56 protein-coding genes and 1 pseudogene are annotated in these 54,832 nt (G+C 63.3%); 34 read left to right on the plus strand and 23 right to left on the minus strand.

All coding sequences use genetic code 11. The annotated features are described in order from the left end of the window. Positions 1-271: 271 nt before the first annotated feature. The 7 genes from ehuC to doeB are packed head-to-tail and all read left to right on the plus strand — an operon-like array spanning position 272 to position 6,593. On the plus strand, positions 272-931 hold the full coding sequence (gene ehuC, locus NKJ84_RS15080) for an ectoine/hydroxyectoine ABC transporter permease subunit EhuC (protein ID WP_352507092.1): 660 nt from the start codon (positions 272-274) through the stop codon (positions 929-931). Positions 932-947: 16 nt separating this feature from the next. Next, on the plus strand, positions 948-1,607 hold the full coding sequence (gene ehuD / locus NKJ84_RS15085; protein WP_254819480.1) for an ectoine/hydroxyectoine ABC transporter permease subunit EhuD: 660 nt from the start codon (positions 948-950) through the stop codon (positions 1,605-1,607). After that, on the plus strand, positions 1,604-2,377 hold the full coding sequence (gene eutA / locus NKJ84_RS15090) for an ectoine utilization protein EutA (protein ID WP_352507093.1): 774 nt from the start codon (positions 1,604-1,606) through the stop codon (positions 2,375-2,377). The genes ehuD and eutA overlap by 4 nt, the downstream gene beginning before the upstream one ends. Positions 2,378-2,387: 10 nt before the next feature. After that, positions 2,388-3,380, plus strand: a complete 993-nt coding sequence (eutB, locus tag NKJ84_RS15095; RefSeq protein ID WP_352507094.1) for a hydroxyectoine utilization dehydratase EutB — start codon at positions 2,388-2,390, stop codon at positions 3,378-3,380. Then, positions 3,377-4,369, plus strand: coding sequence for an ectoine utilization protein EutC (eutC, locus tag NKJ84_RS15100; protein ID WP_352507095.1), 993 nt, complete (start codon positions 3,377-3,379; stop codon positions 4,367-4,369). Before eutB ends, eutC begins: the two co-directional genes overlap by 4 nt. 38 nt (positions 4,370-4,407) lie before the next feature. Beyond that, positions 4,408-5,586, plus strand: coding sequence for an ectoine hydrolase DoeA (doeA, locus tag NKJ84_RS15105; protein WP_352507096.1), 1,179 nt, complete (start codon positions 4,408-4,410; stop codon positions 5,584-5,586). 5 nt (positions 5,587-5,591) lie between these two features. Further along, entirely contained in the window at positions 5,592-6,593 is a 1,002-nt protein-coding gene (doeB, locus tag NKJ84_RS15110) for a N(2)-acetyl-L-2,4-diaminobutanoate deacetylase DoeB (RefSeq protein WP_352507097.1), read from the plus strand. A gap of 97 nt (positions 6,594-6,690) precedes the next feature. Here the strand turns inward: doeB and NKJ84_RS15115 are convergent, their stop codons facing one another. Next, positions 6,691-7,350 carry a GntR family transcriptional regulator gene (locus tag NKJ84_RS15115; RefSeq protein WP_352507174.1) on the minus strand — a complete coding sequence of 220 codons (660 nt, stop codon included), beginning with the start codon at positions 7,348-7,350 and terminating at the stop codon, positions 6,691-6,693. Positions 7,351-7,672: 322 nt separating this feature from the next. Here NKJ84_RS15115 and NKJ84_RS15120 point away from each other — a divergent pair, with 322 nt between their 5' ends. Genes NKJ84_RS15120 through atzF form a run of 8 tightly spaced genes read left to right on the plus strand, consistent with a single transcriptional unit; the run spans position 7,673 to position 15,940 of the window. Continuing rightward, complete coding sequence (locus tag NKJ84_RS15120; protein ID WP_352507098.1) at positions 7,673-8,800, plus strand: BMP family ABC transporter substrate-binding protein; 1,128 nt, start codon at positions 7,673-7,675, stop codon at positions 8,798-8,800. 20 nt (positions 8,801-8,820) lie between these two features. Continuing rightward, on the plus strand, positions 8,821-9,945 hold the full coding sequence (locus NKJ84_RS15125; RefSeq protein WP_352507099.1) for an ABC transporter permease: 1,125 nt from the start codon (positions 8,821-8,823) through the stop codon (positions 9,943-9,945). Further along, positions 9,945-10,871, plus strand: coding sequence for an ABC transporter permease (locus NKJ84_RS15130; protein ID WP_352507100.1), 927 nt, complete (start codon positions 9,945-9,947; stop codon positions 10,869-10,871). The genes NKJ84_RS15125 and NKJ84_RS15130 overlap by 1 nt, the downstream gene beginning before the upstream one ends. Before the next feature lie 14 nt (positions 10,872-10,885). Continuing rightward, on the plus strand, positions 10,886-11,587 hold the full coding sequence (gene biuH, locus NKJ84_RS15135; RefSeq protein WP_254819471.1) for a biuret amidohydrolase: 702 nt from the start codon (positions 10,886-10,888) through the stop codon (positions 11,585-11,587). 52 nt (positions 11,588-11,639) lie between these two features. After that, positions 11,640-13,124: an ABC transporter ATP-binding protein gene (locus tag NKJ84_RS15140; RefSeq protein ID WP_352507175.1), complete on the plus strand. Its 1,485-nt coding sequence runs from the start codon at positions 11,640-11,642 to the stop codon at positions 13,122-13,124. Continuing rightward, positions 13,124-13,792, plus strand: coding sequence for a cysteine hydrolase family protein (locus tag NKJ84_RS15145; RefSeq protein ID WP_352507101.1), 669 nt, complete (start codon positions 13,124-13,126; stop codon positions 13,790-13,792). Before NKJ84_RS15140 ends, NKJ84_RS15145 begins: the two co-directional genes overlap by 1 nt. Continuing rightward, positions 13,785-14,135: a cupin domain-containing protein gene (locus NKJ84_RS15150; protein ID WP_352475666.1), complete on the plus strand. Its 351-nt coding sequence runs from the start codon at positions 13,785-13,787 to the stop codon at positions 14,133-14,135. Before NKJ84_RS15145 ends, NKJ84_RS15150 begins: the two co-directional genes overlap by 8 nt. Further along, entirely contained in the window at positions 14,132-15,940 is a 1,809-nt protein-coding gene (atzF, locus tag NKJ84_RS15155; protein ID WP_352507102.1) for an allophanate hydrolase, read from the plus strand. Before NKJ84_RS15150 ends, atzF begins: the two co-directional genes overlap by 4 nt. 5 nt (positions 15,941-15,945) lie before the next feature. On the opposite strand, the gene NKJ84_RS15160 is transcribed toward atzF, so the two are convergent. Together NKJ84_RS15160 and NKJ84_RS15165 are read right to left on the minus strand one after the other, a co-directional pair. Next, positions 15,946-16,503, minus strand: coding sequence for a cytochrome c (locus NKJ84_RS15160; RefSeq protein WP_352507103.1), 558 nt, complete (start codon positions 16,501-16,503; stop codon positions 15,946-15,948). Between the two features lie 17 nt (positions 16,504-16,520). Next, complete coding sequence (locus NKJ84_RS15165; protein ID WP_352507104.1) at positions 16,521-17,063, minus strand: phosphatase PAP2 family protein; 543 nt, start codon at positions 17,061-17,063, stop codon at positions 16,521-16,523. Positions 17,064-17,104: 41 nt separating this feature from the next. Between NKJ84_RS15165 and NKJ84_RS15170 the strand changes: the two genes are divergently transcribed. Beyond that, complete coding sequence (locus NKJ84_RS15170) at positions 17,105-17,587, plus strand: DUF2127 domain-containing protein (protein WP_352452336.1); 483 nt, start codon at positions 17,105-17,107, stop codon at positions 17,585-17,587. A gap of 42 nt (positions 17,588-17,629) precedes the next feature. On the opposite strand, the gene cueR is transcribed toward NKJ84_RS15170, so the two are convergent. Continuing rightward, positions 17,630-18,028, minus strand: a complete 399-nt coding sequence (cueR, locus tag NKJ84_RS15175) for a Cu(I)-responsive transcriptional regulator (protein ID WP_352452335.1) — start codon at positions 18,026-18,028, stop codon at positions 17,630-17,632. Between the two features lie 253 nt (positions 18,029-18,281). On the opposite strand from cueR, the gene NKJ84_RS15180 reads away from it, so the two are divergent. The 4 genes from NKJ84_RS15180 to NKJ84_RS15195 all read left to right on the plus strand — a co-directional run bounded on the left by NKJ84_RS15180 (position 18,282) and on the right by NKJ84_RS15195 (position 22,052). Further along, positions 18,282-19,349, plus strand: coding sequence for a type III polyketide synthase (locus NKJ84_RS15180; RefSeq protein ID WP_352507106.1), 1,068 nt, complete (start codon positions 18,282-18,284; stop codon positions 19,347-19,349). Then, entirely contained in the window at positions 19,346-20,059 is a 714-nt protein-coding gene (locus NKJ84_RS15185; RefSeq protein ID WP_352507107.1) for a methyltransferase domain-containing protein, read from the plus strand. The genes NKJ84_RS15180 and NKJ84_RS15185 overlap by 4 nt, the downstream gene beginning before the upstream one ends. After that, the gene (locus NKJ84_RS15190; RefSeq protein ID WP_352507108.1) at positions 20,056-21,276 is read left to right on the plus strand and encodes an NAD(P)/FAD-dependent oxidoreductase; all 1,221 of its coding nucleotides are present in this window, start codon (positions 20,056-20,058) and stop codon (positions 21,274-21,276) included. The genes NKJ84_RS15185 and NKJ84_RS15190 overlap by 4 nt, the downstream gene beginning before the upstream one ends. 179 nt (positions 21,277-21,455) lie before the next feature. Further along, the gene (locus NKJ84_RS15195) at positions 21,456-22,052 is read left to right on the plus strand and encodes a cation efflux transmembrane domain-containing protein (RefSeq protein ID WP_352507109.1); all 597 of its coding nucleotides are present in this window, start codon (positions 21,456-21,458) and stop codon (positions 22,050-22,052) included. A 301-nt stretch (positions 22,053-22,353) separates the two neighbouring features. Here the strand turns inward: NKJ84_RS15195 and NKJ84_RS15200 are convergent, their stop codons facing one another. Further along, positions 22,354-22,776, minus strand: coding sequence for a hypothetical protein (locus tag NKJ84_RS15200; protein WP_352507110.1), 423 nt, complete (start codon positions 22,774-22,776; stop codon positions 22,354-22,356). 189 nt (positions 22,777-22,965) lie between these two features. On the opposite strand from NKJ84_RS15200, the gene NKJ84_RS15205 reads away from it, so the two are divergent. The 6 genes from NKJ84_RS15205 to NKJ84_RS15230 all read left to right on the plus strand — a co-directional run bounded on the left by NKJ84_RS15205 (position 22,966) and on the right by NKJ84_RS15230 (position 29,366). Beyond that, complete coding sequence (locus NKJ84_RS15205) at positions 22,966-23,778, plus strand: class I SAM-dependent methyltransferase (protein WP_352507111.1); 813 nt, start codon at positions 22,966-22,968, stop codon at positions 23,776-23,778. 1,707 nt (positions 23,779-25,485) lie between these two features. Next, on the plus strand, positions 25,486-25,863 hold the full coding sequence (locus NKJ84_RS33240; protein WP_502904022.1) for a DUF2778 domain-containing protein: 378 nt from the start codon (positions 25,486-25,488) through the stop codon (positions 25,861-25,863). Positions 25,864-26,226: 363 nt separating this feature from the next. Continuing rightward, a complete protein-coding gene (locus NKJ84_RS15215; protein ID WP_352489914.1) occupies positions 26,227-27,012 on the plus strand; it encodes a ThuA domain-containing protein in 786 nt (261 codons plus the stop codon). 53 nt (positions 27,013-27,065) lie between these two features. Then, positions 27,066-28,124: a Gfo/Idh/MocA family protein gene (locus NKJ84_RS15220; RefSeq protein WP_352507113.1), complete on the plus strand. Its 1,059-nt coding sequence runs from the start codon at positions 27,066-27,068 to the stop codon at positions 28,122-28,124. A gap of 207 nt (positions 28,125-28,331) precedes the next feature. After that, complete coding sequence (locus NKJ84_RS15225; protein ID WP_352507114.1) at positions 28,332-28,688, plus strand: hypothetical protein; 357 nt, start codon at positions 28,332-28,334, stop codon at positions 28,686-28,688. Positions 28,689-28,934: 246 nt separating this feature from the next. Next, positions 28,935-29,366: a DUF6841 family protein gene (locus tag NKJ84_RS15230; protein WP_352507115.1), complete on the plus strand. Its 432-nt coding sequence runs from the start codon at positions 28,935-28,937 to the stop codon at positions 29,364-29,366. Positions 29,367-29,390: 24 nt separating this feature from the next. Here the strand turns inward: NKJ84_RS15230 and NKJ84_RS15235 are convergent, their stop codons facing one another. From NKJ84_RS15235 to NKJ84_RS15270, 8 genes are all read right to left on the minus strand, one after another. Next, entirely contained in the window at positions 29,391-30,119 is a 729-nt protein-coding gene (locus NKJ84_RS15235; protein WP_352507116.1) for an amino acid ABC transporter ATP-binding protein, read from the minus strand. A 29-nt stretch (positions 30,120-30,148) separates the two neighbouring features. Then, complete coding sequence (locus tag NKJ84_RS15240) at positions 30,149-30,823, minus strand: amino acid ABC transporter permease (protein ID WP_352455417.1); 675 nt, start codon at positions 30,821-30,823, stop codon at positions 30,149-30,151. Then, positions 30,820-31,491: an amino acid ABC transporter permease gene (locus tag NKJ84_RS15245; protein ID WP_352507176.1), complete on the minus strand. Its 672-nt coding sequence runs from the start codon at positions 31,489-31,491 to the stop codon at positions 30,820-30,822. The genes NKJ84_RS15240 and NKJ84_RS15245 overlap by 4 nt, the downstream gene beginning before the upstream one ends. Before the next feature lie 152 nt (positions 31,492-31,643). Beyond that, complete coding sequence (locus NKJ84_RS15250) at positions 31,644-32,432, minus strand: ABC transporter substrate-binding protein (protein ID WP_352507117.1); 789 nt, start codon at positions 32,430-32,432, stop codon at positions 31,644-31,646. 109 nt (positions 32,433-32,541) lie between these two features. After that, on the minus strand, positions 32,542-33,705 hold the full coding sequence (locus NKJ84_RS15255; RefSeq protein WP_352507118.1) for a saccharopine dehydrogenase family protein: 1,164 nt from the start codon (positions 33,703-33,705) through the stop codon (positions 32,542-32,544). Beyond that, positions 33,702-34,205, minus strand: coding sequence for an Lrp/AsnC family transcriptional regulator (locus NKJ84_RS15260; protein ID WP_352507119.1), 504 nt, complete (start codon positions 34,203-34,205; stop codon positions 33,702-33,704). Before NKJ84_RS15260 ends, NKJ84_RS15255 begins: the two co-directional genes overlap by 4 nt. Positions 34,206-34,522: 317 nt before the next feature. Next, positions 34,523-35,566 (minus strand): acyltransferase family protein, encoded by a 1,044-nt coding sequence (locus NKJ84_RS15265; RefSeq protein WP_352507120.1) that lies wholly within the window; start codon positions 35,564-35,566, stop codon positions 34,523-34,525. A gap of 215 nt (positions 35,567-35,781) precedes the next feature. After that, positions 35,782-36,507, minus strand: a complete 726-nt coding sequence (locus NKJ84_RS15270; RefSeq protein WP_352507121.1) for a 3-keto-5-aminohexanoate cleavage protein — start codon at positions 36,505-36,507, stop codon at positions 35,782-35,784. Positions 36,508-36,668: 161 nt separating this feature from the next. Between NKJ84_RS15270 and NKJ84_RS15275 the strand changes: the two genes are divergently transcribed. Then, positions 36,669-37,412: a 2OG-Fe(II) oxygenase gene (locus NKJ84_RS15275; protein WP_352507122.1), complete on the plus strand. Its 744-nt coding sequence runs from the start codon at positions 36,669-36,671 to the stop codon at positions 37,410-37,412. Positions 37,413-37,440: 28 nt separating this feature from the next. Here NKJ84_RS15275 and NKJ84_RS15280 read toward each other — a convergent pair whose 3' ends face one another. Both NKJ84_RS15280 and NKJ84_RS15285 read right to left on the minus strand, forming a co-directional pair. Next, positions 37,441-38,796 (minus strand): sigma-54-dependent transcriptional regulator, encoded by a 1,356-nt coding sequence (locus tag NKJ84_RS15280; protein WP_352507123.1) that lies wholly within the window; start codon positions 38,794-38,796, stop codon positions 37,441-37,443. 6 nt (positions 38,797-38,802) lie between these two features. Then, positions 38,803-40,662 carry a sensor histidine kinase gene (locus tag NKJ84_RS15285; RefSeq protein ID WP_352507124.1) on the minus strand — a complete coding sequence of 620 codons (1,860 nt, stop codon included), beginning with the start codon at positions 40,660-40,662 and terminating at the stop codon, positions 38,803-38,805. Between the two features lie 236 nt (positions 40,663-40,898). On the opposite strand from NKJ84_RS15285, the gene NKJ84_RS15290 reads away from it, so the two are divergent. The 4 genes from NKJ84_RS15290 (at position 40,899) to NKJ84_RS15305 (ending at position 44,534) form a co-directional block, all read left to right on the plus strand. Next, positions 40,899-42,230, plus strand: coding sequence for a dicarboxylate/amino acid:cation symporter (locus NKJ84_RS15290; RefSeq protein ID WP_254819444.1), 1,332 nt, complete (start codon positions 40,899-40,901; stop codon positions 42,228-42,230). 470 nt (positions 42,231-42,700) lie between these two features. Continuing rightward, positions 42,701-43,768 carry a glycosyltransferase family 2 protein gene (locus tag NKJ84_RS15295; RefSeq protein WP_352507125.1) on the plus strand — a complete coding sequence of 356 codons (1,068 nt, stop codon included), beginning with the start codon at positions 42,701-42,703 and terminating at the stop codon, positions 43,766-43,768. Positions 43,769-43,920: 152 nt separating this feature from the next. Beyond that, positions 43,921-44,199 carry a type II toxin-antitoxin system RelE/ParE family toxin gene (locus tag NKJ84_RS15300; RefSeq protein WP_352507177.1) on the plus strand — a complete coding sequence of 93 codons (279 nt, stop codon included), beginning with the start codon at positions 43,921-43,923 and terminating at the stop codon, positions 44,197-44,199. A gap of 26 nt (positions 44,200-44,225) precedes the next feature. Beyond that, positions 44,226-44,534 (plus strand): HigA family addiction module antitoxin, encoded by a 309-nt coding sequence (locus NKJ84_RS15305; protein ID WP_352507126.1) that lies wholly within the window; start codon positions 44,226-44,228, stop codon positions 44,532-44,534. Between the two features lie 43 nt (positions 44,535-44,577). Here NKJ84_RS15305 and NKJ84_RS15310 read toward each other — a convergent pair whose 3' ends face one another. From NKJ84_RS15310 to NKJ84_RS15335, 6 genes are all read right to left on the minus strand, one after another. After that, on the minus strand, positions 44,578-44,865 hold the full coding sequence (locus NKJ84_RS15310) for a DUF982 domain-containing protein (protein WP_352475640.1): 288 nt from the start codon (positions 44,863-44,865) through the stop codon (positions 44,578-44,580). 88 nt (positions 44,866-44,953) lie between these two features. Then, positions 44,954-45,760 carry an ABC transporter permease gene (locus tag NKJ84_RS15315; RefSeq protein WP_352507127.1) on the minus strand — a complete coding sequence of 269 codons (807 nt, stop codon included), beginning with the start codon at positions 45,758-45,760 and terminating at the stop codon, positions 44,954-44,956. A gap of 4 nt (positions 45,761-45,764) precedes the next feature. Next, entirely contained in the window at positions 45,765-46,598 is an 834-nt protein-coding gene (locus NKJ84_RS15320; protein WP_352507128.1) for an ABC transporter permease, read from the minus strand. A gap of 24 nt (positions 46,599-46,622) precedes the next feature. Beyond that, a complete protein-coding gene (locus tag NKJ84_RS15325) occupies positions 46,623-47,738 on the minus strand; it encodes an ABC transporter substrate-binding protein (protein WP_352507129.1) in 1,116 nt (371 codons plus the stop codon). 67 nt (positions 47,739-47,805) lie between these two features. Continuing rightward, positions 47,806-48,900, minus strand: a complete 1,095-nt coding sequence (locus NKJ84_RS15330) for an ABC transporter ATP-binding protein (protein ID WP_352507130.1) — start codon at positions 48,898-48,900, stop codon at positions 47,806-47,808. 251 nt (positions 48,901-49,151) lie between these two features. Continuing rightward, the gene (locus NKJ84_RS15335; protein ID WP_254819437.1) at positions 49,152-50,039 is read right to left on the minus strand and encodes a LysR substrate-binding domain-containing protein; all 888 of its coding nucleotides are present in this window, start codon (positions 50,037-50,039) and stop codon (positions 49,152-49,154) included. A gap of 75 nt (positions 50,040-50,114) precedes the next feature. Between NKJ84_RS15335 and NKJ84_RS15340 the strand changes: the two genes are divergently transcribed. Continuing rightward, complete coding sequence (locus NKJ84_RS15340; RefSeq protein ID WP_352507178.1) at positions 50,115-51,707, plus strand: zinc-binding metallopeptidase family protein; 1,593 nt, start codon at positions 50,115-50,117, stop codon at positions 51,705-51,707. 33 nt (positions 51,708-51,740) lie between these two features. Beyond that, entirely contained in the window at positions 51,741-52,673 is a 933-nt protein-coding gene (locus NKJ84_RS15345) for a dimethylarginine dimethylaminohydrolase family protein (protein WP_352507131.1), read from the plus strand. Positions 52,674-52,685: 12 nt separating this feature from the next. Here the strand turns inward: NKJ84_RS15345 and NKJ84_RS15350 are convergent, their stop codons facing one another. Further along, complete coding sequence (locus tag NKJ84_RS15350) at positions 52,686-53,693, minus strand: ornithine cyclodeaminase family protein (RefSeq protein ID WP_352507132.1); 1,008 nt, start codon at positions 53,691-53,693, stop codon at positions 52,686-52,688. A 160-nt stretch (positions 53,694-53,853) separates the two neighbouring features. On the opposite strand from NKJ84_RS15350, the pseudogene NKJ84_RS15355 reads away from it, so the two are divergent. Beyond that, positions 53,854-54,314, plus strand: a pseudogene (locus tag NKJ84_RS15355) (Lrp/AsnC family transcriptional regulator). A gap of 119 nt (positions 54,315-54,433) precedes the next feature. On the opposite strand, the gene NKJ84_RS15360 reads toward NKJ84_RS15355, so the two are convergent. Beyond that, entirely contained in the window at positions 54,434-54,817 is a 384-nt protein-coding gene (locus tag NKJ84_RS15360) for a YybH family protein (RefSeq protein ID WP_352507133.1), read from the minus strand. Positions 54,818-54,832: the final 15 nt, after the last annotated feature.

Raw genomic sequence — 54,832 nt, forward strand, 5'->3', positions numbered from 1 at the left:
CAAGGCAGGAAATGGCAGTCGCTCCTTCGCTCAACTGCCTCTCCAAAGAATCCTTTCTCAGCCTAAACTCAACCCCAAAATCGCCATATGCGATTCCCCTGCCGTTCACGGAGAGAAGGAGGCCCGAAAGGGCCGGAGGAGGGGCAGCACAAATTTCTGCCAAACGGGCTCTGCCCCTCATCTGCCTGCCGGCTTCTTCTCCCCGTGAACGGGGAGAGGGAGGCTGAAGCCAACGTCTCGCTGGACATTCAACGCGGAAACTCTCGACCCAATGACCCAATGGTCCGGCTATTTCGGCCTGATATTGCAAGGAGCACTCGTCACCATCGAGTTGACGCTGATGGGGTCAGTGCTGGCCTTGGTCATGGCCTTTCTTGCCGGGCTAGGGCGGCTGTCGCGGTTTTTCGTGCTGCGCGCGCTGGCCACCGCCTATATCGAGTTCTTCCGCGGCACCTCGATCTTCGTGCAGCTGTTCTGGGCCTATTTCGTGCTGCCTTTCGCCGGCATTTCGCTGACGCCGCTGCAGGCCGGCGTGCTGGCGCTGGGCCTCAATGTCGGCGCTTATGCGGCGGAAGTCGTGCGCGGCGCCATCAAGTCGATCGGCCGCGAACAATATGAGGCCTGCACCGCGCTCAATCTCGGCCGCTGGCAAGCCATGCGCCATATCATCCTGCCGCAAGCGCTTTTGGTGATGCTGCCGACCTTCGGCAACAACGCCATCGAGCTGCTCAAGGCCACCGCCGTCGTTTCGTTGATCTCGCTTGCAGACCTGACCTTCCAGGCGCAGGTGGTTCGCTCGCAAACCGGCAATACACTGGTGCCGTTCAGCACCATCCTCGTCATCTATTTCGTTCTGGCGCTGCTCATCTCCTGGGGCGTGCGGTCGCTGGAACGCCGTATGGCTCGTGGCCTGGACGGGGTCCGCCTATGATGGATCGGGCCTGCTAATGGAATGGGATTGGGATTTTGTCCGGCAGATCCTGCCGACGCTGATCGAGGGAGTGAAGATCACCATCCTGGCGACGCTGCTCGGCTCGGTGCTGGCGGCCGTCGTCGGGCTGGGCATTGCGTTGGCGCGCCGTTCGCCGAACCGGGCCCTGTCGCGCACCGTCGGTTTCGTTGCCGAATTCATCCGTGGCACGCCGCTGTTGGTGCAGCTCTATTTCATCTTCTACGTGCTGCCGGATTTCGGCGTCCTGTTGCCGCCGTTGGTGGCGGGCGTCATCGGTCTCGGACTGCACTACGGCACTTACACCGCCGAGGTCTACCGCGCCGGCATCGACAATGTGCCGCGCGGCCAATGGGAAGCGGCCAAGGCCTGCAATCTGAATGCCACGCAGACCTGGACGCACATCATCATTCCGCAGGCGATCCCGCCGATGATCCCGGCGCTTGCCAATTATTTCATCGCCATGTTCAAAGAGACGCCGCTGCTGTCGGCGATCACCGTGCTGGAACTGATGAACCAGGCCAAGAGCGTCGCCAACACCTATTATCGGTATATCGAACCGATCACCTTGGTCGGCGCTTTCTTCCTCGCCATCAGCCTGTTCTCGGTGGTGTTGCTGCGCTGGCTGGAACACCGTTATGGGCGGATCGAACGATGAGCGCTGCACCCGATATCCGCCTGCGCTCGGTCCGGCCGCCGCTCGATGCGCGTCCGCTGGAAAAGCGGGTCGGCCTGATCATCCTTGCCACCGACCATACCAGCGAACCGGATTTTCACCGCATGGTGGCAAGCGATCGTATCGGCGTCTATGTCGCGCGCATCCCCTACGCCAATCCGACGACGCCGGACAATTTGCGCAAGATGCAGCCGTCACTGACGGCGGGGGCGGCCCTCATCCTGCCCGACGAGCCGCTCGATGCGATCTGCTATTCCTGCACCTCGGCCTCCGTCGTGATCGGCGATGCCGAAATCGAGGCGGCGGTGCAGGCCGCCAAGCCCGGCGTGCCGGTGGTCACGCCGCCGATGGCCGGCGTGCGCGGCCTGAAGGCGCTGGGCGCCAGGACGGTCAGCATCCTCACCCCTTACACGGTCGAGACCAGCCGGCCGATGGCGACCTATTTCACCGAGCATGGATTCGAGATCGCCAGTTTTACTTGCCTCGGCTTCGAGGATGATCGCGAGATGGCGCGGATTGCGCCGAAATCCTTGGTCGATCTGGCCCGTGATGCGATGGCCTCGCAGGCCGACGCGCTGTTCGTGTCCTGCACGGCGCTGCGGTCGGCGGCGGCAGTTGTCGGCATGGAAGAGGCTATCGGCCGCCCCGTCGTCACCAGCAACCAGGCAACGGCCTGGAATTGCCTGCGCCTTTGCGACGACGACGAGCCGCGCCCTGAATTCGGCCGTCTGATGACGCTGCCGCTGAACTGATTGATGAGCCATGACCGCTTCCCAGATAAGCCTCCCCGATATCCGCGCCGCGCGCGAGCGCATCGCAGGCAAGATCGAGCGTACGCCGACCGTTCCTTCCCGGAGTCTTTCTCAGCACTTGGACGCTCCTGTTTATCTCAAGCTCGAACATCGGCAGACCACCGGCGCCTTCAAGCTGCGCGGTGCCTCGAACGCTATCGCTTCGCTGACAGAAGAGGAGAAGGCGCGTGGCGTCGTCGCCGCCTCGACCGGCAACCACGGTCGGGCGCTTGCCTATGCCGCACAACTGCAAGGCATCCACGCGACGATCTGCATGTCGCGGCTGGTGCCGCAGAACAAGCTCGACGAGATCCGCCGGCTCGGCGCCGAGATCCGCATCGTCGGCAACAGCCAGGACGATGCGCAGCGGGAGGTCGAACGGCTGGTCGCGGAAGACGGGCTGATCATGCTGCCGCCCTTCGACCATCCTGCCATTGTCGCCGGGCAAGGCACGCTCGGGCTGGAGATCATCGAACAGGTTCCTGATGCCGCCCTTGTGCTGGTGCCGCTGTCTGGCGGTGGGCTGGCGGCTGGCGTTGCCGCTGCCGTCAAGGGCGTCAGCCCGGCGACGAAGGTCGTCGGCATCTCGATGGCGCGCGGTGCGGCGATGAAGGCGAGCCTCGACGCCGGGCACCCGGTGCTGGTCGAGGAACTGCCGACGCTGGCGGACTCGCTCGGCGGCGGCATCGGCCTCGACAACCGGCTGACCTTCTCGATGTGTCGTGACCTGCTCGATGATGTGATCCTGCTCAGCGAGGACGAGATCGCCACCGGCATCCGCCATGCCTATGAACAGGAGCGCGAGATCGTCGAAGGCGCCGGCGCGGTCGGCATCGCAGCCGTGCTTGCCGGCAAGGTCAGGGTGAGCGGCCCGACGGTGCTCATTCTGTCCGGCCGCAACATCGACATGGCACTGCACCGCAAGATCATCTGCGGCGAAGCAATTGCGGAGAGCGCAGCATGAGCCGTATGACGATCCTCACCGAAGCTGAATTGCGCAAAATCGTGAAGCTCGATCTTGATGCCGTCGCCTGCGTCGAGAACGCGTTTCGGGCGCTCGCTACCTTGCCGGTGGCGATGCCGTCTATCTTGCGGCTGGACATTCCAGAGCATCGCGGCGAGGTCGACGTCAAGACCGCCTATGTGCCGGGCATCGACGGTTTTGCGATCAAGATCAGCCCAGGTTTCTTCGACAATCCGAAGCTCGGCCTGCCCAGCGTCAACGGCATGATGGTGCTGCTGTCGTCCAAAACCGGATTGATCGAGGCGCTGCTGCTCGACAATGGCTATCTCACCGACATCCGCACCGCCGCCGCCGGTGCGGTCGCCGCCAAACATCTGTCGCGGGCGGACTCCTCCGTCGCCGCGATCTTCGGCGCCGGTGTTCAGGCCGGACTGCAGCTCGAGGCGCTGATGCTGGTGCGGCCGATCACGGAAGCCCGCATCTGGGCAAGGGATGCCGCCAAGGCCGAAGCCGCGGCAGACGCATTGTCCGAAAGACTGGGCATCGCCGTTCACGCCGAGCCCGACGCGGCAAAGGCTGCGGCCGATGCCGACATCATCGTCACCACGACGCCGTCGACCGAGCCGCTGATCAAGCCCGGCTTCGTCTCCGCCGGCCAGCATATCACTGCCATGGGCTCGGATGCCGAGCACAAGAACGAGATCGCGCCGGCGATCCTGCGCATGGCCGATCTCTACGTTGCTGACATCGCCAAGCAGACGCGGCGCCTGGGCGAACTGCACCATGCCATCGCGGCGGGCGTGATGGCGGCCGATGCCGAGATCACCGAGCTTGGCCATATCATCGCCGGCGAAAGGTATGGCCGGCGCTCGGACAGCGACATCACCATTGCCGATCTGACGGGCACAGGCGTGCAGGACACGGCAATCGCCACGCTCGCCCGCGACCGGGCGCGTGCGGCCAAGACCGGTACGATTTTCGAAAGCTGATGCTGGCCGCAAGGCCCAACAAACGAGGACCAAGAACAATGCAGCCAAATTTGAAATTCTCGCGCGGCGAATATGCGGAGCGCCTCGCCAAGACGCGGAAGGCGATGGAGGCCAAGGGCGTCGATCTGCTGATTGTCAGCGATCCGTCCAACATGGCCTGGCTGACCGGCTATGACGGCTGGTCGTTCTATGTGCACCAGGCCGTCATCGTGCCGCCGTCGGGCGAGCCGGTGTGGTACGGGCGCGGCCAGGACGCCAACGGCGCCAAGCGCACCGCCTATCTCGCGCACGACAACATCGTCGGCTATGCCGACAACTACGTGCAGTCGACCGAGCGCCATCCGATGGATTTTCTGTCCGGCGTGCTTTCCGATCGCGGCTGGGGGAAGCTCCGCATCGGTGTCGAGATGGATAATTACTGGTTCTCCGCCGCTGCCTTCGCATCGCTGCAGAAGCACTTGCCCAATGCCCGCTTCGTCGATGCCACGGCGCTGGTCAACTGGCAGCGCGCGGTGAAGAGCCCGACCGAAATCGATTACATGCGCAAAGCCGCCCGCATCGTCGAAGCGATGCACCAGCGCATCGTCGACAAGATCGAAGTCGGCATGCGCAAATGCGACCTGGTCGCCGAGATCTACGATGCCGGCACGCGCGGCGTCGACGGCGTCGGCGGCGACTATCCGGCGATCGTGCCGCTGCTGCCGTCGGGCGCCGACGCATCGGCGCCGCACCTGACCTGGGACGACCGGCCGATGAAATCGGGCGAGGGTACCTTCTTCGAGATCGCCGGCTGCTACAACCGCTATCACTGCCCGCTGTCGCGCACCGTTTTCCTCGGCAAGCCGACGCAGGAGTTCCTCGACGCCGAAAAGGCGACGCTGGAAGGCATGGAGGCGGGACTTGCCGCCGCCAAGCCCGGCAACACATGCGAGGACATCGCCAACGCCTTCTTCGCGGTGCTGAAGAGATACGGCATCGTCAAGGACAACCGCACCGGCTACCCGATCGGGCTTTCCTATCCGCCTGACTGGGGCGAGCGCACGATGAGCCTGCGTCCGGGCGACCGCACCGAGTTGAAGCCCGGTATGACCTTCCATTTCATGACCGGCTTGTGGCTCGAGACGATGGGCTTGGAAATCACCGAATCCATCCTGATCACCGAGACGGGCGTCGAGTGCCTGGCAAATGTGCCGCGCAAACTGGTGGTGAAGAATTGAGCCCGATGTCCAGCCTTCGCCCGTCACCGATCACGCCGACCGTCGATTTCGAGCGCGACGGGGTTCAGCACGGTTTCCTGCGCCTGCCTTACAGCCGCGACGATTCCGCCTGGGGATCGGTCATGATCCCGATCTGCGTCATCCGCAACGGCAAGGGGCCGAGCGCATTGCTGACCGGCGGCAATCATGGCGACGAGTACGAGGGGCCGCTGGCGCTCTATGACCTCGCCCGTACGCTCGACCCGAAGCAAGTCAGCGGCACGGTCATCATCGTGCCGGCGATGAATTATCCGGCGTTCCGCGCCGGCACCCGCACCTCGCCGATCGACAAGGGCAATCTAAACCGCAGCTTTCCCGGCCGGCCCGACGGCACGGTGACCGAGAAGATCGCCGATTATTTCCAGCGCGAGCTTCTGCCCCGCACCGACATCGCGCTCGATTTCCACTCCGGCGGCAAGACGCTCGACTTCGTGCCGTTCTGCGCTGCCCACATCCGGCCTGACAAGGTGCTGGAAGCGAAGGGGTTCGCGGCGGTCGAAGCGTTCTCCGCGCCTTGGTCGATGAAGATGCTGGAGATCGATGCGGTCGGCATGTTCGACACTGCCGCCGAAGAGATGGGCAAGCTGTTCATCACCACCGAGCTCGGCGGCGGTGGGACTTCGCGCGCCGAAACGGTGCGGATCGCGCGGCGCGGCGTGCTCAACGTGCTGCGCCATGCCGGCATCGTCGCCGGCGCGGTCGAGATGCAGCCAACCCGCTGGCTCGACATGCCGTCCGGCGATTGCTTCTCGTTCGCCGAGGACGACGGGATGATCGAAACGATGATCGATCTCGGCGAGCCGGTGGTAGAAAACCAGGTGATGGCACGCATCCATTCCATAGGCCGCACCGGCGGCGCTCCGCAGGAGATCCGGGCCAAAATGTCCGGTCTGTTGGCCGCGCGGCATTTTCCGGGGCTGGTCAAGGCCGGCGACTGCGCTGCCGTGGTCGCCGTGCTGGTCGATTGAGGGCTAGAGCGGGATGCGTTCAACGGCCATCCCGCTCTATCTGTTTGTTTAGCCGCATTTCTGCGACGCCAAGTGATTCACTTGGCTGCAAAATGCTCTAGGAAGCCGATGTCGGGACCGGCTCGGCCTTGCCTTTGGGGCGATCGCCGATGGCAAAGACGGCGCTCGCCTCGCTGACGATCGAGACATGATCCTTGGCGGCTATTCCGGCGGCCGTACTGTCGCCGCGCATGATTGCGGTGACGATGGCGTCATGCTCCTGCCACGACTGGGCCAGCCGGCCGGGCAGCATGAATTGCGCGCGCCGGAACGGCGCCAGGCGGCCGCGCGTCATGACGGTCAGTTCATAAATGTGCTTGCTGTGGGCGCCGCGATAGAGCCGGGTGTGGAATTGGGTGTTGAAAAGCTCATACTCTTCTTCGGCTCCGAGCTGCACCAAGCGCGCCGAGGCCTGGTGCTCGGCCTCCAGCGTGTGGCGCTCGCCCGCCGTCATGCGCTCGGCCGAGAAGCGCGCGCAGATCGCTTCAAGCTCGGCCATGCTCTCGAACATCGAGGCGAGGTGCTCCTGCGTCACCACGGCGACGGTGGCGCCGCGGTTCGGCCGCCTTTCGACCAGTCCCATAGCACTGAGCCGGCTTAGCGCTTCCCTGATCGGCGTGCGTGAAACGTCGAAGCGGGCGGCGAGCGAGGCTTCGTCGAGTTTTTCGCCGGGACGCAGGAAACCGGTGACGATCCGGTCGCTGATCGCCCTCACCATCTGATCGACGGTCGTGCCCGACCTGATCAAATTGCGCTTTCCCGACACGTCTCCTCCGTCCAGTCTTTTCGCTAGAGCCGTGAGCCACTCACCGGCTTCGATTCCTCGCTGCTCTGTATGCCTATGTTTTAGCCTTCATGTCAAATTGACGACTTTGGAGGCAAAAAGTGTATGCAATTGCTCTGGCTTTGTGCAGTCCACATCCATGCACTCATTGATATTGCTGAATAAATCCAATTTCTGAAACTGGCACGCTGATTGCATACACTTCTCTCATTGAGGTGTTAACCGGCCCCAAAAGGCCCCATAGAGGGAGCATTCAATGTCCGAGAGATTCATGCTTAGCCGTCGCGAGCTGCTCAAGACGTCCGCCGTCGGAGCGGCGCTCGGCCTTGCGTCCGCATCGTTTCCGATCAGCAGGGCCTTCGCCGCGACGGCCACCGTCGGCTTCATCTATGTCGGGCCAAAGGACGATTACGGCTATAACCAGGCGCATGCCGAAGGCGCCGCCACGCTGAAGAGGATTGAAGGCATTTCCGTGGTCGAAGAGGAGAACGTGCCTGAGACCGTTGACGTCCAGAAGACGATGGAATCGATGATCAATCTCGACGGTGCGTCGCTGATCTTCCCGACCTCGTTCGGCTATTTCGATCCGCACATGCTGGCCATGTGCGCGAAATTCCCCGACGTGCAGTTCCGCCATTGCGGAGGCATGTGGAGCAAGGACAAGCATCCGATGAATGCCGGCTCCTATTTCGGCTATATCGGCATGGGCCAGTATCTGAACGGCGTCGTCGCCGGCCACACCAGCAAGACCAAGAAGCTCGGCTTCGTCGCGGCAAAGCCGATCCCGCAGGTGCTGCTCAACATCAATTCCTTCCTGCTCGGCGCGCGCTCGGTCGACCCGACCATCACCTGCCAGGTGATCTTCACCGGCGAGTGGTCGCTGGCGGTCAAGGAGGCGGAGGCCGCCAATGCGCTGGTCGACCAGGGTGCCGACGTCATCACCTGTCATGTCGACAGCCCCAAGGTGGTGGTCGAGACGGCGGCCGGGCGTGGCGCCTTCGTCTGCGGCTATCATGCCAACCAGAGCCCGCTGGCGCCGGAAAAATACCTGACCGGCGCGGAATGGAACTGGGCCAAGGTCTACAAGATGTTCGTCGACGATCTGGTGGCCGGCACGCCGCTGCCCAATTTCACGCGCGGCGGCCTGGCCGACGGCTTCGTCAAGATGAGCCCGCTCGGCCCCGCCGTCGGTGACGCCGCCCGCAAGCAGTTCGACGGCACGCTGGCCGAAATGATGAAAGGCGGATTTTCCGTCATCAAGGGTCCGCTGAAGAGCAACAAGGGCGTCGTCGTCGCGACCGAGGGCCAAGCCTTCGTCGAGACCGCGCTCGAACTCGAAAGCATGGACTACCTGGTCGAGGGCGTCGTCGGTTCGACCGCCTGAACCGGATCGGAGACGGGGCTATGGCAGACACGGTCGGCACTGCGGGCGCACCGGCGCTGTTTGGCGCCAGGAATTATCCGGCGGCGCTCGAATGGGCGGCGCGGCGGGCGGAAGCCTTCGTCATACCGCTCGCGGCGCTGATCGTCGGCATGGCGCTGTTCAGCGTGTTCATCGCGCTGGTCGGCAAATCGCCGGTGCAACTCTTCGAGACGATGTGGCGTGGCGGCTTCGGCTCGTGGTTCTCGATCCAGAACTCGCTGTCGCGGGCAGCACCGCTTTTATTGGCAGCGCTCTGCGTGGCGCTGCCGGCACGACTTGGCCTTGTCGTCATCGGCGGCGAAGGCGCGATCGTGCTGGGCGGTGTTGCCGCCGCCGCCATCGGCGTGGCAGTGAATGGCGCGCCGGCTTTTCTGGTCATCCTGCTGATGGGCGCGGCGGGCGTGGTCGCCGGCGGCATCTGGGTCGGTGCCGTCGGCGCACTCCGCCACTACCGCGCCGTCAACGAAACCATCTCCAGCCTGCTGATGGCCTATATCGCCATCGCGGTGATGAACCATCTGGTCGAAGGGCCGCTGCGCGATCCGGCCTCGCTCAACAAACCCTCGACCGAGCCGCTGGCGGATGCCTACCGCATCGGCAACATTCCAGGCATGGACGTGCACTGGGGCCTTATGCTCGGTATCGTCGCCTGCGTCCTGTCCTGGCTGCTGATCGAAAAGACGCGCTGGGGATTTGCCGCCCGCATTGCCGGCGGCAATGTCAGGGCGGCCCAGGTGCAGGGGCTTGCCGTCGGGCCGCTGATCGTCGGCTTCACCGGGCTCGCCGGCGGCTTTGCCGGGCTGGCCGGCATGCTGGAGGTCGGCGCCGCGCAAGGCAGCGCCAACGCCTCGCTCGCCGCCGGCTATGGTTATACCGGCATCCTCGTCGCCTTCCTCGCCCGCCACAATCCGCTCGCCATCATCCCGGTCGCTTTCCTGCTCGGCGGCATCGGCGCTTCCGGCGGGCTGATCCAGCGCCGCATGGACCTGCCCGACGCCACCGTGCTGGTGCTGCAAGGCATGCTCTTCGTCGTCATCCTGTTCAGTGAAACTTTTTACGGCCGCTTCAAGGTCTTCAATCCCGATCTGTGGAAGAGGGGCTCCTGATGGACGCGACCGAGATCGGCCTGTGGGGCGTGCCGCTCGCCATTCTCGGCGGCGCCATCCGCGTTTCGACGCCCTTCGTCTTCGTCTCGCTTGGCGAAGCCATCACCGAGCGCTCCGGCCGCATCAATCTCGGCCTCGAAGGCACGCTGGTCTTCGGTGCCATGACCGCCTACGCCGTCGCGGTGATGACCGGCTCGCCATGGCTCGGCCTGTTGGCCGCCGCAGGTGCCGGTCTTTGCTTCGGCTTGTTCCACGGCTGGATCTGCAAATTCCGCGGGGTGAACGACATCGCCATCGGTATCGCGCTGATGCTGTTCGGCTCCGGTCTCGCCTTCTTCTTCGGCAAGCCGTTCATCCAGCCCTCGGCACCAGACCTGCCGGCCATCGCCTTCGGTGGCTGGTCGGATATTCCGCAGGTGCAGGCGGCGCTCAACGTCAACATCCTGTTCCTGATCGGTGCGGCACTTGCCGTGTTCCTGTGGTGGGCCTTCCGCAACACGCGTGCCGGCCTGATCGTGCGCGTCGTCGGCGACAGCTCCGATGCGGCGCGCGCCATGGGCCTCAATCCCAACACCGTGCGCCTGCTTGCGACAGGTGTCGGCGGTGCGCTCGCCGGCATCGGCGGCGCCTATCTGTCGCTCTACTATCCCGGCAGCTGGACCGAACGCATCTCGTCGGGGCAGGGGCTGATGGCGGTGGCGCTGGTCATCTTCGCGCGCTGGAATCCGCTCGGCTGCTTTGCCGCGGCACTATTGTTCGGCGGTGCGGGCGCGCTGGGCCCGGCACTGCAATCGGTCGGGGTGACGCAGGGCTACTATCTCTTCTACGCCGCGCCTTACATCCTCACGCTCATCATCATGATCGCCACCTCGTCGCCGAGCCGCTCGCTTGCCGGCGCGCCGGGCGAATTGTCGATCACCAAATAACTGGAGTTTTTCCGATGAACGCCAGAGCCGAGATCACCCAGCGCTACATCGATGCCGATCCCTATCCATGGCCCTATAATGGCGAGCTGCGGCCAGACAATACGGCGCTGATCATCATCGACATGCAGACCGATTTCTGCGGGCCGGGCGGCTATGTCGATCATATGGGCTACGATCTTTCGCTGGTGCGGGCGCCGATCGAGCCGATCAAGTCGGTGCTCGCAGCCATGCGGGCCAAGGGCTACACCATCATCCACACGCGCGAGGGCCACCGGCCCGATCTCGCCGACCTGCCGGCCAACAAGCGCTGGCGCTCGCGCCGCATCAATGCCGGCATCGGCGACCCCGGACCATGCGGGCGCATCCTGGTGCGCGGCGAACCCGGCTGGGACATCATCCCCGACCTCTATCCGGCGGTGGGCGAACCGATCATCGACAAGCCGGGCAAGGGCTCGTTCTGCGCCACCGACCTCGAACTGATCCTGCACCAGCGCGGCATCGAAAACATCGTGCTGACCGGCATCACCACCGATGTCTGCGTCCACACGACGATGCGCGAGGCCAACGATCGCGGCTTCGAATGCGTGATGCTGGAGGATTGCTGCGGCGCGACCGATTACGGCAACCATCTTGCCGCGATCAAGATGATCAAGATGCAGGGCGGCGTGTTCGGCGCGGTGTCGAACTCGGCATCCTTCGTCGCGCAGCTGCCGTGAGGACACGATCTTGAGCGGAGCCAAGAAAGCCGTCGGCGTCGAGACCATCGGCATGACCATGCGCTTCGGCGCCTTCACCGCGCTGGACGACGTCTCGATAAAGGTGCCGGCGGGATCGTTCCATGCGCTGCTCGGCGAAAACGGCGCCGGCAAGTCGACGCTGGTCAAATGCATGATGGGTTTTTATCACCCGACCGCCGGCGACATGCTGGTCGAAGGCCGCGAGGTCGCGATCGCCAGTCCCAAGGACGCTTCGGCGCTAGGGCTCGGCATGGTCTATCAGCATTTCACGCTCGTCCCGTCGCTGACCGGCGCGGAGAATCTGGTTATTTCGCGCGAGAAGGTGCCCGGGGTCATCGACTGGCGCAAAGAGCGCGCCGCACTTGCGCAATTCATGCAGCGTATGCCGTTCAAGCTGCCGCTCGACGTCAAGGTGGCCGAACTCGCGGCCGGCGAGAAGCAGAAGCTCGAAATCATCAAGCAGCTCTATCTCGGCCGCAGTTTCCTGGTGCTCGACGAGCCGACCTCGGTGCTCACTCCCGGCGAAGCGCAGGAGGTGCTTGGGCTGGTGCGCGACATGACAAGGAGCGGCGACCTTACGGTGCTGATGATCTCGCATAAATTCCACGAGGTGACGGCGTTTGCCGACGACATCACAGTGCTGCGCAAGGGCAGACTGACCGGAACCGGGAAGGTCTCCGACCTTTCCCACAAGCAGATGGCGGCGATGATGATCGGCGACCAGCCGATTTCAGCGCTCGACAGTCGTGCTCCGGTGCCGGCTGGAGCCCGGCAGGTGCTTACGGTGAAGTCGCTAAAGGCGCCCGACCGCACCGGCTTGAAAACCATCGACATCGGCGAACTCGATGTTAAGTCCGGCGAGATCGTCGGCGTTGCCGGCATTTCCGGCAACGGCCAGAAGGAGTTTCTCGAAGTCCTTGCCGGACAGCGGGCGCGCAATGCCGGCGACATTCTGGTGAAGGGCTCGCCCTATGGCGCCAGCCGCAGCGAGGCGCGCACGCTCAATGTCCGCTTCATTCCGGAGGAACCGTTGCGCAATGCCTGCGCACCGAAGATGACGGTCGCGGAAAACATGGCCTTCCGGACCTTCGACCTCGACGAGGCCGGCAAGCCGGTCAGCTGGATCAGGATGAGCGCGATCAGGGACTACGCGGCGCGTCTGGTTGAACAGTTCAAGGTCAAGACCGCCTCGCTCGCTTCGCCGATTTCGTCGCTGTCGGGCGGCAATGTGCAGCGCGCGGTGCTGGCGCGCGAGCTGACCGGCGAAGTCGATCTTCTGATCGTCTCCAACCCGTGTTTCGGCCTCGACTTCTCCGCCGTGGCCGAAATCCGCGCCCGTATCATGAAGGCGCGCAATGCCGGCGCCGCGGTGCTTCTGATGTCGGAGGACCTCGACGAACTGCTTGAACTTTCGGACCGCATCTTCGTCATGTCCGACGGTGCGCTGGTCTACGAGACGCCGATCGCGCAGGCGAGCGTGCAGACGATTGGCGAGCACATGGCGGGACATCTTTGATGGCGGAGATCGAGGCGCTGCCGTTTCCGTTTGCCTTCAAGCCTGAGACGATGGCGCTGGTCGTCATCGACATGCAGCGCGATTTCGCCGAGCCGGGCGGCTTCGGCGCCAGCCTCGGCAACGACGTCAGCCGGGTCACGGCGATTGTGCCGACGGTGAAGAGGCTGATCGAGGGGTTCCGCACCGCCGGCCTGCCGGTGATCCACACGATGGAGTGCCACAAGGCAGACCTTTCGGATCTGCCGCCGGCCAAGCGCAACCGCGGCAACCCATCGATACGGATCGGCGACGTCGGGCCGATGGGTCGCCTGCTGATCGTGGGCGAGCCGGGAACGGCGATCCTCGATGAACTTGCGCCACTGCCTGGCGAGATCGTCATCGAAAAACCCGGCAAGGGCGCATTCTATGCCACCACCTTCGGCGACGACCTAAAGCGGCTCGGCGCACAGCAATTGGTCTTTGCCGGAGTGACGACGGAGGTCTGCGTGCAGACGACGATGCGCGAGGCCAACGACCGCGGCTATGATTGCCTGCTCGCCGACGATGCGACGGAGAGCTATTTTCCCGAGTTCAAGGCGGCAGCGCTGGCCATGATCAGGGCGCAGGGCGCCATCGTCGGCTGGACCGCAACGACCGATCAGGTGCTCGAGGGAATTTCCAATGCCTAACATTGCATACCGGGCTCTCATTCAAGGGGGCTGGCGCGACCTGCCGTTCGAGCATTTCCGCGATGGCATTACGGTGCATTGGCTGCTCAAGGGCGGACCGACGGAACCGTCGGTGGCGATCCTGAACTACCGGGCGGGCGCCGGCGTGCCGCGTCATCGCCATGCCGGGCTGGAAACGATCATCGTGCTGGAAGGCACACAGAGCGACGAGAACGGCGATTATGCCGCGGGCAGCGTGATCCTGAACCCGGTCGGAACCGAGCATTCGGTGTGGACAAAAGACGGCTGCGTCGTACTCATCCAGTGGAACCTGCCGGTAGTCATTCTGGACGAGGCCAAATGAGCGACATCCGCTTCGATATAGCGAGCTTGCACGCCGCCTATCAGGCCGGCGCCGCCGTCGGCGAGGTGATCGATACGATCCATGCGCGGCTCGCGACAGCCGACGATCCGGGCATCTTCATTCATCTGGCGAGCAGGGCGGAGATGCTTGCCGAAGCAGAAAAGCTCGGCCCGTTCGACCCCGTGTCAAAGCCGCTGTGGGGCGTACCATTCGCGGTCAAGGACAACATCGATGTCGCCGGCATGCCGACGACGGCAGCATGTGCGGAATATGCCTACTTGCCGGTAAGAGACGCCAACGTCGTCGCACGCCTCAAGGCCGCCGGCGCGCTGGTCGTCGGCAAGAGCAATCTCGACCAGTTCGCCACCGGCCTCGTCGGCGTGCGCACGCCCTATCCGATCCCGAGGAACGCGATTGATCCAAAACTGGTGCCAGGCGGCTCGTCTTGCGGCTCGGCCGTGGCGACGGCACGCGGCATCGTCTCGTTCGCGCTCGGCACCGACACCGCCGGCTCGGGGCGCATACCCGCCGGCCTCAACAACATTATCGGGCTGAAGCCGAGCGTCGGCGCGCTGTCGGCCGCCGGCGTCGTGCCGGCCTGCCGGACACTAGACTGCGTCTCGGTGTTCGCGCTCACCGTCGACGACGCCTACAGGGTGTTCGAGATCGCGGCGGCAAAGGACAACGCCGATCCCTATTCGCGCGACTTCGCCATTCAGGCCCTTGCCGCGCGCCCGCCGGTGCTGACGGTCGGCGTGCCGGCCGGGGCCGACTGGACGTTCTTCGGCGACCAGGCGATGCAGGCGGGCTTCGAGGCCGCTCTTGCCGCGCTGGAAGAGCTGGGCTGCAGGCTGGTCGAAATCCCGTTCGGCGATTTCTACGCCACCGCCAATCTGCTTTACGAGGGCGCCTGGGTGGCGGAGCGTTACGCCGCGATCAAGGACTTCATGGAAGCCAACGAGGCGGCCATGCATCCGGTGACGCGGCAGATCATCGGCGGTGCGCGAAAACTTTCCGCCGCGGACGCCTTCAACGGGCTCTATGCCTTGCAAGGCTACAAGGCCAGGCTTGCGCCGGTCATCGCCTCGGTCGACCTATTCTGTGTGCCGACCGCGCCGACCCACTACACAGTCGAGGCGGTTCTCGCCGATCCGATCGTCACCAACAGCCGGCTCGGCACCTACACCAACTTCGTCAATCTGCTCGACATGTGCGGCATCGCCGTGCCGACCGGAACACGCAGCGACGGTTTGCCGATGAGCGTCACCTTGCTTGCCGCGGCGGGCAAGGACCATCTGACGGCGTCGCTTGCGCAGGATGTCCATGCGGCAAGCGGCCTTGCGCTGGGCGCTACAGGCTGGCCGCTGCCGCCGCGTGGCGATGTTCGCGTCGACGTGGACGAGGGCACGATCGAGCTGGCCGTGGTCGGCGCGCATCTATCGGGGATGGCGCTGAACGGCCAGTTGCAGCAGCTCGGCGCGATTTTCGCCCGGGGGGCAAGAACGGCGCCGCTCTACCGGCTTTACGCGCTTGCCGGCCAGTCGGTGCCGCGACCGGGGCTCGAACGGATCTGCAATGGCAAGGGGGCAGCGATCGAGGTCGAAGTCTGGCGGCTCTCGCCACAAGCGTTCGGGCGCTTCGTCGCCGCGATCCCGCCGCCGCTCGGCATCGGGACGCTTCTGCTTGATGACGGAACTTCGCCGAAAGGCTTCCTCGTCGAAAGTGCCGGCCTCACCGATGCAAAGGAGATTTCGCATTTCGGCGGCTGGCGCAATTTCATGGCGGGTCAGCTGCAGCGGAGCTGACGCTATCACTCGACCTTTTGCCGGAATTTCGAATGGCAGCTCGAGCAATCCTGCAAGATGAGATGCAGGAGGTGCTCCGCCGGCAATTTAGTGGGATCGGCTTCCGCGAGTGATGGTCGCTTGCCAAGCAGGCTGCCACCGCCCATCGCCAGGCCGGAACCCATTCTCATGTCGTCGGTGATGCGCGGCGGCGCCCGCTCGGCGTCGGAGGCCAAGGCGCTGGCCAGCGTCCCGATGTGGCGAGCCAGCTCTTCGAACTCCGCGCGGGCGGGGTCGATATCCGGCTTGGCGCCTGAAGGCGCGCCCAATGTCGCGCTGGGGAATTCGGCAATCAGGGCACGGCCGGTGCGGGCGCGGATGGTCTCGGCCGCCGCCTTGAAGGCTGCGGCGTCGTACGCCTGCTTGCCGTCGAACATCCCAGCGATCGCCTTTGCCGCCGCGGCCATTTCCTTCATCGAGGCCTGGCGAGCCTCGATGACCGCATCACGACCCGAATGGGCGGCGGCGAGCACGACAGAGACGCAGGCAAGCGACAGGACCGCTATGATAGCTGCTCGTCTCATCGTTGGCACATAAGGAGCTAGAGAATTCTTGTGACCAGACTGTCCAGTCGGGAGTTCTCGCGATAGGCCAATCGGACCACAACGGCACCTAAGACGCCAGTGATGGCACCGCCTATCACGTCGGTGAGATAGTGGGTGCCGATATAAATTCTCGACCAGCAGATCAGCAATGCCATGATGGAGAGGGCCAGCGTCCGGCGCGGCAGACCTTGCATTGCAAGAGCCGCAACAACCGCAAAGCTGGCTGTCGCGTGGTCGGAGGGAAACGACCAGTCGGCGCTGGGCGCAATCAGCAGATGCGTCACGCCGGCATCGTAGGGCCGCAGCCGGTGGACGAATAGCAAAATGAACTGATTGATCGCCAGACCGAGCAGGAACGCCAAGCCGGCGGACAAGGCAGCATGGCGCACATGGTAGCGGTCGGCCTTTGCCCACCATTGCAGGGCAACAGCCAGCACCATCAGCGGAACGCCGATTTGTGAGACGGCGATCATTGCCTTATCAAGAAAAGGGCTGATCCCGGCTGCCGCGTTGATCCAGTGGGTTAGGGCTGCATCCATCGTTTCTCGTTTCCGCTGTTGTCGATCGCAAGGTGAATTTTGTGAAAGCAGTAGACGAACGCCGCATCCATCAGATTTTCGAGCTCAGCATCTGGCTTAAAGGGGCGCATGCCCTGATCGAATGCGTGGGCGGGATCCTGCTTTATGTCGTCACCACCGACGCCATTGCCTCCTGGGTCAATACATTCACCCAAGAGGAATTGATCGAAGATCCGAACGATTTCATAGCTGGCTATCTGTCGCAGATGGCAAGCCACTTTTCCGTCGCCAGCAAGGAGTTTTATGCCTTCTACCTGCTTAGCCACGGCCTGATAAAACTGCTGCTCGTTGTCGGGCTTTTGAGAGGCAAGCTGTGGTCGTATCCGGCATCGCTTGCGGCGCTGGGCGCATTTATGTTCTATCAAGTCTACCGCTACTCCTACACCCATTCGTTCGGCCTGCTTGTCCTGACCGTATTCGATGCTGTCGTCATGGTGCTGATCTGGCATGAATGGAAGGTCGTGCGGCAGCACAAGCCGGCATGACAGCGAAGTTCGCACGTCAGCCGCTCCGATTTTCAATCCACCTCACTGGGCGACGCCTTGTCCTGCCAGCTCGTCGATGATCGGGCAATCCGGCCGCTCGTCGCCGTGGCAGTGACTGACCAGATGGTGGAGCAAGCCGCGCAATCCGACCAGTTCGGCGATCTTCCTGTCGATCTCCACCAGCTTGGCTTTCGCGATCGCCTTCACGTCGGCGCTGTCACGTTCCCTGTCCTGGTACAGCGAGAGCAACTGGCGGCATTCGTCGACCGAAAACCCCAGGCTTCGCGAGCGCTGCAGGAAGCGCAGCCGGTGAATATCGGCCGTCGAGTAATCGCGATAGCCATTGTCTGTCCGGGCCGGATGCAAGAGCCCGATGTCCTCGTAATAACGGATCGTCTTGGACGGCAGGCCGGATTTTTCGGATGCGATACCGATGTTCATGGCGGAAATCTCCTTTGTCAGAGGAAATAGACCTTCCAGTAGATGGAAGGTCAACATGATGTGGCGATTTTGGATGCCCGACGCAACCGCCCACCGGCTCCAACCGTTTGCCTGCCAACAGCACGTGCTGAACCTTCGGGAAGAAATCAGTTTTCGGAAACGTTATCGAACAGCTCAATCCGGTGTTCGACATCGGTGTCAATAACCAAAGACCCTCCGGCGGCACACCGTGCATACGCCGAGGAGACAGAATATGTCCGTCAAAGCCTATATCAACCGGATCGCGACAGCGGTGCCGGAGCACGAGGTTCATCAATTCTACCTGCGTTTTGCGGCCTCGATGCTCGCGGCCGATCGCCGGAGGATCTTCGAACGCATGGCCGATCTTGCCGGCATCGAGCACCGCTATTCCTGCTTTGCGCCGGCGTCCGACCCCGAGGGACCGTCCGCCGACCTAGCGGGGACGTTCATCCGCGGTGCGTTTCCCGGAACGGCGATGAGAATGGCAATGTTCGACGATGCAGCACCTGTTCTGGCGCAAAAGGGCATCGACGGATTGCAGCTTGGCGACGACGCCTCCCGCATCACCCATTTGATCGTCACCACCTGCACCGGTTTTTCGGCGCCGGGCATCGATCTCGAACTGGTTGCCCGGTGTGGGCTGCCGGATAGTGTCGAACGCACGATGATCGGGTTCATGGGTTGCTACGCGGCAATCAACGGCCTCAAGCTGGCCCACCACATCGTCCGCTCCGACCCACAGGCCAAGGTCCTGCTGGTCAATATCGAGCTCTGCACGATGCATCTGCGCGAAACCACTGAACTCGAAAAACTGCTGTCGTTCTGCCTTTGGGGTGACGGCTGCGCGGCCGCGCTCGTGACCGCCGAGCCGGCCGGCATCGAGCTCGATAGCTTTCACTGTCTGGTGGCGAGGGAGCGGCGGGAGCTGATGCGCTGGAACATTCGCGACCACGGCTTCGAAATGGTTCTTTCCGGCCAGGTTCCGGCAGCCATTCATGAAGCGTTGCGGAGCAACCAGGCCGCCATCCTCGGCGGTCGATCGGCGGAAGACATCGACCTTTGGGCCGTGCACCCGGGTGGACGTTCGGTTCTCGACGCCGTCGAAAGGGCCCTGAAACTGGTGTCCACCGCGCTGGACCCATCGCGCGAGGTGTTGCGCCGGTATGGGAACATGTCGTCCGCGACCGTCATGTTCGTGATGAAGGAGATGTTGAAGGCGCCACCCGGCCTGCTCGGCTGCGGCATGTCGTTCGGACCAGGATTGACGGCGGAAACCATGCTCTTTCGAACGGTGTCATGAGCGGCCTGGAGCGTCGGCAGCTTGCGCCGGAAATCCTCGACGGACTTGCTGCCGACGATCCGCGAGCGCTTGTCGCGCGCCGCGACCTTCGTCGCATCAATATGCTGATGTTTCAGGCGCCGATCATGACGTCGTTGCTCAGGAGGTTCGTGCCAAAACCGCCACGCCGCATCCTGGAGATCGGCGCCGGCGATGGCTCCTTCATGCTGGCGGTGGCGCGGCGCATGGCCAGGCATTGGCCCGGGGTCGAACTGGTAATGCTCGACCGCGTCGACCTTGTCACGGCGCAACTGCGCGGTGATTTCGACAGGCTGGGATGGAAGGCCGAAGGCGTCACCGCCGATGTCTTCGACTGGGCAGGAAAGATCGAGGGCGTGCGGTTCGATGCCATGACCGTCAATCTGTTTCTGCATCATCTCGACGATGCGAAGCTCGTGCGTCTGTTTTCGCTGATCAGGCCGAAAGCCCCGTTGCTCATCGCGACAGAGCCGCTGCGGGCGAAACTGGCGCTGGCCGCGACCCGTCTTCTCCCGGCAATCGGCGCCAACGACGTCACACGAAACGACGCGGCTCAGAGCGTGCGTGCCGGCTTTCGCGGCAGCGAGCTTTCCGGCCTCTGGCTTGCGGCCAACGGCAAACCGGTCGAGGAACGGCGCGCTGGCCTGTTTTCCCATATCTTCGTCGGCGCCAGCGCCAGTAACGAGCCATGACGCGATTGTCGACCCATGATGCGATCATCATAGGCGCCGGCCCGGCGGGCACATCTGTCGCGCTCACGCTGGCCCGGCGCGGATGGGCCGCGGCCATTGTGGAGAAGACCGCATTTCCGCGCCGCAAGGTCTGCGGCGAATACATCTCGGCAAGCAATCTTGCGCTTCTCGACCAGCTGGAGATCGGCGATGCCTGGCGTGCCAATGCCGGCCCCGAAATCCGCCGCGTCGGTTTGTTTTCCGGTGAGACCTCCGTCGAGGCTGCAATGCCTGGTGCAGGAGCTGGGTCTCGTGCGAAACACGGCTTCGGCCGGGCGCTCGGCCGGGACATTCTCGACTCTCTGCTTCTACAGGCGGCGCGATCGGCGGGCGTCGAAATCTTCCAGCCCTGCCGCGCCGTCGCCATCGACCGGGATGGTGAGATGCAACGTGTACGAGTTCAGGCCGGGGATGAAGCGGTGATGTTGCGTGCGCCGGTGATTGTCGCCGCACACGGCTCCTGGGAGCCGGGACCATTACCCAGCCAGCTCGCAAAGACCAATCGGCCGTCGGACTTGCTCGGCTTCAAGGCGCATTTCACCGGGTCGTCGCTCGCACCGGATTTGATGCCTCTGCTGGCTTTTCCCGGCGGCTATGGCGGCATGGTCTCGGCGGATCATGGACGGTTGTCGATCTCGTGCTGCATTCGCCGCGATGTGCTCGCGCGGCTGCGTAAACAACATGACCCCGAACACCGGAGCCATGTGTCAGCCGCCGATGTGGTCTCGCGCCATCTCATGAATTCATGCCGGGGCGTGCGAGACGCCCTGGAACCGGCGCACCTCGACGGCCCGTGGCTTGCCGCGGGTCCGATCCGGCCGGGAATTCGCTCCTGCTACGAACAGGACATCTTCCGGGTCGGCAATGCAGCCGGAGAGTCTCATCCCGCTATCGCCGAGGGCATCTCGATGGCGCTTCAGTCCGGCTGGCTGCTGGCTAGCGAACTCGCATCCGCGCCAAGTGGCCAAGCGGGGCGCGAGGCCGCCGCCAGACGCTACGAGGCGGCCTGGAAAAGACTGTTTTCGACCCGGGTCTACGCTGCCGCTGCTATTGCCGGAATTGCCCTTCGCCCCGGCAGCGCCACCGCGATGGCGGCGATCGTCCGGAATTTCCCGCAGGCGCTGACATTGGGCGCGCAACTGAGCGGCAAGACCAAGCCGGTTCCCGGCTTTGCCTGACGAGCGGCGCGCATGAGGGCACGCCCAAAACAGGGTGACCATCCTGTTTTGGCTCGCAGGTGTTTTGGTGACAGACGTGCCATGTTCGGCCTAGGCTGGCCTCAAAGCCTGCGAGATCGAGACGGTCGAGGAACGGGACGCCCAGCAATAACATTAACGCCATCACATCGGGGCAGACTATGCAGCAAGCCATTACGTCGGACGGCCTTCGCCGGGTGGTGCTTGTCGTCGCGCTGCTGAACCTCGGTTACTTCGGCATCGAATTCGCCGTGGCGCTGGCGATCGGCTCGGTGTCGCTGTTCGCCGACAGCGTCGATTTTCTGGAAGATGCCTCGGTCAATCTCCTGATACTGCTCGCCATGGGCTGGTCGCTGCGTGCCCGCTCGCGGGTCGGCATGGCGCTGGCGCTTATCCTTCTGGTGCCCGGCCTGGCGACGCTGTGGACCGCGTGGGAAAAGTTCAACATGCCGGTGCCGCCGCAGCCGGCAGCGCTGACGCTGGCGGGGTTGGGCGCCTTGGCGGTCAACCTGTCGTGCGCCTACATGCTGGCGCGCTACCGCCGTCACAGCGGCAGTCTTACCAGGGCGGCATTCCTTTCGGCCCGCAACGACGCCGTCGCCAACATCGCGATCATACTGGCCGGGTTGATAACTGCCTTCCTATGGCGCTCGGCATGGCCGGATTTGATCGTCGGCCTCGGAATTGCGGCGCTGAACGCAGACGCGGCGCGCGAGGTCTGGGAGGCAGCGCGGGAGGAGCACCGAGCCGGTTCGTGAAGCCCAAACGCCCAGCGCGCTGCCGGATTGCCAATCCGCCAATGCGGGCCCCTATACCGGCCAGCAGTCAGCCAGAAACTTGCGCGATCTCTAATATAATCGCACCCTTTCAAAGCGGTCGGAGGGAGAACCGCTCATACGTAAAAATCGGGCGGAAAAACCATGAACAGCATGAGCCTCACCACACTTGGACGAAGTCGACCGGGTCGAAGCGGTGAAACGATGAACCGCTCTAGGCCACGCACGTCATCAAAAGGCCCGCGCTCCGAAAAGGACGCGGGCCGGTTTTCGTCGGCATGCGCTAGGCAGGTATCAAGACGGCGATGCGGTGGATGCCGACCACCTTGCTGGTGTTGGCTGCCGCGTCGGTCTTGCCCTTGGAGCAGGTATATACGTCACCTTCCTTGAGCTTGAATTCCTTGTCGGCTTTCTTGATCGTGAATTCACCGGCGGCAATGGTGCACACCATGTCGTTGTCCATCACCATTGCAGGGGCGGCTGCTCCCGGCTGGAAGACCACATCGACAATTGAGATGCTCTTGTAGGCGGGGATGTCGGAATTGCCGGTGCCGACCTCGACCACCCTGACGCCGGGGGCTATCTCCTTGCCTTCCTTCGGGCCGTATTTCTTGACCTTTGCAGCAGCCGCCAGCGTGAACAAAGGCGTTACCGCTGCCGCCGTCACGCCGAGCGCAATTGCAGACCTGCGATTTAGGGTTTTCATGGCATCCTCCCATTATATTGGCCACGCACCAATGCGCATGACCACAATACATTAGCACATATGCAGGTAATTGCAGCACGACGTTTCGGAGCTTCCGGGAGCGAGACCGCCCCTCGGTCGAATGCGACCGAATAGCAAACAATTCCATGCTATGCTGGCGAGCCATCAAACGGGCGACGGGGGATAGCAATGTTGGAAACGGACAAGGTGTTCGCTGGCTCAATTCCGGAAAACTACGACCGCTACATGGTGCCGTTGATTTTCGAGCCGTTCGCCGCAGATCTTGCACGACGAGCAGCGTCCTTGTCGCCAAGCGCCGTTCTGGAAACCGCTGCAGGTACCGGGGTTGTCACCCGCGCATTGGCGCCAACACTGTCCGCCGATGCAAGCTATGTCGTAACCGACCTCAACCAGCCGATGCTCGACTACGCCGCTTCGCGGCAAGCTCCCGACGATCGCATCAAATGGCGTCAGGCTGATGCTCTGGCGCTACCGTTCGAAAATGCGGCCTTCGATCTCGTTTGTTGTCAGTTCGGTGCGATGTTCTTTCCCAACCGCTCATCTGCCTACCGCGAAGCCCGGCGAGTCCTAAAGCCCGGAGGACATTTTCTATTCAGCGTATGGGATCGCATCGAAGAGAATGTATTTGCGAACGATGTGACGAATGCTCTGGCGAGGATTTTTCCGAACGATCCGCCGCGCTTTCTGGCACGCACGCCGCATGGCTACCACGATACGGCACTGATCCGTAGCGAGCTGGAGGACGCAGGTTTTTCCGGTGTGGTGATCGAGACGAGGGCCGAACAAAGCCGGGCCTCCTCGCCGCGCCTTCCGGCCGTTGCTTATTGCCAGGGCACTCTCCTTCGCAACGAAATCGAGGCCAGAGAGGCGGGGAAGCTGGACGCTGCAACCGACTATGCCGCAGCCGCCATTGCAGACAGGCATGGCAGCGGCAAGGTTGCTGCCAAAATTCAGGCTCACATAGTGATGGCAGTGGTCTAGGTGCTGGATATCCCGCTCCGGCACTTGGCGACATTCAGCTGCTGCGCGGCAAACATCTTGCCGCTGTCCCGAAATCTCAGACGGTAACCGTTCATTCGCCCGAGTGGCAGGTCGACAAGTGCCGGGTCGATAATCACCGGTCTGATCGATCGCCGGGGCTCGATGACGGTGGCTGCCGGCCGCAAGATTCTGGTCGGCCCGGCTTCACTTTCGCAGCCATGGCCGACTCCGCCCAGCAAGGTCTAGTCATTTCGCTTTCTTGACTCGGCCGACAAAAACGGGCAGCAAAGTCATCATTGGACGGCAGTTTTGCCAACTATGCAGGTTTTGGAGGGCGTTTTTTGGTGTGACCGTCGCCCAATCGGCGGTCGGTAGAGGGATTGGTTAACCAACTTTGTCCATCTTTTGAATCAATCGGCAACAGACGCGAAGCGTGCTGGGGGCACCAGGCGAACTGTGAATGTCACGGCTGCGAAATCCGCTAGCCGGCATCGGCCGATTGAGAGTGGTTGAATGGCGTTTGTAAGTGCGAAAACCCGGGGTGACAGTCCTGCAACTGGATTGACTTCGATGAGGCCCGGCCTGCGCTGGGTCGCGGTTCCGGCCGTCGGCGCAGCCATTGCTTTATGGTCGGTGGCGACCTTGGCCGGCCTTTATTCGATGGGAACCTCGCTCACCGCGGCCTCCAACGGTCTCCCGCAAAGCCTGCTCGCGCCGCGCACCATCGCGCTCGCCGATCCTCGCCGCAGCCTTGCAAAGGCGCAGGCCCCGACATGGGCCGCAGCAAACGCGGCGCTGTCGGCCAAGCTGCTGCAGCACGGGTGCGATGCCAACTGCCTGCTGTCAGCTTCGAACTTCGTTCACCAGGGAAAATCGGCGCGTCTCAAGCGCAATACGGTGCCGCTTGTCGCCGATGCATCGCGGCGATCGAGCTTCGACGACGTGGTGGCCAAAGCAGGGCTGTCGCCGCAAAAGCTTGCCGCCGCCTTTGCCCGTGCCGGCTCACCCGTCATGCTCGCAAGCCTGCCGGCCGCCGCCCGGTTCGCCGAGCCGGTACGCATACCCGACCCGAACGGCCCGGCATCCGTGCGCTTCGGGCCGGCGGTGGCGGAGATTGAACGTTCGTCGCGCCTGGCGCTGGCGCTGGCGAATACATTGCCCGAGCAGATGATCGACGTGCTTCCGGCAGCCGTCGTGGCAAGCGAGCCGGCAGCTTCGCAAGGGCCGCAAGAGCCTGAGGTCCAACTGGCCTCGCTGCCGCCGCAGGACGACATGCCCGACAGCGTTCCGCTGCCGACCCTGCGTCCGCAGGCGGACATCGATGAGCCGGCGCCCCAGGCTCAAGCCTCGAAAGACCGGGCGCCAAAGGATCAGGCATCAAAGGCCCAGGCATCAAAGGCCCAGGTAGCAAAAACGGAGCCGCCCCAGAAATCCAGGGCCCAGGCATCCAGGGCGAGCAAGGTCCAGACGGCCGACGCTCCGCCGGTCGAGACGCTACCCGGCAGCCTGTCGCCTCGCAATTCGTCACAAGCGGCAGTGCCGGCCGTGTCGGGCAAACGGTCGAAGACGCAGGGCGGCGACATGCTGGCCTATGCCAAGCCCGACATGCCTTCCGGCGGACTCGGCGGAGCCTTCAGGAACCTGTTCACCACGCCCAACATGGGCAGCGGCGTCGCCGTCTACGACATCTCGGCCAAGACCGTCTATATGCCCGACGGCTCACGGCTGGAGGCACATTCGGGACTGGGCGCGATGGTCGACCAGCCGCGCTACGTTCACAAGAAGAATGTCGGTCCGACGCCGCCCGACACCTACAATCTGACGATGCGCGAATCGCGCTTCCACGGTGTCGAGGCGATCCGTCTGACGCCGGCCAGCGGCAGCAACAAATATGGCCGCGACGGCCTGCTCGCCCACACCTACATGCTGCGCGGCGGGCGCGCCGAATCCAATGGCTGCGTCGTCTTCAAGGACTATGCCCGCTTCCTCGCCGCCTACAAGAAAGGCAAGATCAAGCGCCTTGTCGTCGTGCCGCGCCTGTCGAAGCCGCTGACACGCGTCGCCCAAGAGGGGCGAGGGGCTTAGGTCGTTCGCGGCAGTCCTTCATGGCTTCGTCATCCCAGGGCGGAGCGAACGCGAAGCGGAGCGCAGACCCTGGGATCCATGCCGTTACGTCAGCCGAAGAATGCAACGACGCAGATTGAAAGCCGTTCTGTAGCGATCCCTTTCACCTCCTGTCCTTCCCGCATCAAAAAGTCCCGCCCGTTGCACCGCGGAGAGGTCACGGCATGGATCCCAGGGTCTTCGCGACGTCGCTTCGCGCCTGCTCCGCCCTAGGATGACGAAGCTGGGGAGGTTTGGCCAATCTCGAAGGTTTTCAATCCCGTCCGATGACACTATGAATGACCGGCCGGGGCGGCTGCAGCTTCAAACAATCACGAGGACATCATGACAATACGCGCTGTCGTCTGGGGCGAGAATATCCATGAGCGGACCAATGAGGTGGTCGCCGGCATCTATCCTGAGGGCATGCACGCGACGATCGCCAATGCGCTGAAGCTCGACCCGGAGATTTCGGTGTCGTGGGCGACGCTGGAGCAGAAGGAGCATGGGCTGCCGGCCGACCGTCTGGCCGAGACCGATGTCTTGCTGTGGTGGGGGCACAAGGACCATGGCGCCGTCGCCGACGAAGTGGTCGAGCGCGTGGCGCGCCGCGTCTGGGAAGGCATGGGGCTGATCGTTCTCCATTCCGGCCATTTCTCGAAAATCTTCAAGAAGCTGATGGGCACGCCCTGCACGCTGAAATGGCGCGAGGCGGGCGAGCGCGAACGGCTTTGGGTGACCAGCCCCAACCACCCTATTGCTGCCGGGATCGGCGAGTATTTCGAGCTCGAGAACGAGGAGATGTATGGCGAGCAGTTCGCCGTGCCGGAGCCGCTCGAGACCGTGTTCATCTCCTGGTTCCAGGGCGGCGAAGTGTTCCGGTCGGGGCTGACCTATCGCCGCGGCGCCGGTAACATCTTCTATTTCAGGCCCGGCCACGAGACCTATCCGACCTATCACGACGCCAACGTCCACAAGGTGCTGCGCAATGCGGTGAGATGGGCGCACAACCCCCAAGGCTCCAATCCGGCCATCCTCGATGCGCCGAACGTGCCGGTGGAAAAGGCGCTCGAGCCGATCGTCGAGCGCGGCGGAAAACTTCATTCCGCGGGCGAAGCCGGCTTTCGCTAGACCAAATCCATGATCGAACAAGAAGATAAAGCCCTGTCCTAAGGATAAGAATCATGCGCCTCTTGATACTCGGCACCGGTTGGATGGCGGAGGAGCACGCCAGGCAGTTCGGCAAGATCGAGGGCGTCGAACTGATCGGCGCCGTCGATCTCGACCGCACGCGCGTCGACAAGTTTTCGGACATCTACGGTATCCCCAACCGGTTCGCGTCGCTGGACGAGGCGCTGGCATGGGGCAAGTTCGATGCGGTGGCGAACGTGACGCCTGATCGCATCCACCATCCGACCACCATGATGCTGATCGCGGCGGGCAAGCCGGTGCTGTGCGAGAAACCGCTGGCCGAAAACTTCGAGAAAGCCAGTGAGATGGCCGCTGCCGCCGAGCGGGCCGGCATCATCAACATGGTCAACCTGACCTATCGCAATGTCGCGCCGCTGCAGAGAGCGCGCGCCATGGTGCTGGCCGGCGACATCGGCACGGTCAGGCATGTCGAGGCGTCCTATCTGCAGAGCTGGCTGGTGTCCAAATTCTGGGGCGACTGGCGCACCGATTCGAAATGGCTGTGGCGGCTGTCGCGCGGCCATGGCTCCAACGGCGTGCTGGGCGACGTCGGTATCCACATCCTCGATTTCGCCAGCTATGGCGCGGCGCTCGACATCGACCATGTGTTCTGCCGCCTGAGATCCTTCGACAAGGCGCCCGAAAACCGCATCGGCGAATACGAGCTCGACGCCAATGACAGTTTCACCATGGCGCTGGATTTCAGCAATGGCGCTTTCGGTGTCGTTCATGCCAGCCGCTGGGCGACGGGCCATTTGAACGAACTCCGCCTGCGCATCTACGGCGACAAGGGTGGCATCGAAGTCGTGCACAATCTGACCAGCTCGGAGCTGAAAGCCTGCATCGGCGAGGACATCGAGAACGCCAAATGGCAGGTTCTGGACGCCGGAACGGTGGCGACCAACTACCAGCGCTTTGTCGATGCAGCCCGCAACGGCATCCAGGCCGAACCGTCTTTCCGCCATGCTGCTGAATTGCAGAAGGTGCTCGACCTCGCCGTGGTGTCGGATGAGAAGAGGGCAGAATTGAGCACTCACGCGGACGCGCAATAGGCTTGGGTTCCTCGCCGTAGGGCGGGGCGGTCGACCGATGCTGTTCAACGGCACAAGCAGCGGAAGCATCTGGCTGCATCGCTTGCATATGCCTCGACGCTGCTCATAATGTGCGGACAAGGCATCGCGACTCTATCGAATCGCTAGAAAACCGATGGATAAATGAGCAAACCAGATCGCTAAATTCTTCTTTGCATAGGTATTTAGATGATCCAATCTTCCCATAAATTTAAAGAACGCACGTCCTTTGAAAGCGCAGAATCGGTTTTAGCGGCTATTCTAGTTTTATGTCTCTTCGCTGCGATTCTCGCCTTCTTCCATTACAATCCTGAGCTCCGATCAGCCATTGCCGGGGCTTTTCGGCCGTCTGACAATTTCATCGCGACCGTGGAAAGTGACCCATTTGCTGTTCTTGGCGTCGTCAGCCTTTCCCTAGTTGCCTTTGTCGCAACGCTATTTTTTCTTATTACAACATGGTCTATTGCGACGAGATCCATTCACTTGTTATCTGCACGCTTCCTCGCGTCGGCCAACCGCAGTGTTGAGTCAGATAAAGGCAATTGAGCGCACGATCGGTCTCTCCAATAGGACGTCAAATCTTTGCCGATAGATCCGCACCTCCGGATAAGTCCAACCACCCATCTGGGCCATCGGTGGCAACCAACTGACTGAATCTAAGCCTCAATGCCGCAGGATCTTGCTCCGCCCTGGGACGAAGTCATGATTGGCTGAGGGGCAATCGCGGATGTCGGAGATCGGCGGAGCGTTTCCTGGTCCCACCCAACATAGCCGCACCTGGGAGATGAAACTATGGAGACCAGCGTAAGGAAGCTATTCGAGCGATATGAGCGCTTTTTCAACCAGTCCCTCGGCGGCGACATGGACATGGATGAGGTCGCATCGCTGTATGCTTCGGACTTCATAGCGGCTTCGCCCGCCGGGGTCATGACTGGAAAGAACGATAAGCAATTCAAGCAGGTCATGGCGCAAGGCCATGCGCACTATCGCGCGATAGGGACGAAGGAAATGCGGATACGCAATGTCCGGCTCTCGCCGATAGACGAACATCATTGCGTGGCTCATGTCGCCTGGACAGCAACCTATGCCCGCAAGGATCAATCGAAGGTGGCGATAGATTTTGACGTCCACTACCTCGTGCAGAAGTTGGACGGCGAGCCGAAGGTTTTCGGCTGGATATCGGACGACGAGCAGGCGCTGTTGAGAAAGCACGGCATCGTCTGAGGTCCGCTTTCTCCTGATGCCCCCCTAATGCCGCAGGATCTTGCTCAGAAAAGCGCGGCTGCGGTCGGTCTTCGGATGCGAGAAGAACTCGTCCGGCGTGCCGCTCTCGACGATGGCGCCGGCGTCCATGAACACCACCCGCTGCGCGACCTTGCGGGCAAAGCCCATCTCGTGCGTCACCACCATCATGGTCATGCCTTCCTCGGCCACCGCGACCATGACGTCGAGCACTTCCGAGATCATCTCGGGATCGAGGGCCGAGGTCGGCTCGTCGAACAGCATGATCTTGGGGCGCATGCCGAGGCAGCGGGCGATCGCCACGCGCTGCTGCTGGCCGCCTGAGAGCTGCGCCGGATAGGCGTCGATCTTGTCGGCAAGACCGACCTTGGCGAGCAATTCGCGCCCGGCCATTTCGGCCTCGGCGCGCGGGATCTTGCGGACATGGATCGGCGCCAGGGTGACGTTCTCGAGCGCCGTCTTGTGCGGATAGAGGTTGAACGACTGGAAGACGAAGCCGATCTCGGTGCGCAGCCGCGTCATGTTGGTGGCCGCGTCGCCGAGGCGCTGGCCGTCGACCGTCAGGTCGCCGTCGCGGATCGTCTCCAGCCCGTTGATGCAGCGGATCAGGGTGCTCTTGCCCGAGCCGCTCGGGCCGCAGACGACGACCACTTCGCGCGGCTCGACGCTCAGCGTGATATCCCTGAGCACGTTGAGCGTGCCGAACCATTTGTTGACGCCGCGAAATTCGATCATGCCAGTGCCATTTTTTTTAAGGTTCGACATCACAACTGCACCTCGCCATGCGCCGCGCCCATGCGTTGCTCCAGCCGGCGGGCCAGCATGATCAGGGGGTAGCAGACGATGAAGTAACCGAGCCCGACGAGGAAGAAGACCAGCAGGCCGTTGGGTACACGCTGCACCACCAGCCAGCCGACGCGGGTGAGGTCGGTGAGCCCGATGGCCGAAACGACGGAGGAATCCTTGATCAGCAGCACATATTGCCCGACCAGCGGCGGCAGCACGATGCGCATCGCCTGCGGCAGCACCACCTGGCGCATGCGCTGCCAGCGCGACAGGCCGGACGCAAGTGCTGCCTCGACCTGGCCGGTCGGCACCGAGCGGATGCCGGCGACGACGATCTCGCAGATGAAGCAGGCGGCCAGGTTGGTCAGCGCAATGATGCCGGCGGTGAAGGCGTCGAGCTCGATGCCGAGTTCCGGCAGGATGAAGAAGATCAGGAAGATCTGCACCAGGAACGGCGTGCCACGGATCAGGTCGACCCAGGCACCGATCGCGCCGCTGATCAGCCGGTTGCCGCCGGTGCGCAGGATGCCGAGGCCGAAGCCGAGCAGCGTGCCCAGCACCAGGCTGATCAGCGACAGCACCACGGTCATGCCGAGGCCGCGCAGCGCCAGGGGATAGCTGCCGGCGACGCTTTGCAGCTGCTGCCAGATCATATCCGTGCCCCCGCGAGGCCGAGCCAGCGCCCGGAGAGCGCCGCCAGTCCCTTCAGCCCGTAATAGAGCAGGAGGTAGAAGGCGGCGATGGTGATGAAACCTTCCGCCGGCATGAAGCGGTCGGAGGCGAGCAATTGTCCGGCGCGCGTCAGCTCGGCAACCGAGATCAGCGACAACAGGGCGGAATCCTTGACCAGCACGATCGCCTGGCCGAGCAGCGGCGGGATCGTCACCTTGAACGCCTGCGGCAGGATGACGAGACGCATGCGCTGGACATAGGTCATGCCCGAAGCGACGCCGGCCTCGACCTGGCCGCGCGGGATCGACAGGATGCCGGCACGGATGATCTCGGCGACATAGGCGCCGCTGTTCAGCGACAAAGCGAGGATGCCGACGACGAACTCGGGCAGGATAAAGCCGAGCCGCGGCAGGCCGAAATAGAGGAAATAGAGCTGCGCCAGTAAGGGCGTGGCGCGCACCGCGTCGATATAGGCCTTGGCCGGGACGCGGAACAGCCGGCCGCGCTGCAAATTCATCGCGGCGAGCACGATGCCGACGGCGAGCGCGCCGGCAAAGGACAGGACAGACAGCCACACGGTCGTGACGAGGCCCTGCCCGAACAGGGGCAGATATTGGACGATGGTGCGGAAGCTGAAGTTTTCGAGCATGGTGAGTGGGCAGTAGTGAGTAGGCAGTAGTGAGTAGTGAGTAGTGAGTAGTGAGTAGTGAGTAGTGAGTAGTGAGTAGTGAGTAGTGAAGGTGTCCGGAATGGCCATCCCTACTTCCTACTTCCTACTCCCTACTCCCTACTCCCTATCCGTTAGTGGTCTTTCTTCCAGGCGTCGGAATTCACCCAGTAATCGAGGTTCTTTTGCAGGCGGCCGTCGAGGCTGACCTGGTCGAGGAACAGGTTCATCCAGACCAGCAGGTCCTGCTCGTCATAGCGCGTGGCGAAGGCCAGCGGCTCCTTCGACAGCATATCCGGCATGATGGTGAAGCTGCCGGCTGGGTAAGCGGTCGACTGCCCCTTGACCGCCGAGACGTCGTTGACGCCGCAATCGGCCTGGCCGTTATTGACGGCGTCGAGCAGCAGCGGGCCGCCGCCCTTGTAGCTCTTGATGTCGGCATCGGGGAAGGCGGCCTTGGCTTCCTTCTCGCCGGTGGCGCCGAGCAGCACCGCGATCTTGGTGCCTTTGGCCTTGCAGTCCTCGGTGGACTTGAAGGCGGTCCCAGCCTTGGTGAAGACGGTGCTGCCCGTGTACATGTAAGGCTTGGTAAAGGCGACCTTCATGCCGCGCGCCAGCGTCGGCGTCATGTCGGCGACCAGAAGATCGGCCTTGCCCGACAGCAGCGCCGGGATCAGGCCGTCCCAGTCGAAGTCGAGGAAGGTGATCTTGACGCCCATTTCCTTGGCCATCAGTTCGGCGAGTTCGACCGAACTGCCGGTGCGTTCGCCGGCAGCACCCACCAGCGAAAAGGGCGGGCCTTGCGTCTGCACCGCAACGCGCAACTCACCGCGCTTGGTAATCTCGTCGAGGGTTCCGGCACTGGCGGCAGCGGTGAGGCCGACGAGCGCAAGTCCGGCGATGAAAAGCTTGGCAATCTTCATTTGGGCATTCCTCCTTGTTGTCGTTTGTTGTTCCACTTGTTGTTTCACCCCATCGGGTGCTTTTTGAGCGGCAGCGCCGTTGCCGGCGGCAGCCACCGTTCGAAAATCTTCAATCCCAGCTCACCGTTTCGGCGACCTTGATGCCGCGCCTGGCCAGCTCGTCGAGGAAGCGGCCATCGGGCACATGCAGCAGTGGGTTGAGCAGGCCGGGCGTGGCGATCTCGCGCCGTGCCAGCATCTGCGCCACGATGCTGGCGGGATAGCCGACGCCAAGGCTCATGCCGAACAGGCCGGAGGCGAGGTCGCGTTCGATGACCAGCTCCGAGGTCACCGTCTTGCGGCGGCCGCCTTCGCTGCCGACAAACACGTTGCGCATGACGCAAAGGTCCTTTTCGTCCGCGCCATATTGCAGTTGCGGGCCAAGCAGCCGGCCGAGGAATTCGCGTGGGCTGACACCGGTGCCGGATACCTTTTCCTCGGACAGGAAGCCGAGCTGCTTCAGCGGCGCCCAGAACGCCGACCAGCCAAGCCAGCGCAGCGAATATCGGCCGGAGCGCTGCAGCCCCTTTGCGGCGGCAAGCATGCCGGCATAATGCGGCGCGTCGCCATTGGGGAAGGCTTCCAGCCTGCCCAGCCCCGCCACCTCGATCTCGTGGATGAAGCGATTGTCGTGCTGGCGGGCGGCCGGCACATCGACCCGTTCGCCATTCTCGACCAGCACACTGTCGCGGTTCTGGCTGACCAGAACCATGTCGAAATTCCAGCTCACCTTGTAGCGCAGCGGCTCGACCACCGCTTTCGGCTCGGGAATGCCGCCGCAGTAGGAATCGATCGCGGTGATGGTGTCGAACTGGCTTGCGGCGCGCGCGTAGAGCACAAGGTCGATGCCGGGGTCGAGCCCGCATTCGGTGACGATCGAGACGCCGGCCTTTTCGGCCTCCGGCGCGAGATCGGCGATGGCCTTGCCGTAATTGGTGGTGACCAGCGGCGTGCGCGTCGCGATCGCCGCCTGCACCGCCTCGCGCATCAGCGGTTGCGGCAACAGGTCGATGACCGCGTCGACGTCCTTCATCACATCGGCCAATGCTGGGCCGATCGCGTCCTCCGGCACGACGAAACGCACCCGGGCAAGGTCGGTCAGGCCGCCAAGCCGCGCAGCGCCGTCGGTTGCGGTGTCGACACAGACCACTTGCTCGACGCCGTCACTGGCAACGAGATCGGCGATCGCCGCCCGGCCTTGCAGGCCGAGGCCGCCGAGAACCGCGATCTTCATGCCATTTCCTTCCGCGGCTCGTCCGACCAGCAGCCTTCCGGCAGGCTGACCCATTTGTTGCAGGAGGCCATGACGACGAAGGTCTCGCTGCGCACGACTTCGCCCGGCTCACCGGCGCCGGGGATCAGCTCGCTGGTGACGCGGTAGAGATCGGCGACATCACCGGCCACAGTCACGTCGACGATGATGTCGAAGCGTCCGGTGACGACGGCTGCCGAGTTCACGAAAGGCAGTTCGGAGATGCGCTGCGCCAGTTCCCGGGCGCGGCCGCGTCCCTGCGCATTGATGCCGACGATCGCCGAGATCAGCTCGGGGCGTTCGGTGAGGTTGAGCAGCCCGACGATCTTGAGCAGGTTGCGGTCGAGCAGGTTGCGCAGCCGCATGCGCACCGTCGGCACCGAGATCGCCATCTTCTCGGCGAGGCGGTTGACGCCAAGCTGCGCGTCCTGCGACAGCAGCTTGACCAGTCGCCGGTCGGTCTGATCGAGATGTTCGCGCAAACGCTCAGGCTTTCATAAAGGGAAATAAACGGTCGGATTTTCTTTCGGATATGAAAATACGTTATGAGAGATTTTTAACAATGGCAAGAGGCATGTCGTGCGCGGTGCCCCTATGCCTGTCGGCAGTTTCGTCGAGGACGCCACATTTTGTTCTTGCTTTGTGCCGGCAGCTATGCTATTAATTTGGATATGGTGCCAATTTGGCTCCAACGACCCATCCTCCCGAGGCGGGTTTTTGTTTCCGGATCTTTTGAAGGTTCAGCGCCGCCGGTCTAAGGTTGGCGAGACAGCGTGGTTCCGCGGAGCGCAGCCGCAGTTCATGCCTTCACGTGACGGGCGGAAAGGCTCATCCGCGAAATGGCCAAAATCGGCTTTTCAACAAAACTGTAGCTGGCCAGGGAGACGGCAATGCAGGCGGTGACAATAACCATGCCAGCAAGCCATGGTGATACGCTGACGCTTGCAACGACAGGAGCGGTCGCAAGCAGCACGATAGGATGCGTCAGATAGAGAGAGTAGGAGGCATCGCCCAACCTTGCCAGCAGGCGAGGAGCAAAAAGCCGGAAGTAGTTTTCCAGGCTGATGCAACCGGCGACAAGGATCAAGGCCGGGATTCCCTGAGCAAGGGTTCGCGGCAAGTTGAAGCCAAGTACCATCACCAGCATGGACACGATGGCGAACACGAGCGCCGAGACACCCAGGACGGTAGGCAAACGCGCCAGTCTGCCGACCAGGTGGCCGAGCGCCATGCCGGCAAGGAACTCAAACAGGATTGGCGTGGTATAGAAAAACAGCACAGTGTCGGCGGCGGGTTTGAAGACGATGCGCGCCGCTACGGCGATTGCAAAGACAACGCCGACCATGGCCATTTGCGTCAGCGTGCCGACACGCATAGTCGCCGCGAACAGAATGTAAAACAGGATTTCCAGATTGAGCGTCCAACCCACGCCCAGCACCGGTTGGACATAGCCTGTGACCGTATCGAGATAGGGTATGAAAAGCAGGCTATTGGTGATCTGCTCAAGAGACACTGCACGATCGGCAAACAACCAAAGTGCGGCGACCATGAGGAAGGTCATAACCCAATAGAACGGAACGACGCGCGTGAACCGCTGCATCAAAAAAGCACGGTGGTCTGAGCGTCTGTTCTCCGTCGAGAGAACCATGACAAAACCACTGATGACGAAAAACAAGTCGACGCCACTGTTCAGAACGGGAATACGCAGGTCGAGCATGCCCAGTGCGCCCGGAAGATGATAGGTAACAACCATGAGGGCTGCCAGCCCCCGCAGGATCTGTATCGATGTATACTGTTGAATCCGGCGCGGCGCGGCGTGATCATTCTGCGGAATGATTTTCATAAAAATGGTCCCCGGTGCGGGAGAGCACTAACATACGGGGTCGTTGATGTGCTGATTAATTGCTGGTTTAATTAATATGTAAAGTTTTAGATAGATTTTACTGACATTAGCGTGCTGCCACGCTTGAGTTCGCCGACTTAGACCTGCCTATTTGCCAAAACTTGCTATCTCCCCCCTGAAGAGGGGGATCGGCGGCCATCGACGCTTTCCCCGTGCTAACGACTGGTCTCGAAGATAGCGACGGCTGCCGCTGTCAGCGCAGCGTTACCGGGTGCTACTGTTCCATCAGGAAGCTCCTTGCCGTCTTCCAGTCCGACGCGCGTCGACCAACGGCGTTCCGCCGCCCGGTGCACGAAAGGCCAGACCGTGGCGTCGGCGCCGTGCAGCAGGATTGCCCGGCGCATTCCGGCGCCGTCGAGCACGGCGGCGATATCGTCGCTGATCTCAAGCGCAGCGTCCGGCTCCTGCTCGGAGATTTCGATCAGGATGCGCAGCACGCGGTTGCCATGGTCGAGGCTCACCAGGCGTTCGGCGTCGGCTACGGAGGCAAGCCCCGCCTCGATGCCAATGCCGCGCTGGCGCAGACGGCCCATGACTGCCGGTGCTGCATTCTCGCTGAGATTGACCGAGGCATAGTCGGGCAGCTCGCTCCAGCGGGCGATCGCGGCAAGCGTGCGCTCGTCGTCGCTCTCGATCCAGGCGCCGGTGGAGACGCCGATCAGCGTTCCCGGGCAGGCGCGGCGCAGCGCCAGCACGGTCGGGTCCATTGCGTCAGGGGCAAGGCTTTCGCGGCCATCGAGCCCGCGTGCATGGACATGCAACTCGGCCGCACCTGCGGCCACGCAGGCCGTGCCGTCTCGCGCAATGGCTTCGGGATCAAGCGGCAGTCGGGGGTGGAAATCGGCGCTGCGCGCGCCATTGATGCAGGTCTGGACGATCATGAGGTGGTGGTCCCGTTGAGTGGAACAAGTTTAGCCCATGACCACGAAATCGGAAATTGAATGACGTCCCGTCCCGCAAGGCTCACCCGGCAAGAAACGGGTGGTCTGCGCGGGCCGCTTCACCCATTTCAATTGACAGAGAAGCCACAGGAGGCGAAGCCATGACCATCCATTCGATAGGCGCGAAAGCGGCGGTGAAATCGGCGGAGGTGCGCGTTGCCGGATATGATTGGCGGACGCTGGCCGATGAGCTGAGCGGCTATGGCTGCGCGGTGATGGAAAAGCTGCTGACGCCGCAGGAGTGCCGGCATATCGCCGGGCTCTATCCGGACGAGAGCCATTTCCGCAGCCATGTGCACATGGCGCGGCATGGTTTCGGCAAGGGCGAGTACCGCTATTTCCGCTATCCCTTGCCCGACTTGATCGGCGGCTTGCGCACCGCGCTCTATCCGCGCCTGGCCGCGGTTGCCAACGACTGGAACGCGCGCATGGGTATCGCGCAGCGCTATCCCGACGAACACGCGGCGTTCCTCGAGCAATGCCACGAGCAGGGCCAGACGCGGCCGACGCCGCTCCTGCTGCAATATGTCCCCGGCGACTTCAACTGCCTGCACCAGGATCTCTACGGCGATCTTGCCTTCCCGCTGCAGGTGGCGATCCTATTGTCGGAACCAGGCAAGGATTTCACCGGCGGCGAGTTCGTGCTGACCGAGCAGCGTCCGCGCATGCAGAGCCGCGTCGAGGTGGTGCCGCTGCGCCAGGGCGATGCGGTCGCCTTCGCGGTCCACAATCGTCCGGTCCAGGGCAGCAAGGGCAATTACCGCGTCAACCTCAGGCATGGCGTCAGCCGGCTACGCTCCGGCATGCGCCACACTGTGGGCATCATCTTCCACGACGCCAAGTAACCGAGCCGCCGGTCCAGGCCGCCGGCGATTACCGGGAAAAATCGCTGCGCACGATGCCGTGGCGCTGGAGCTTGTCGTAGAAAGTCTTGCGCGGAATCCCCAGCGCTTCGATCGTGCGCCTGACATCGCCGTCGTTGCGGCCAAGCGTCTCGCGGATGATGTCGGCCTCGTAGCGCTCCAGCCGCTCCGGCAGCTTCATGGCGGCGTTCGATTGGGTCGGGGCAGGGGGTTGCGTCTCGGCGCCTTCCTCCAATCCAAGCACGAACCGCTCGGCGAAATGCGCCAGCTCGCGCACATTTCCCGGCCAGTCATGGTCGCTCAGATGGCGATGCACCGTCGCTGGAACTGCCGGCACAGGGCGGTGGAAGCGGGCGGCGGCGCGCTCCGCAAAATAGAAAAACAGCAGGGCGACATCGTCGCGGCGCTCGCGCAGCGGCGGGATCGAGATCGTCACCACGTTGAGCCGGTAATAGAGATCCTCGCGGAAAGCGCCGCGCTGGCGCGGATCGCCGAGGTCGACCTTGGCGGCGGCGACGACGCGCAGATCCACCGGCCGCACCTCGTTGGTGCCGAGCGGCGTGACCTCGCGCATCTCCAGCACGCGCAGCATCTGCACCTGTGTCGAGACCGGCATGCTTTCGATCTCGTCGAGGAACAGCGTGCCGCCGCTGGCGTGCTCGATGCGGCCGATCCGTTTCTTCTGCGCGCCGGTGAAGGCGCCGGCCTCATGGCCGAACAACTCGCTCTCGATGACGGTCTCCGGCAGCGTGCCGAAATTCAGCGCGACGAAATTGCCCTTGGCGCGGCGGCTCCAGCGATGCAGAAGACTTGCCACCACCTCCTTGCCGGAGCCGGTCTCGCCGGTCACCAGCACGTCGACGTCGGTATCGGCGATCTGGCGCAGCGTACGGCGCAGCCTGTCCATCGCCGGCGTCTGGCCGATCAGCGGCAGGCTGTCCTGCGCCTCTCCGGCCGCCTCGCGCAAGGCCCGGTTCTCCATTACCAGGCGGCGCTTTTCCGCTGCGCGGCGCACGCTCTGCACCAGCCGGTCGGCGGCGAAGGGCTTGGTGATGAAGTCGTAGGCGCCGTCCTTGATCGCCTTGACGGCCATGGCGATGTCGCCATGGCCGGTGACGAGGATGACGGGAATGTCGGCATCCAGCCGCAGGATGCGATTGAAAAGCTGCAAGCCGTCGATCTGAGGCATGCGGATATCCGACACCACGACGCCGGCAAAACCGGCGTCGAGCGTGGCCAGCGCCTCGGCCGCCACCGCAAAGGCCGAGACCGAGAAGCCGGCAAGCTCCAGCGTCTGCGCGGTGGCCTTGAGGAGATCGCGATCGTCATCGATCAGGACCACCGGTGCGGAATTGTCGTTCGTCATGATGGCTTACGCTGCTTTCTGGAGATGAATGGTGAAGCGGGTGCCGCTGTCGCCGCTCGAAACCTCGATGCGTCCGCCATAGTCGGCGACGATGTCCTTGGAGATGACGAGGCCGAGGCCAAGGCCTTTTTCCTTGGAGGTGTTGAACGGCGTGAACAGCGATTTGAGGATCGCCGGCGGAATGCCGGGCCCGTTGTCGGATACGCTGATCGTCACGCCGTCCGCGGTCTCTTCGACCGAGACCTGCACATGAGCGTCGTCGCGGCCGTCGAGCGCCTCCAGCGCGTTCTGGAAGAGATTGATCAGCACCTGTTCGAGCCGCACCCGATTGCCCATGACCTTGAGGCTCGGCAGCGGCAGGTCGACGACCAATGCGTCGAGCCGGCCGGCAAAGCGGCTTCTCAACAGCATGACGGCGCCTTCGATGACGCCGCGCAATTCGACGGGCTCGGCGGCGGTGCGGCCCTTGCGGGCAAATGCCTTCAACTCCTCGGTGATTGAGCCGATGCGTTCGGTAAGGGCTGCAATGGCGCCGAGATTTTCCTCAGCCGGCCCGGTCTGCTTGCGGTCGAGGAAGGTGCGGGCGTTGTCGGCATAGGCACGGATGGTGGCGACCGGCTGGTTGATCTCGTGGGCGACGCCGGCGGCGACCTGGCCGAGGATGGCGAGGCGGTTGGCCTGGACCAGGTCCTGCTGCACCACCTGGAGCTTTGCCTCCGTGTTGCGGTGGCCGGTGATCTCGGCCTGCAACCGGTCGCGGGCTCGGCTCAGATCCTCGGTGCGTTCGACAACGCGGCGTTCGAGTTCGGTGCGCGCCGCCTGTTCGGCGGCAATCCGCATCTGCGCCGACTGCCGGCGCCACAACAGATACGCGGCCAGGCCGAGCAGCGGCACGACGACACCCAGTGCCAGAAGCCGCATTTCGCGGACGGCGGCGGCGATCGGCGCTTCAGCCGGGATCAGATATTCGAGCCGCCAGGGGGTCGAAGGAACCGGCGTCGAAAGGCTGAGATACTGCGCGTCGCTGCCGCCGGGCGTCACCGCGTGGACGATCGACACATCCGGGCTGAGCGCCTGCGCGTGCATGATCGGCAACGGCACAAGCGGCGCGTCGCCGAACTGTTGGCTGTCGCGAATTGCGGCTTGCTTGGGTGCGGCCAGCGGCGCGGTTGTCATGAAGCGCCAGGACGGCACGCTGGTGATCAGCACGACGCCGTTCTCGTCGCTGACATAGGCCGGGCGGTTGGCCTCGCGCCAGTCGGCTTCGAGCTGGTCGAACTCCATCTTGACGACGACGACGCCGAGCGGTGCGGCGGCATCGCCGACGCGCCGCGAAATGTAGAGGCCGGGACGCTTGCTGACATTGCCGAGCGCAAAATATTCGGCGGTTCCGGCCTGCATCGCGCCGGAGAAATAATCGCGAAAACGGTAGTCGTTGCCGACGAAGCTGATCGGCTCGCGCCAGTTGCTGGAGGCGATCGCCAGTCCGTCGGCGCCGATCACATAGAGCACCGACGCCTTGGTGCCGGAGACCAGCCCCTCGAGCTTGCGGTTCAGCACATCTATTGCCGCGGCGTTTTTCTGCGTCAGCGCATCACGCACTTGCTGGTCCGCGGACAACAGCAGGGGCAGGGCGCGCGGGCTTTCGAGCACGGCGCGCAGCAGCGCGACCTTCAGATTGGCGTCGGTACGCCCCTGCGCCGCCAGGGTCCCGATCTCGGCGGTACGGCCGTAAAGGCCGGCGCCGTAGAGCGCTGCCGTGACGATCAAAAGCGCGACGGCCGCAAACAGCAGCCAGGCTCGGCGCGCCCGCCTGGCGAGTTGCTCGGGCGTCGAAGACAAGGCACCGGCGGGGCGTTGCAGCATCGCCCATTTGTGCATGAACTCGCACAAAACACAATTCGACCTATGCGGAGAGTCGCACTTGACCATGCGTCCGGCAGTGCGGCCGTTTGTGAATGCTCAACAAAATCAATGATGAATAACTCTTCTGCGTATCTGGCACGGCTGTTGCAAACACGAATTCGGCAGTCGCGAGGCTGCTGGTCAAAACAACTGCCCCGGGGAGTCGAGCTTTCGATCGGGGCGCCATGGAGGACGTCATGCAGACAGCAATCGCTGCCGCCGAGCCGCGCGGCAAACTTCCCTTATACCGGCATCTTTATGTGCAGGTGCTCGCGGCGATCGCCGCCGGCGTGCTGCTCGGCCATTTCTATCCCGAAACCGGCGAGGCGATGAAGCCGTTCGGCGACGCCTTCATCAAGCTGGTGAAGATGGTGATCGCGCCGGTGATCTTCCTGACCGTGGCGACCGGTATCGCCGGTGTTTCCGACCTGCAGAAGGTCGGCCGCGTCGCCGGCAAGGCGATGATCTATTTCCTGGTGTTCTCGACGCTGGCGCTGGTCGTCGGCCTGGTCGTCTCCAATGTCGTCCAGCCCGGCGCCGGCATGCACATCAATCCGGCCACGCTCGATACCGCCAAGGTGACGGCCTATGCCGAGAAGGCGCACGACACGACCATCGTCGGCTTCCTCATGAACATCATCCCCGACACCATCACCGGCGCCTTCGCGCAAGGCGACATTTTGCAGGTGCTGTTCTTCTCGGTGCTGTTCGGTGTCGCCCTGGCGCTGGTCGGCGATCGCGGCCGTCCGGTCGTCGATTTCCTGCAGGCGCTGACCACGCCGATCTTCCGCCTCGTCGCCATCCTGATGAAGGCCGCGCCGATCGGCGCGTTTGGCGCCATGGCCTTCACCATCGGCAAATACGGCATCGGCTCGATCGCCAACCTGGCCATGCTGATCGGCACATTCTACCTGACCGCGTTGCTGTTCGTGCTGGTGGTGCTCGGCGCGGTTGCCCGCTACAACGGCTTCTCGATCCTGGCGCTGATCCGCTACATCAAAGAGGAGCTGCTGCTGGTGCTCGGCACCTCGTCCTCGGAAGCGGCATTGCCGGGCCTCATGGCCAAGATGGAGCGCGCCGGCTGCAACCGCTCGGTGGTCGGCCTGGTCATCCCGACCGGCTATTCCTTCAATCTGGACGGCACCAACATCTATATGACGCTGGCCGCGCTGTTCATCGCACAGGCGACCGACACGCCACTCACCTACGGCGACCAGATCCTGCTGCTCGCCGTCGCCATGCTGAGCTCCAAGGGTGCCGCCGGCATCACCGGCGCCGGCTTCATCACCCTGGCGGCGACGCTTTCGGTCGTCCCCACCGTGCCGGTCGCCGGCATGGCGCTGATCCTCGGCGTCGACCGCTTCATGTCGGAATGCCGGGCGCTGACCAACTTCATCGGCAATGCGGTGGCGACGGTCGTGGTGGCACGCTGGGAAGGAGAACTCGATCAGACGAAGTTCGCCGCCGCCATGGCCGGCGACTTACCGGAGGAAGTCGACCTGTCGCTGCCGGGTTTGCAGGCCGCCTGACTGTTTAGGCCACATGACCAAACACCCCGGAGGCGGTTCGCCGGCTCCGGGGCAAAAGCGCCGGCGGTCGCGGCATGCCGCCTGAAACGCAACCTGAAGTGGCCCTGTTTTCGACGCGGGGCTTGTTCCAGCCGCATTTGCAGGCCACTATCCGCCATGTCTTCAGGGCACCCGTCCGCTTCGCTCCCGACCTGATCGCGAGGCGAGACATTTCCGTCGGGCTCGGCTGCGACATCACCTTGGCCGAACGTCGGAGCTTTTGCTGCCGCCGACCCTCTGCGCATGGCAGCAGCCCTTGAAGGCAATGGCGGCCTCAATACGAAGTCGCAAAGCGAAACGTGACCGTCTCCTCGTGGAAAGCGCAAGCTTTCTCCTCCGGGGAACTCGTCGCGCGTCAAGAGGGGCGCTTGAAGAAGGGCGAGCCCATGAGGGCTTTTGCCGAACCAAAGCAAGATGCGAGGTCAAACGCGATGCAGTCTGTCCAAAACCGGCTTCCGGTATCCATCATCATCCCGAACTACAACTATGCGCGGTTCCTCAAACGCAGCATCGACAGCGCTCTCGAGCAGGACTACGCGGATGTCGAGGTCATCGTCGTCGACGATGCATCGCAGGACAATTCCACGACGATCATGGAATCGTATCACGACGAGATCCTCGCATGCCCGCGAGCGCAAAATGGCGGACACGCGGCGGCATTCAACACCGGCTTCGCTGCGAGCTCGGGCAAGATCGTCCTGTTCCTCGACGCCGACGATTATCTTTATCCAACCGCCGTCTCCACCATTGTCGACACCTGGGACGAGGCAACCGCTCAGGTCCAGTCCAGACTGCATATCGTCGACGAGGGGCAACGCATCAAGGATGTCTTTCCGCCGCCCGAACTGCCTTTCGACAGCGGCGACGTCATGCCGAAACTCCTGCACAAGGGTCGCTACCAGACCACCGTGACCAGCGGGCTCGCCTTTGACCGCGCAACGCTCGAATCGATCATGCCGATACCGGAGCCGGAGTTCCGCCAGGGCGCCGACGGCTATCTGGCAACGCTGGCGCCGATGTACGGGCACGTCCAGTCCATCGACGAATGCCTCGGCGCCTACCGGATCCACGGCGCCAATCATTCGGTCTTCGGTGAAAAGCTCGCCGAGCGGGCACGCTGGCGGGTGACCCACGATTTCCGCCGCATGCAGGCGCTGTCGGACCAGGCCTCCGGGATCGGCCTGACCATCGTGCCGTCGGATGCTGTCCGCCACGATCCGGTCCACCTGGAAGAGCGGCTGGCGTCGCTTTGCGCGGACCGAGACCGACACCCCGTGGCCGACGATTCCCGGCTGGCGCTCGGGGCGGCCGGCGCCGTCGCCAGCCTTGAAATGACCGCATCGCTGCGGCGGCGCGCCATCCTTGCCGCCTGGTTCCTGTCGGTCGGGGTGCTGCCGCGGAAAATGGCGACCGCAGTCCTGTCGTGGAAGCTTGATGCGTCGTCGAGACCGGCATTTTTGAGCCGCCTGTCCAAGAGAATCCGCCAGGCGATGGGTTAGCGGATAATGCCGTGACATCGGTCCGCCAGGTATTCGGCTGGCCCGGCCCAGCGTCCAGCGGGCGTATTATTGCCTTCGATGGGCTCGGACCATTCCGTAAATCATTTGCTTACACCTGCTTGACCCGTGTAAGCGATATGCTTACATGCTGCATGATCAAGTCGTTCGAGCACAAGGCGCTGGCGGACCTCTTTCAAACCGGAAAGACCGGAAAGATCGACGCCAAGATGCATAAGCGCATCCTTGTCCGGCTTGACCGTTTGGAAGTCACGGCAAGACCTGACGACATGGACCTGCCCGGCTTCGACTTCCACGCATTAAAGGGCTTCAGCCCGACCCGCTACACGGTGCATGTCAACGGGCCGTGGTGCATCACATTTGAATTCGACGCCAATGATGCTGTCCGCGTCGATTTCGAACAGTACCATTGAGACGGCTTAGATTGGAGAAATCGATTATGAGCGTGTATGAGCCGATGCATCCGATGGAGCGCTGCCCATCCCACCCCGGGGCGTTGCTCGACGACATTATCCCGGCAACCGGCAAGACCAAGGTGGAAATCGCCAATCTGCTCGGAATCTCGCGCCAGCAGCTTTACGACATCATCCGCGAAAAGAAGCCGGTGTCGCCGGCTGTTGCGGCGCGCCTTGGAAAGATGTTCGGCGACGGCGCCGCGATCTGGCTCAGGATGCAGGCCGCTTACGATGCGTGGCACGCGGAGCGCGAGGTCGACGTCAGCGCCATTCCAAGGCTGCATGCTGCCTGAGATGCAATAGATCGGCCGAACCACCGAGGCTCTCATAAATCGATCACGGTCCCGCCTGCCTGGACCGGTCCTGCGGTTCGACGGCTCGCTCGACCAGGACATGCGCCTCCCGCGCGGCCTCGATGAACGCGTCCCTGGCGGCTTCGGTCCAGCGATCGTCGCTCATGGCGCGGCGGCATGTGCGCAGTGCCAAGCCGTGTTTGGCGCTGCCGGCGTCGCGCCAGTGGGCTTCCAGCAATTCGACAGCCTGCCGTGCATTGGAAATGTTGCGGATATCTCCCACGATGCCGACCGCAACCGCAACCGGCTTGGAAAACCATCCTTGGTTCATGGCGAAGCCTTCGACGTGTTGAACTACCTATAACGAAAATCGTAGCGCAAGGTTTCATTTGCGCCAGTCACCACGGCGTGAGGCGCGTCTACTGCGCCGCGCGCAGCCTGACCACGACGCTGCGCGCCACAAGCACCAGCACGGTGATGACGATCAGGATCACCGAGAGCGCTGCGATCGCCGGGTCGATGTTGTCGCGCAGGCCCATCCACATTAGCCGCGGCAGCGTGATGGCGTTGACCGAGGTGATGAACAGGGTGACGCCGATCTCTTCCCAGGACAGCACGAAGGAGAGCAGTGCTGCGGTGACGATGCCGAACTTGATATTGGGCATGATGATGCGGGTGGCGCGCTCCCATACGGTCGCGCCGAGGCCGCGGGCGGCGAGGTCGATGCGGCGGTCGAGCTGGCTGAGCGACACCAGGATCAACACCGTGGCGAAGGGCACCGTCATCACCGCATGCGCCATCGCGACACCCAGCCAGGTGTCATAGCCGAAGAACGACGAGAACCCCGAGATCGAGGTCAGCAGGAAATAGAGCGTGATTGCCGACACCACCGGCGGCACTACCATCGGCAGCAGCACGAAGCCGACGAGAGCGGCGGTGAAGCGCGGCTGGAACATCCAGACGCCGAGGCTGAAGCCCAGCGCCAGCACCGTGGAAAAGGCGCTGCTGACTATGCCGATCCTGATCGAGAGCAGGATCGCATTGATCCAGCGCGGATCCTCGATCAGCGCCTGGTAATGGCGCAGCGACAGTTCGCCCGACGGCATCGCCAGCATGCGGCTCGGCGTCAGCGACACCGGGATCACGGCGAGCAACGGCAACAGCAGGAATAGCGCGACCAGGGCGGCGAGGATCAGCGAGACGGGACCGGGGCGGTAGGTCGGCATCGCGCTACACCAACTGCTTCGGCCTGATATAGCGGAAAAGCAGCGCCATCAGCGCGCCGACGAACAGCACCAGCACCACGCTGATCGCCGCACCCAGGCCCCAGTCCGGGCTCTGGAAGATGCGGAGATAGATCAGCTCGGCGATCATCACGCTGCGGCCGCCGCCGAGAATCGCCGGCGTGACGAAGAAGCCGAGCGAAAAGACGAAGACGATCAGCGCCGAGCCGATGATGCCGGAGCGGGTCATCGGCACGAACACCGACCAGAAGGTGCGCATGCGGCTGGAGCCGAGGCCGCGCGCCGCCAGCAGCACACGGTCGTCGAGGCTTCGCATCGAAGAGGCCAGTGGAAACACCGCGAAGGGGATGAGGAAATGCGTCATGCCGACGATAACGCCGAACTCGTTGCGCACCAGAGCCAGCGGCTCCGAGATGAAGCCGACCGCCTGCAGCCAAGTGTTGATCAGGCCGCGATTGGACAAAAGCGCCACCCAGCCGAAGGCGCGCGTCAGCACCGAGATCCAGAACGGCACCAGGATGCAGAACTCGGCCACGACGCGCTGCACCGGCGTGCCGCGCACCCAGACAACGGTAATGGCGTAGGCGGCGGCAACCGAAACGATGGTGACGATCGCGGCGATGCGCAGTGTGCGGATGAAGACCGACTGCACCAGCTGATCCGTGAGCAGCGCATTGTACTGCCCCAGCCCCGGCGTAGGCAGGGTGAAGCTCCATTTGACCACGCCGAGGAATGGCCAGGCGTAAGCCAGCACAAGAAAGAGGAGCAGCGGCGCCATCAGCAGCGCCGCGCCCATCCTGTCGGAGAGGTGTGCTCTCATCTCGCCCCTGGCTATCCCGGCTTGTCAGGCGGAGATGATCTTCGTGTATTCGTCGAGTGCTGCCCCGTAGTTCTTGGCGTACCAATCCATGTCGAGCGGGATCTGCTTTTTCATGTTCTCGGGATCGACGGGGTTGATTCGCTTCTTGTCGGCGGGGATCAGCGCGTCGGCGGCCGGGTTGGCCGGACCTTGGCCGAGCTTGTCGAACATGATGAGTTCCTTCTCCGGGTCCTGGGTGCTGGCGATGAACTTCATCGCCGCGTCCTTGCCGCCGGGATTGCCCTTGAGCACGGCGAGCGCGCCGGGCGAGATCAGGCCCTGGTCCCAGATGAACTTGATCTTGCCGCCGGAATCCTGCTCGATGAGCGAAGCCCGGGTCGACCAGACGATCGCCATCGAGGCCTCGCCATTGAGCAGCACGCTCTGGCTTTCGGCGCCGCCACCCCAATAGGCTACGACGTTCTCCTTGAAGGCAGCGATCTTGTCATGCGCGCGCTTGAGGTCGAGCGGATAGAGCGAGGCCGGCGCGATGCCGTCGGCAAGCAGTGCCGCTTCCCAGCTCGACACGCCCCATTTGTAGAGCGAGCGCTTGCCGGGGAATTTTGCCACGTCGAAGAAGTCGGCCATGCCGGTCGGTGCCTGACTGCCGTATTTCTCGGCATCGTAGGCGATGACATAGGAGAAGAAATAGGTCGAGGCCGCGTATTCCCAGCCGAATCCCGGCCGCATCTTCTTCTTGTCGACGATCGAATAATCGATCGGCTCGAGCATGCCTTGCGCGCCGAGCGTGATGGCCGAGAACGGATCGACGTCGACCAGGTCCCAGGTCGGCGCGCCGCTCTTGAACTGCGCCGCGATCGCGCCTTCGGTCGGGCCGGAGCCGTCCATCTTGACGGTGATGCCGGTCTCCTTGGTGAAGGCTTGGCCATAAGCTGCGTCGTAGGCGGTGATGGCGTCGCCGCCCCAGTTGACCAGCACCAGTTCCTTAGCCGCGGCAAAGGCGCCGGTCGAGCGTAGCAGCATCGGCGTGCCGGCCAGCACCAGTGCGGCCAGTTGCGTGAACTGCCGGCGCGAAATCTCGCCGCGCACTGCCCTGGCGGACAGCGCCTCGATGGAATTTTTCTTGGTTTGATTTGTCATGTCAGTTCCCCTTTTTTGTTGTTGGTGTTTCCTGAAAGTCAGCTTGGCGAATTCGCCACGCCGATCGTCATTGTCCTCCGTCCGGAAGGAGGAAGCCTTTCTCCGCCGGCCAAGTCAGCCACACGGAATTGCCCTTGCTGAGCGCGGAAGCGGCAACCTCGTTCGGCACCGAGACCGTGACCTTGGCGCCTTGGTGCGTCGTCAGATCGAGCCGCGTCGCAGCGCCGAGATAGGTCGAGGCGACGGCAGTCGCGGCAATACCGTTCTCGCCCGCTGCCGCCTCGCGTGCGATCGACATGTATTCGGGCCGGATCGCCAGGATGGCGTCGCCACGGACCTTCTCGGCCTTGCAGCGCATGCTGATCGCGCGGTCTTCGCAGAGGCCGGTCGAGCCATTGTCGGCCGGGCGCACGCCCTTCAACGGCAGCATGTTGATCTCACCCAGGAACTCGGCGACGAAGCGGTTGTCGGGCCGGTCGTAGACCTCGTCGGGCGCGCCGACCTGCAGCAATTTGCCATGGTTGAAGATGGCGACGCGAGACGACAAAGCCAGCGCCTCGCTCTGGTCATGGGTGACGAAGACGAAGGTGGTGCCGGTCTCCTGGTGCAGCCGCTTCATCTCGGCCTGCATCTGGCCGCGCAGGCCCTTGTCGAGCGCCGAAAACGGCTCGTCAAGCAAAAGCACGCCCGGCTCGAAGACCAGCGCCCGCGCCAGCGCCACCCGCTGCTGCTGCCCACCGGACAATTGCGACGGCAGTTTCTTTTCGTGGCCCTTGAGCCCGACGCGCTCGATCATTTCGCCGACGCGGCGCTTGATCTCGGCCGCCGATTTCTTGCGTACCTTGAGTGGGAAGGCGATATTGGCCTCGACCGACATATGCGGGAACAGTGCGTAGCCTTGGAAAACCATGCCGGCGGCGCGCTGCTCGGCCGGCCGCTCGGTGATATCGACGCCGTCGCTGTAAAGGCGACCGTCGGTCGGCTGAATGAAGCCGGCAAGGATCATCAGGAAGGTGGTCTTGCCGGAACCGGAGGGGCCGAGCAGGGTAAGGAACTCACCACGGCCGATATCGAGCGTCAGATCGTCCAGCGCACGGAACGAGCCGAAGCTCTTGCCGATCCCGATTGCCTTGATCTCTGCGGCCCGGCCGGGTTGCTGCATCCTGCCCTTTCCTTAGCGTAGGCGAAATCGTAGGCAGGGCGGCGGCTTACCGCAACCGAATAGTTTTCGCCTGATCGGCAAATTTGATTCATCTATGCGCCAATCTTGGGGAGATTTCGCCGAAGGCGACGGAGGGGGGCGTCTCGCGTGAAGCGCCAACTTCCTCTTTCTTCGAAAATCAGACCGGGCCGAGCCCAGCCAAGCGACCCCCTCTGGCCGCTTCGCGGCCATCTCCCCCTCAAGGGGGGAGATTAACGCTGGTTCTCCGACAGCTTCGACCTCAGCCACCGCCCAAACGCCTCCAGCACCGGATGCGCCGCCTTGGCATGTTCCGAGACCAGAAAATACGAGCGCGGGGAATTGATCGCTATGTCGAAGGGGCGCACCAGCCGGCCTTCGCTCAGTGCCCGGCCGCTGGTCAGTTCGTCGCCCATGGCGATGCCCTGGCCGGCGATCGCCGCCGAAAAGACCAGGTTCATGTCGGAAAAGAAGATGCCGCCTTCCGGGTCGGGGTTCTCGACCTTGGACAGCGCCAGCCAACGCGCCCAGTCCTCGGTGTCACCGAGATGCAGGAGATTGGCGCGCAGCACGTCTGCCGGCTTGGAGAAGCCGCCGATCTTGTTGAGCAGCGTCGGGCTGCACAGCGGCGTGAACGAGATTTCGCACAACAGCTCGACCGCGCGGTTCGGCCAGTTGCCGACGCCAAAGGCGATGAAGGCGTCGGCCTCGGCATTGCTGACGTCATCGAGGCGGCGCGGCGTCAGGATGCGGAGCGCGACATCTGGATACATCTGCCGGAATTCGCCAATGTGAGTGCACAGGAAAAGCGAGGCGAAGCCAGGGGTGCAACTGACGCTGAACGAACCGCCGACGCCGGTGCCGGCATGGCGCGTCACCGCGTCACCCAACACCGTCAGCGCCTTGCGCACGTCGCTGGCATAGCGCTGGCCACGCGGCGTGAGCGCCACGCCCTTGCCGATGCGTTCGAGCAGATCGAAGCCGAGATCGCGTTCGAGCAGGCGCAATTGATGGCTCACCGCACTGCGGGTCAGATGCAGTTCGTCGGCGGCGCGCCAGACGCTGCCGTGGCGGGCAAAACTGTCGAGGGCGCGCAGCGCCTGCGTCGAGGGAATTCTCAAGAGGTGAACCGAATTTGCATGAGCCGGGAAAACATATCACTTTTTGGTGGGGCGCTTCACTGCTTTCTTTCCGCCATGGAGAAACCGGTGACCTCGGCACAAGCGACCGCGCTTGCCTGTCTGGACGACATCCAGCCGTCCCTGTCGGCGTGGACGCGGACCATCTTCGACTTCGGCGAGACCGCCTGGCGCGAATACCAGTCGGCCGCCTGGTATGTGGAGCAGTTGAAGCACGAAGGCTTTTCGGTCGAGGAAGGCTCCGGCGGTATGCCAACGGCCTTCTGCGCCCATTGGATCAACGGGACCGGCCCGACGATCGGCATGTACGCCGAATACGACGCGGTGCCGGGCAATTGCCAGGACGCGGCAACGGTGAAGCGACCGCGTCCCGGCCTCGGCGAACAGGCGGGCGGCCACACCGATCCGCATTCCGGCCTCGGCATTGCCAGCCTCGGCGGCCTTTTGGCGACCAAGGCAGCAATGCAGCGCCACGGCATATCAGGCACGCTGCGCTTCACCGGCGAGCCGGCGGAGAAGGTGCGCGGGTCAAAGCCGATCCATGCCGCGAAGGGCTATTACGATGGGCTGGCGGGTATGATCTCCTTCCATCCTTTCTACATGCTGCCGCTCTGCAACACGGCGCGCTGGGACACGCATTGCGGTGCGGCCTATGCGATGATCCACCGCTTCATCTGTGACGAGCCGGAACATTGGGCGAGGGCGGCGGGCACCGCAGCACCCATCCCGCAGGCGCATTCGGCGGTCAGGGCGCCCGGCGCCAACGACGCGCTCATGATGATGTACATGGCGTCCAAGGCGCTGCGCGATTCCATGCTGCCGCATCAGGGCGGCTGGTCGATCAGCGAGGCGATCCTGACGGCGGGCCAGGCGACCGCCGACAATCTGCCGGCCGGGCTGGCCGAGATCCAGTACATGATCCGCGTGCCGACGCTTGCTATGGCCGAGCAGGTCACCGCCATGCTCGACCGCAATGCGGAAGCCGCAGCCAGGATAAGCGGCTGCCGCCATGAGCGGCACTGGGTGTCGAAGTCGCGGCCGGGGCTGGCCAATCACGTCATGGCCGGCATTGCCTTCGACGCGCTGGCGGCGGTCGGGCCGCCGCGCTGGGACGAGACGGCCAAGGCGATCGCCCGCGAAATCCAGGTCAATGCCGGCGGCGAGGCGAGCGACGAACCGTTCATCGCCGAGCTGGAGCGGCTGATTGCGCCGCAGGATGCAGAGGCGCTGCTGCGTCGCGACCTGCCGCCATCGCAGCTCAATTCGACCTCCGACGACTACACGGACATGTCGTGGCATACGCCAACGGCGCGGTTCTATGTCGCCCGCCCGGCACTGCGCTCGGAGAATGGTCACGCCTATCCGGGCTGGGCGATGAATGCGCTGGGCGGCATTTCTGCCACCATCGACCCGATGGTCATCTGCGCAGCAAAGACCATTGCGCTCGCGGCACTTCGCTTGTTGGAAGACGAGGCTGCGCGCGACGCGGCGATGGACGAATTCGTCGCCCGAACCGGCGGTGGCATCGGCGGCTCGAACTGGATCGCCCCGCTCTGCGACTACGATCCGCCGATCGGATTTCGCTGGCCGGAATACATCACCACCCCGCGCGGACGGGATTGGTGGATACCAAGCAACCAAGCCGCATGATCAACCAGCCGCCCCCATCACGAGGAGAAACTCATGACCGTCCATGACCGCATCGTCGCCGAGCCGTTTTCGCTGCAGCGCCGCAACCCGGTGGGCGGCACCAAGCCGTTGACCGCCTGGGGCTTCGCCAACGAGACCGACGTGCTGACCGACGTGCTGCTCGGCTCGCCGAATTTCCTGCGTCATCTCTCGACCAGCTCGCTGTCGCGAAAACATCTGCGCGAGGCGCCTTGCAACCTCCAGATCGCGCAGGCACAGCACAAGGACCTGGCCGCCGCCTATGAGCATTTCGGCGTCAACATCCACTGGCACGAGCCGACGCCGGAGCTGCCGATGCAGGTCTATTCGCGCGATTCCAGCGTCATGACGCCCTACGGCGCCATCATCACCGCGATGGCCCAGTGGTGGCGGCGCGGCGAGAACTACGCGGCGATCCGCACCTATGAGAAGCTCGGCATCCCGATCTACGACATGGTCACCGCCGGCACCTTCGAAGGCGGCGACTTCAATGTCATCGAGGATGGCGTGGTGCTGATCGGCTGCGGCGGCGCCCGCACGCAGGAGGAGGGCGCGCGCCAGGTGCAGGCCTGGTTCGACAAGGAGGGCTGGGAGACCCGCATCGCCTTCATCGACGAATATTACGTCCATATCGACCTGATGGTGGTGCCGATTGCGGAAAAGCTGACGGCCGTCTGCCTTGCCTGTACGGAGCCCGGCATCGTCGACTGGCTGAAGGGCAAGGGCCACGAGATTATCGACGTGCCGTTCCAGGACACGATGGCGCTCGGCTGCAACTTCATGTCGCTGGGCAAGGACAGGGTGATCGCGCCGACTTCGAGCCAGACGCTGATCGGCCAGCTCAAAGCGCGCGGCTTCGAGGTGGCCGCCATCGACATGAGCGAAATCTCGAAGACCGGCGGCGGCATCCACTGCATGGCACAGGCATTGAAGCGCGAGCCTGCGTGAGGCGGCACGCGCCTACAGCACGACGAGCTTTCCCTTGCGCAGACGCCGGGCGCAGCAATAGGCCAGGTCGGCGGCGACCATGTCTTCCATCGCAATGCCCATCGCCTTGTAGGTGGTGATCTGCTGATCCGAAACGCGGCCCGGCGCGCGGTCGAGTAGCATGGCGCCAAGCTCGGTGCCGAAATCCGGGTCGAAGCCGGCAAGCTCGCAGGAACCGACCGGGGTCGGTTTGAATGCATCCTTGGTTTCGACAAAAAGACTGGATTTGGCGATGAGCTCGATCGGCATTTCACCGCGGGGCGGCGCCACCCCGACCGACGAGACATGCGTGCCCGGCTGGACCCAGCCTGCGTCGATCACCGGCTGATAGGAGTGGGTCGCCAGGCACACCACGTCGGAACTGCGCACTGCCGCCTCGAGGTCGGCGACCGCCACCACCGACGGGTGCAGCCGGGCAAGCGCTGCCGCATCGTCGAAGCTCTTCGAAGCGACGCGGATTTCGGTAAAGTCCCGCACCAGCGGCAACAAATGGAGATGCTGGTTGGCCTGCACGCCGGCGCCGACCACTGTCGCTATCCTGGCATCCCGGCGGGCAAGCGCGCGCACCGACAGCACAGCGGAGCCGGAGGTTCGCACCGCCGTTATGAAAGTGCCGTCCATGATGCAGACCGGCAGGCCGGACAGCGGATCGAACAGGCTGATGGTGGCGAGATGGCTGGGCAGGTTCTTGGCCAAGTTGCCTTCGAAGACATTGACGATCTTGACGGTCAGGTTCATGCCTTCCATCCAGGCCGGCATGGCGAGGCTGTAGCCGGCTCCGGGGATGTCGAGCTGTGGCCGGGGTGGATTGACAACCTTACCTTGTGACAGCGCCTTGAAGCCGTCTTCCAGAACATCGAGAAGCTGGCTGAGGTCGATGCACGCCATCACGTCGGCTTCGCTCAGCACCAGGATCTCGGTCGCTCCCTTGCTGATTTCCGCCGCACTCTTGCCGGCTGGACTGAACGCTTCCTTGGTCATCCTGCACTCCCTTTGTTCGTCGAAATCGGCTCACCCCGTTTGCTTCGCGTGGGTGAGGGAAGTGCAAGCTATTGCGAGGTTTCATGTGATGAAATACGTTGATTTTGGCATCTCTGCGTGAAATCAACACATAAATCCCTGAGATAGAGTGGATTGTGAAATGGACGACCTCGACCAGATAGACCGCAGCTTGCTCCGGCTGCTGCAGGAGGACGGGCGCCGAACGACGCTTGATCTGGCCGGGCGTATCGGGCTGTCGCGACCGGAACCAGCCAGCGGGTGAAGCGCCTGTTCCGCGACGGGTTCATCACCGCGGTCAGAGCCGTGCTCGATCCGCGCAAGGTCGGCCGGGGAACGCTGGTGTTCATAGAGGTCCGGCTTGACCACACGGCGCCGCATGTCTTTGACCGTTTTGCCGAAGCCGTGGCGAAAGCCCCGGAGGTTCTGGAGTGCCATATGGTGGTTGGCGGCTTCGACTATCTGGTCAAGGCGCGGATCGCCGATATGGCGGTGTTCCAGGACTTCCTGCAGCGGGTCATCCTGCCGCTGCCGGGTGTGCGCGAAACGCACACTTTCGCCTCCATCGCCGATGTCAAGCAGAACGCCCTCTTGCCCGTGTGATCAGGTAGAGGAGGAACACTTGTTCAGGGCGGCTTGCATCGCATCCTCGCCATCTTATCGGTCCCCCTTGGCCGCTCTCCCTTTGCCCGCCTTCCGGTGCAGGATGTCGGAGACCGGCGCTAGCCTTGCGCAGTCAGCAGGTTCGCGTCGCGCGCGAGCCGCCACTCACCGTCTGCCTCCTTGCGCAGCAGCGTCAGTGCATATCCCGATCGATGGACCGGCTCGCCATTCGGCGGAGTCGCCGTCATGTCGATGCGGCTGCGGATGAAGGCCCAATTGCCGAGAAGCTGTAATTCCACGATATCGCTGGTGCCGTCGATACGAACGCCGGCCGTCTCCCGCGCGGCTGCCGCGAAGATCTCCTTGTCGAAGGGTTCCCGGCCGGGAACCATGAAGATCGCGTCGTCCGTCATCAAGCTGAGCACGGTCGCAATGTCACCACGCTTGCTCGCATCCATCCACGTCTCGACCAGCCTTCGGATTGCTTTTTCGTCGCCCGTCATCCGTTACCTCCTTGG

It is taken from the genome of Mesorhizobium sp. M0048 (genome assembly GCF_040323405.1).
In the GTDB taxonomy this organism is placed as follows: domain Bacteria; phylum Pseudomonadota; class Alphaproteobacteria; order Rhizobiales; family Rhizobiaceae; genus Mesorhizobium.

Excerpts from the sequence above, each read along its gene's own strand:
- ehuC (WP_352507092.1), top strand. The coding sequence starts at position 272 with ATGACCCAATGGTCCGGCTATTTCGGCCTGATATTGCAAGGAGCACTC.
- ehuD (WP_254819480.1), top strand. The coding sequence starts at position 948 with ATGGAATGGGATTGGGATTTTGTCCGGCAGATCCTGCCGACGCTGATC.
- eutA (WP_352507093.1), top strand. The coding sequence starts at position 1,604 with ATGAGCGCTGCACCCGATATCCGCCTGCGCTCGGTCCGGCCGCCGCTC.
- eutB (WP_352507094.1), top strand. The coding sequence starts at position 2,388 with ATGACCGCTTCCCAGATAAGCCTCCCCGATATCCGCGCCGCGCGCGAG.
- eutC (WP_352507095.1), top strand. The coding sequence starts at position 3,377 with ATGAGCCGTATGACGATCCTCACCGAAGCTGAATTGCGCAAAATCGTG.
- doeA (WP_352507096.1), top strand. The coding sequence starts at position 4,408 with ATGCAGCCAAATTTGAAATTCTCGCGCGGCGAATATGCGGAGCGCCTC.
- doeB (WP_352507097.1), top strand. The coding sequence starts at position 5,592 with ATGTCCAGCCTTCGCCCGTCACCGATCACGCCGACCGTCGATTTCGAG.
- NKJ84_RS15115 (WP_352507174.1), bottom strand. The coding sequence starts at position 7,350 with ATGGTGAGGGCGATCAGCGACCGGATCGTCACCGGTTTCCTGCGTCCC.
- NKJ84_RS15120 (WP_352507098.1), top strand. The coding sequence starts at position 7,673 with ATGTCCGAGAGATTCATGCTTAGCCGTCGCGAGCTGCTCAAGACGTCC.
- NKJ84_RS15125 (WP_352507099.1), top strand. The coding sequence starts at position 8,821 with ATGGCAGACACGGTCGGCACTGCGGGCGCACCGGCGCTGTTTGGCGCC.
- NKJ84_RS15130 (WP_352507100.1), top strand. The coding sequence starts at position 9,945 with ATGGACGCGACCGAGATCGGCCTGTGGGGCGTGCCGCTCGCCATTCTC.
- biuH (WP_254819471.1), top strand. The coding sequence starts at position 10,886 with ATGAACGCCAGAGCCGAGATCACCCAGCGCTACATCGATGCCGATCCC.
- NKJ84_RS15140 (WP_352507175.1), top strand. The coding sequence starts at position 11,640 with ATGACCATGCGCTTCGGCGCCTTCACCGCGCTGGACGACGTCTCGATA.
- NKJ84_RS15145 (WP_352507101.1), top strand. The coding sequence starts at position 13,124 with ATGGCGGAGATCGAGGCGCTGCCGTTTCCGTTTGCCTTCAAGCCTGAG.
- NKJ84_RS15150 (WP_352475666.1), top strand. The coding sequence starts at position 13,785 with ATGCCTAACATTGCATACCGGGCTCTCATTCAAGGGGGCTGGCGCGAC.
- atzF (WP_352507102.1), top strand. The coding sequence starts at position 14,132 with ATGAGCGACATCCGCTTCGATATAGCGAGCTTGCACGCCGCCTATCAG.
- NKJ84_RS15160 (WP_352507103.1), bottom strand. The coding sequence starts at position 16,503 with ATGAGACGAGCAGCTATCATAGCGGTCCTGTCGCTTGCCTGCGTCTCT.
- NKJ84_RS15165 (WP_352507104.1), bottom strand. The coding sequence starts at position 17,063 with ATGGATGCAGCCCTAACCCACTGGATCAACGCGGCAGCCGGGATCAGC.
- cueR (WP_352452335.1), bottom strand. The coding sequence starts at position 18,028 with ATGAACATCGGTATCGCATCCGAAAAATCCGGCCTGCCGTCCAAGACG.
- NKJ84_RS15180 (WP_352507106.1), top strand. The coding sequence starts at position 18,282 with ATGTCCGTCAAAGCCTATATCAACCGGATCGCGACAGCGGTGCCGGAG.
- NKJ84_RS15185 (WP_352507107.1), top strand. The coding sequence starts at position 19,346 with ATGAGCGGCCTGGAGCGTCGGCAGCTTGCGCCGGAAATCCTCGACGGA.
- NKJ84_RS15190 (WP_352507108.1), top strand. The coding sequence starts at position 20,056 with ATGACGCGATTGTCGACCCATGATGCGATCATCATAGGCGCCGGCCCG.
- NKJ84_RS15195 (WP_352507109.1), top strand. The coding sequence starts at position 21,456 with ATGCAGCAAGCCATTACGTCGGACGGCCTTCGCCGGGTGGTGCTTGTC.
- NKJ84_RS15200 (WP_352507110.1), bottom strand. The coding sequence starts at position 22,776 with ATGAAAACCCTAAATCGCAGGTCTGCAATTGCGCTCGGCGTGACGGCG.
- NKJ84_RS15205 (WP_352507111.1), top strand. The coding sequence starts at position 22,966 with ATGTTGGAAACGGACAAGGTGTTCGCTGGCTCAATTCCGGAAAACTAC.
- NKJ84_RS33240 (WP_502904022.1), top strand. The coding sequence starts at position 25,486 with ATGCCCGACGGCTCACGGCTGGAGGCACATTCGGGACTGGGCGCGATG.
- NKJ84_RS15215 (WP_352489914.1), top strand. The coding sequence starts at position 26,227 with ATGACAATACGCGCTGTCGTCTGGGGCGAGAATATCCATGAGCGGACC.
- NKJ84_RS15220 (WP_352507113.1), top strand. The coding sequence starts at position 27,066 with ATGCGCCTCTTGATACTCGGCACCGGTTGGATGGCGGAGGAGCACGCC.
- NKJ84_RS15225 (WP_352507114.1), top strand. The coding sequence starts at position 28,332 with ATGATCCAATCTTCCCATAAATTTAAAGAACGCACGTCCTTTGAAAGC.
- NKJ84_RS15230 (WP_352507115.1), top strand. The coding sequence starts at position 28,935 with ATGGAGACCAGCGTAAGGAAGCTATTCGAGCGATATGAGCGCTTTTTC.
- NKJ84_RS15235 (WP_352507116.1), bottom strand. The coding sequence starts at position 30,119 with ATGATCGAATTTCGCGGCGTCAACAAATGGTTCGGCACGCTCAACGTG.
- NKJ84_RS15240 (WP_352455417.1), bottom strand. The coding sequence starts at position 30,823 with ATGATCTGGCAGCAGCTGCAAAGCGTCGCCGGCAGCTATCCCCTGGCG.
- NKJ84_RS15245 (WP_352507176.1), bottom strand. The coding sequence starts at position 31,491 with ATGCTCGAAAACTTCAGCTTCCGCACCATCGTCCAATATCTGCCCCTG.
- NKJ84_RS15250 (WP_352507117.1), bottom strand. The coding sequence starts at position 32,432 with ATGAAGATTGCCAAGCTTTTCATCGCCGGACTTGCGCTCGTCGGCCTC.
- NKJ84_RS15255 (WP_352507118.1), bottom strand. The coding sequence starts at position 33,705 with ATGAAGATCGCGGTTCTCGGCGGCCTCGGCCTGCAAGGCCGGGCGGCG.
- NKJ84_RS15265 (WP_352507120.1), bottom strand. The coding sequence starts at position 35,566 with ATGAAAATCATTCCGCAGAATGATCACGCCGCGCCGCGCCGGATTCAA.
- NKJ84_RS15270 (WP_352507121.1), bottom strand. The coding sequence starts at position 36,507 with ATGATCGTCCAGACCTGCATCAATGGCGCGCGCAGCGCCGATTTCCAC.
- NKJ84_RS15275 (WP_352507122.1), top strand. The coding sequence starts at position 36,669 with ATGACCATCCATTCGATAGGCGCGAAAGCGGCGGTGAAATCGGCGGAG.
- NKJ84_RS15280 (WP_352507123.1), bottom strand. The coding sequence starts at position 38,796 with ATGACGAACGACAATTCCGCACCGGTGGTCCTGATCGATGACGATCGC.
- NKJ84_RS15285 (WP_352507124.1), bottom strand. The coding sequence starts at position 40,662 with ATGCTGCAACGCCCCGCCGGTGCCTTGTCTTCGACGCCCGAGCAACTC.
- NKJ84_RS15290 (WP_254819444.1), top strand. The coding sequence starts at position 40,899 with ATGCAGACAGCAATCGCTGCCGCCGAGCCGCGCGGCAAACTTCCCTTA.
- NKJ84_RS15295 (WP_352507125.1), top strand. The coding sequence starts at position 42,701 with ATGCAGTCTGTCCAAAACCGGCTTCCGGTATCCATCATCATCCCGAAC.
- NKJ84_RS15300 (WP_352507177.1), top strand. The coding sequence starts at position 43,921 with ATGATCAAGTCGTTCGAGCACAAGGCGCTGGCGGACCTCTTTCAAACC.
- NKJ84_RS15305 (WP_352507126.1), top strand. The coding sequence starts at position 44,226 with ATGAGCGTGTATGAGCCGATGCATCCGATGGAGCGCTGCCCATCCCAC.
- NKJ84_RS15310 (WP_352475640.1), bottom strand. The coding sequence starts at position 44,865 with ATGAACCAAGGATGGTTTTCCAAGCCGGTTGCGGTTGCGGTCGGCATC.
- NKJ84_RS15315 (WP_352507127.1), bottom strand. The coding sequence starts at position 45,760 with ATGCCGACCTACCGCCCCGGTCCCGTCTCGCTGATCCTCGCCGCCCTG.
- NKJ84_RS15320 (WP_352507128.1), bottom strand. The coding sequence starts at position 46,598 with ATGAGAGCACACCTCTCCGACAGGATGGGCGCGGCGCTGCTGATGGCG.
- NKJ84_RS15325 (WP_352507129.1), bottom strand. The coding sequence starts at position 47,738 with ATGACAAATCAAACCAAGAAAAATTCCATCGAGGCGCTGTCCGCCAGG.
- NKJ84_RS15330 (WP_352507130.1), bottom strand. The coding sequence starts at position 48,900 with ATGCAGCAACCCGGCCGGGCCGCAGAGATCAAGGCAATCGGGATCGGC.
- NKJ84_RS15340 (WP_352507178.1), top strand. The coding sequence starts at position 50,115 with ATGGAGAAACCGGTGACCTCGGCACAAGCGACCGCGCTTGCCTGTCTG.
- NKJ84_RS15345 (WP_352507131.1), top strand. The coding sequence starts at position 51,741 with ATGACCGTCCATGACCGCATCGTCGCCGAGCCGTTTTCGCTGCAGCGC.
- NKJ84_RS15350 (WP_352507132.1), bottom strand. The coding sequence starts at position 53,693 with ATGACCAAGGAAGCGTTCAGTCCAGCCGGCAAGAGTGCGGCGGAAATC.
- NKJ84_RS15360 (WP_352507133.1), bottom strand. The coding sequence starts at position 54,817 with ATGACGGGCGACGAAAAAGCAATCCGAAGGCTGGTCGAGACGTGGATG.